46 protein-coding genes and 1 pseudogene (1 of these 47 running past the window's edge) are annotated in these 57671 nt (G+C 41.5%); 36 read left to right on the top strand and 11 right to left on the bottom strand.

The genetic code is table 11. From position 1 onward, the window contains the following. The coding region (locus HR060_RS04625; protein WP_174198709.1) for an integrase core domain-containing protein at positions 1-209 on the top strand (209 nt) is incomplete at its 5' end. Positions 210-261: 52 nt separating this feature from the next. Here HR060_RS04625 and HR060_RS04630 read toward each other — a convergent pair. Further along, positions 262-2829, bottom strand: a complete 2568-nt coding sequence (locus HR060_RS04630) for a TonB-dependent receptor (RefSeq protein WP_174199118.1) — start codon at positions 2827-2829, stop codon at positions 262-264. Positions 2830-3012: 183 nt separating this feature from the next. Between HR060_RS04630 and HR060_RS04635 the strand changes: the two genes are divergently transcribed. Further along, a complete protein-coding gene (locus HR060_RS04635) occupies positions 3013-5097 on the top strand; it encodes a winged helix-turn-helix domain-containing protein (protein ID WP_174199119.1) in 2085 nt (694 codons plus the stop codon). A gap of 4 nt (positions 5098-5101) precedes the next feature. On the opposite strand, the gene HR060_RS04640 is transcribed toward HR060_RS04635, so the two are convergent. From HR060_RS04640 to HR060_RS04660, 5 genes are all read right to left on the bottom strand, one after another. Beyond that, entirely contained in the window at positions 5102-6151 is a 1050-nt protein-coding gene (locus tag HR060_RS04640; RefSeq protein ID WP_174199120.1) for an energy transducer TonB, read from the bottom strand. A 174-nt stretch (positions 6152-6325) separates the two neighbouring features. Beyond that, positions 6326-6817, bottom strand: a complete 492-nt coding sequence (locus HR060_RS04645; protein WP_174199121.1) for an early set domain-containing protein — start codon at positions 6815-6817, stop codon at positions 6326-6328. 60 nt (positions 6818-6877) lie between these two features. Next, the gene (glyS, locus tag HR060_RS04650; RefSeq protein ID WP_174199316.1) at positions 6878-8947 is read right to left on the bottom strand and encodes a glycine--tRNA ligase subunit beta; all 2070 of its coding nucleotides are present in this window, start codon (positions 8945-8947) and stop codon (positions 6878-6880) included. Then, a complete protein-coding gene (gene glyQ / locus HR060_RS04655; RefSeq protein ID WP_174199122.1) occupies positions 8944-9864 on the bottom strand; it encodes a glycine--tRNA ligase subunit alpha in 921 nt (306 codons plus the stop codon). Before glyQ ends, glyS begins: the two co-directional genes overlap by 4 nt. Before the next feature lie 273 nt (positions 9865-10137). After that, positions 10138-11421: an HD domain-containing phosphohydrolase gene (locus tag HR060_RS04660; RefSeq protein ID WP_174199123.1), complete on the bottom strand. Its 1284-nt coding sequence runs from the start codon at positions 11419-11421 to the stop codon at positions 10138-10140. Between the two features lie 155 nt (positions 11422-11576). Here HR060_RS04660 and HR060_RS04665 point away from each other — a divergent pair, with 155 nt between their 5' ends. The 16 genes from HR060_RS04665 (at position 11577) to HR060_RS04740 (ending at position 31787) form a co-directional block, all read left to right on the top strand. After that, positions 11577-12119 carry a heme NO-binding domain-containing protein gene (locus HR060_RS04665; protein WP_174199124.1) on the top strand — a complete coding sequence of 181 codons (543 nt, stop codon included), beginning with the start codon at positions 11577-11579 and terminating at the stop codon, positions 12117-12119. Beyond that, positions 12116-13642 carry a sensor histidine kinase gene (locus HR060_RS04670; RefSeq protein ID WP_174199125.1) on the top strand — a complete coding sequence of 509 codons (1527 nt, stop codon included), beginning with the start codon at positions 12116-12118 and terminating at the stop codon, positions 13640-13642. The genes HR060_RS04665 and HR060_RS04670 overlap by 4 nt, the downstream gene beginning before the upstream one ends. A gap of 180 nt (positions 13643-13822) precedes the next feature. Further along, a complete protein-coding gene (gene glmS, locus HR060_RS04675) occupies positions 13823-15658 on the top strand; it encodes a glutamine--fructose-6-phosphate transaminase (isomerizing) (protein ID WP_174199126.1) in 1836 nt (611 codons plus the stop codon). A 72-nt stretch (positions 15659-15730) separates the two neighbouring features. Then, positions 15731-16441, top strand: coding sequence for an acyltransferase (locus tag HR060_RS04680; RefSeq protein ID WP_217434874.1), 711 nt, complete (start codon positions 15731-15733; stop codon positions 16439-16441). A gap of 20 nt (positions 16442-16461) precedes the next feature. Further along, on the top strand, positions 16462-17652 hold the full coding sequence (locus tag HR060_RS04685) for a glycosyltransferase (protein WP_174199127.1): 1191 nt from the start codon (positions 16462-16464) through the stop codon (positions 17650-17652). Further along, positions 17649-19082: a GumC family protein gene (locus tag HR060_RS04690; RefSeq protein ID WP_174199128.1), complete on the top strand. Its 1434-nt coding sequence runs from the start codon at positions 17649-17651 to the stop codon at positions 19080-19082. Before HR060_RS04685 ends, HR060_RS04690 begins: the two co-directional genes overlap by 4 nt. Before the next feature lie 27 nt (positions 19083-19109). Further along, a complete protein-coding gene (locus HR060_RS04695; RefSeq protein ID WP_174199129.1) occupies positions 19110-20240 on the top strand; it encodes a glycosyltransferase in 1131 nt (376 codons plus the stop codon). A 28-nt stretch (positions 20241-20268) separates the two neighbouring features. Then, complete coding sequence (locus tag HR060_RS04700; RefSeq protein ID WP_174199130.1) at positions 20269-21459, top strand: glycosyltransferase family 2 protein; 1191 nt, start codon at positions 20269-20271, stop codon at positions 21457-21459. Between the two features lie 30 nt (positions 21460-21489). Next, entirely contained in the window at positions 21490-22173 is a 684-nt protein-coding gene (locus HR060_RS04705; protein WP_174199131.1) for a sugar transferase, read from the top strand. A gap of 211 nt (positions 22174-22384) precedes the next feature. Next, on the top strand, positions 22385-22714 hold the full coding sequence (locus HR060_RS04710; protein WP_174199132.1) for an STAS domain-containing protein: 330 nt from the start codon (positions 22385-22387) through the stop codon (positions 22712-22714). 25 nt (positions 22715-22739) lie between these two features. Beyond that, positions 22740-23630, top strand: coding sequence for an OmpA family protein (locus HR060_RS04715; protein ID WP_217434875.1), 891 nt, complete (start codon positions 22740-22742; stop codon positions 23628-23630). Between the two features lie 27 nt (positions 23631-23657). Further along, positions 23658-25826 carry an SLBB domain-containing protein gene (locus HR060_RS04720; protein ID WP_174199133.1) on the top strand — a complete coding sequence of 723 codons (2169 nt, stop codon included), beginning with the start codon at positions 23658-23660 and terminating at the stop codon, positions 25824-25826. After that, positions 25826-26545 carry a CpsD/CapB family tyrosine-protein kinase gene (locus HR060_RS04725; protein WP_174199134.1) on the top strand — a complete coding sequence of 240 codons (720 nt, stop codon included), beginning with the start codon at positions 25826-25828 and terminating at the stop codon, positions 26543-26545. The genes HR060_RS04720 and HR060_RS04725 overlap by 1 nt, the downstream gene beginning before the upstream one ends. A gap of 34 nt (positions 26546-26579) precedes the next feature. Next, the gene (locus tag HR060_RS04730; RefSeq protein WP_174199135.1) at positions 26580-28739 is read left to right on the top strand and encodes a response regulator; all 2160 of its coding nucleotides are present in this window, start codon (positions 26580-26582) and stop codon (positions 28737-28739) included. A 6-nt stretch (positions 28740-28745) separates the two neighbouring features. Next, complete coding sequence (locus tag HR060_RS04735; RefSeq protein WP_174199136.1) at positions 28746-30287, top strand: SpoIIE family protein phosphatase; 1542 nt, start codon at positions 28746-28748, stop codon at positions 30285-30287. A 54-nt stretch (positions 30288-30341) separates the two neighbouring features. Further along, positions 30342-31787: a sigma-54-dependent transcriptional regulator gene (locus HR060_RS04740; RefSeq protein ID WP_174199137.1), complete on the top strand. Its 1446-nt coding sequence runs from the start codon at positions 30342-30344 to the stop codon at positions 31785-31787. A gap of 48 nt (positions 31788-31835) precedes the next feature. Here the strand turns inward: HR060_RS04740 and HR060_RS04745 are convergent, their stop codons facing one another. Continuing rightward, a complete protein-coding gene (locus HR060_RS04745) occupies positions 31836-32792 on the bottom strand; it encodes an NAD-dependent epimerase/dehydratase family protein (protein ID WP_174199138.1) in 957 nt (318 codons plus the stop codon). Positions 32793-33101: 309 nt separating this feature from the next. Between HR060_RS04745 and HR060_RS04750 the strand changes: the two genes are divergently transcribed. The 8 genes from HR060_RS04750 (at position 33102) to HR060_RS04785 (ending at position 41917) form a co-directional block, all read left to right on the top strand. Continuing rightward, positions 33102-34121, top strand: coding sequence for a glycosyltransferase family 4 protein (locus tag HR060_RS04750; protein WP_174199139.1), 1020 nt, complete (start codon positions 33102-33104; stop codon positions 34119-34121). Positions 34122-34337: 216 nt separating this feature from the next. Beyond that, positions 34338-35519, top strand: coding sequence for a glycosyltransferase (locus HR060_RS04755; RefSeq protein ID WP_174199140.1), 1182 nt, complete (start codon positions 34338-34340; stop codon positions 35517-35519). Between the two features lie 43 nt (positions 35520-35562). Next, entirely contained in the window at positions 35563-36768 is a 1206-nt protein-coding gene (locus HR060_RS04760; protein ID WP_174199141.1) for a glycosyltransferase family 4 protein, read from the top strand. Positions 36769-36783: 15 nt separating this feature from the next. Beyond that, positions 36784-38229: a lipopolysaccharide biosynthesis protein gene (locus HR060_RS04765; protein ID WP_174199142.1), complete on the top strand. Its 1446-nt coding sequence runs from the start codon at positions 36784-36786 to the stop codon at positions 38227-38229. Further along, a complete protein-coding gene (locus HR060_RS04770) occupies positions 38216-39622 on the top strand; it encodes an O-antigen ligase family protein (protein WP_174199143.1) in 1407 nt (468 codons plus the stop codon). Before HR060_RS04765 ends, HR060_RS04770 begins: the two co-directional genes overlap by 14 nt. After that, positions 39615-40421 (top strand): hypothetical protein, encoded by an 807-nt coding sequence (locus HR060_RS04775; protein ID WP_174199144.1) that lies wholly within the window; start codon positions 39615-39617, stop codon positions 40419-40421. The genes HR060_RS04770 and HR060_RS04775 overlap by 8 nt, the downstream gene beginning before the upstream one ends. Further along, on the top strand, positions 40402-41010 hold the full coding sequence (locus tag HR060_RS04780; RefSeq protein ID WP_174199145.1) for a hypothetical protein: 609 nt from the start codon (positions 40402-40404) through the stop codon (positions 41008-41010). Before HR060_RS04775 ends, HR060_RS04780 begins: the two co-directional genes overlap by 20 nt. Beyond that, the gene (locus HR060_RS04785; protein WP_174199146.1) at positions 41003-41917 is read left to right on the top strand and encodes a DUF4114 domain-containing protein; all 915 of its coding nucleotides are present in this window, start codon (positions 41003-41005) and stop codon (positions 41915-41917) included. Before HR060_RS04780 ends, HR060_RS04785 begins: the two co-directional genes overlap by 8 nt. Positions 41918-41919: 2 nt before the next feature. On the opposite strand, the gene HR060_RS04790 is transcribed toward HR060_RS04785, so the two are convergent. Beyond that, entirely contained in the window at positions 41920-42885 is a 966-nt protein-coding gene (locus HR060_RS04790; protein WP_174199147.1) for an endonuclease/exonuclease/phosphatase family protein, read from the bottom strand. 90 nt (positions 42886-42975) lie between these two features. Here HR060_RS04790 and HR060_RS04795 point away from each other — a divergent pair, with 90 nt between their 5' ends. The 3 genes from HR060_RS04795 (at position 42976) to HR060_RS04805 (ending at position 46237) form a co-directional block, all read left to right on the top strand. Further along, entirely contained in the window at positions 42976-43533 is a 558-nt protein-coding gene (locus HR060_RS04795) for a DNA-3-methyladenine glycosylase I (protein ID WP_174199148.1), read from the top strand. Between the two features lie 92 nt (positions 43534-43625). Further along, positions 43626-45722 (top strand): LruC domain-containing protein, encoded by a 2097-nt coding sequence (locus HR060_RS04800; protein ID WP_174199149.1) that lies wholly within the window; start codon positions 43626-43628, stop codon positions 45720-45722. An 11-nt stretch (positions 45723-45733) separates the two neighbouring features. Continuing rightward, complete coding sequence (locus HR060_RS04805; RefSeq protein ID WP_174199150.1) at positions 45734-46237, top strand: hypothetical protein; 504 nt, start codon at positions 45734-45736, stop codon at positions 46235-46237. Positions 46238-46395: 158 nt separating this feature from the next. Here HR060_RS04805 and HR060_RS04810 read toward each other — a convergent pair whose 3' ends face one another. Then, a complete protein-coding gene (locus tag HR060_RS04810; RefSeq protein ID WP_174199151.1) occupies positions 46396-46977 on the bottom strand; it encodes a heme-binding protein in 582 nt (193 codons plus the stop codon). A 196-nt stretch (positions 46978-47173) separates the two neighbouring features. Here HR060_RS04810 and HR060_RS04815 point away from each other — a divergent pair, with 196 nt between their 5' ends. From HR060_RS04815 to HR060_RS04825, 3 genes are all read left to right on the top strand, one after another. Next, entirely contained in the window at positions 47174-47971 is a 798-nt protein-coding gene (locus tag HR060_RS04815; RefSeq protein WP_174199152.1) for a formate/nitrite transporter family protein, read from the top strand. A 107-nt stretch (positions 47972-48078) separates the two neighbouring features. Continuing rightward, a complete protein-coding gene (locus tag HR060_RS04820; protein WP_174199153.1) occupies positions 48079-48267 on the top strand; it encodes a hypothetical protein in 189 nt (62 codons plus the stop codon). 431 nt (positions 48268-48698) lie between these two features. Next, complete coding sequence (locus HR060_RS04825; RefSeq protein WP_174199154.1) at positions 48699-49073, top strand: hypothetical protein; 375 nt, start codon at positions 48699-48701, stop codon at positions 49071-49073. A gap of 35 nt (positions 49074-49108) precedes the next feature. Here HR060_RS04825 and HR060_RS04830 read toward each other — a convergent pair whose 3' ends face one another. Then, positions 49109-50011: a LysR family transcriptional regulator gene (locus tag HR060_RS04830; RefSeq protein ID WP_174199155.1), complete on the bottom strand. Its 903-nt coding sequence runs from the start codon at positions 50009-50011 to the stop codon at positions 49109-49111. A gap of 99 nt (positions 50012-50110) precedes the next feature. Here HR060_RS04830 and HR060_RS04835 point away from each other — a divergent pair, with 99 nt between their 5' ends. The 3 genes from HR060_RS04835 (at position 50111) to katG (ending at position 55546) form a co-directional block, all read left to right on the top strand. Next, positions 50111-50395: a DUF1330 domain-containing protein gene (locus HR060_RS04835; protein ID WP_174199156.1), complete on the top strand. Its 285-nt coding sequence runs from the start codon at positions 50111-50113 to the stop codon at positions 50393-50395. Positions 50396-50582: 187 nt separating this feature from the next. Beyond that, positions 50583-53033, top strand: a complete 2451-nt coding sequence (locus HR060_RS04840; protein WP_174199157.1) for a family 20 glycosylhydrolase — start codon at positions 50583-50585, stop codon at positions 53031-53033. A 230-nt stretch (positions 53034-53263) separates the two neighbouring features. Beyond that, a complete protein-coding gene (katG, locus tag HR060_RS04845) occupies positions 53264-55546 on the top strand; it encodes a catalase/peroxidase HPI (RefSeq protein WP_174199158.1) in 2283 nt (760 codons plus the stop codon). 36 nt (positions 55547-55582) lie between these two features. On the opposite strand, the pseudogene HR060_RS04850 reads toward katG, so the two are convergent. Continuing rightward, positions 55583-57520 (bottom strand): annotated as a pseudogene (locus HR060_RS04850) (RecQ family ATP-dependent DNA helicase). Positions 57521-57643: 123 nt separating this feature from the next. Here HR060_RS04850 and HR060_RS04855 point away from each other — a divergent pair. Then, a protein-coding gene (locus HR060_RS04855; protein WP_174199159.1) for a hypothetical protein crosses the window boundary here: on the top strand, positions 57644-57671 show its 5' portion. It continues 458 nt past the right edge of the window; only the first 28 of its 486 coding nucleotides appear in the window; the start codon lies at positions 57644-57646; the stop codon falls past the right edge of the window.

The raw sequence follows: 57671 nt of genomic DNA on the forward strand, positions 1-57671 counted from the left end.
GTTCAATGACAGATGGTTATGACTGCTATCAAAATGCACTGGCTGAGAGAGTAAACGGTATTCTTAAAAACGAATACTTGTTAATGAAACCAAATAACCTAAATGAGGCAAGGGAAATGGTAAAACAATCAGTCGATTTATATAATCAACAAAGGCCACATTCGGCCTTAAAATACAAAACGCCCGATGAAATTCATCAGGCGTTTTGATCAAAAAAGTGTCAACCCATACTAGGATGGGTCATGTATTCAACATTAAACGTTAAAACTCTGCCCGAATACCAGTGAAGAAGCGTCGACCATTGTGATAGATATTAGTCGGTGCGTAAGTTGTTTTGTTGTATAAAAACAAGGTTTCATCGGTAATATTGAGCACATCAAACATTAAGGCAATATTTTCATTAATGTTGGCTTTAAAGCTAAAATCCCATTGACCGTAGTCATCAGTCACATTAAATGCGGCACCTGTCGCGTAATTCGAGCGGAAATTATAGGATAGACGCGCTTGGAAAGTGTCATCATCATAAAAGCCGCTAATGTTGTAAATCTCTTTTGATAAGCCAGGTAGACTTGGGACTTCAGATTCTTTATATCGATCACCTTGCATAAAGGTGTAGTTAGCGATAACCCCCCAACCGTCGATAATTTCTCGTTGGATCGTTAATTCAATACCTTCGTAACTGCCACCTAAGGTATTGTCAGGTTCCTGAACTAAAAGTTGCTCACCATTGTAATCTCTAAGAGTAGTGGACTCTTCAATAAACTCACTCACTCCACGGTAAAATGCAGTAGCAGAAGCATAAGAATAATCATTCCAATACCACTCAGCCCCAAACTCATAATTATGTGCCGTTAAGGGATCGAGTTGAGGGTTACCAGCAACAACCACACCGTTAGTTGGCTGATAATCGATTGCATTCGATAGCTGACTATATTCTGGGCGAGACAAAACATGTGCATAGCTAAATCTGAACTGTAAATCGTCTTTAATCGGTAACTTTAAGTTAAAGCTAGGTAATAGGTTGAAGTAGTTATTTTCTTCGGTCTGCCAGATGTATTCTTCATCACCAAGTCTTTCCAACGCATACCCTGACGAATCAACATGTGTACTAACAGCACGTGTTCCGATATTGCCGCTGACATTGCCAAAGTTAAAATCAAATCTCACATAAGCAGCAAAAATAGCTTCTTCCACTTCAAATGAAGATGCGTGATCAGGTTTATAATCTCCTTCAGGGAAATAAGGAAAAACAGCATCGACATCCACAATAGAGAAATCTTTCACCGTATCTGCAGAACCTAACTCATCGAGAAAGTTATTAGGTAAGCTCTGCTCAAAATCAGCAACGGTAGCGTCTATTCCCACATCATAACTCGCACTATCGCGTTTATAAGTACGGTTGTGATGTCTGAACTTAAAACCGAATTTCACTTGTTCAAATAAAGAGTCTTGCAAGAAAAATTCAAAATCTGCCTGCCCATAAATTTCACTGTCTTCGGCATCATTGATAGCAGAATCTAAGCCTGATAGCGGCCAATTATTGGGGTCAGCTGGATCGTAAGCATAATCAACAATGATGTTTTCTCTATCCATTTGCACATCGGTCGCTGAAGGACGCAGCCAAATAGATAAGTACTCAGAAGGCTTGTCCGTTTCACTGTGTGAATAACCCAATTGATATTCGTAATGCCCGCCATCAACATCTCGTTCGGCAATTAATTGCATACTGTACATCAAAGACTCTGAATGGCGATCAATAGCGATCAAACCCGCGTTGTAAGTGTCATTTTCTGGGTAACTGATACTGCGGATAACATCATCAACTACGGTAAATTGATCATCGGGTAACTCGACTAACTTAACAGTTGGGAACCACATAAAACCCTGATTGACATTGTCAGATTCAAGTTGAGTGACCAAGCTGTTGAATTGCCAATCCCAATCATTAAGTTGCCACTGTAGGGCTAAAGTGCCCGTCGTGCGGATCCGTTCTTGAGTAAAGTAAGCCGAGCCGCCCCAGTTTGGATAAAGCACGTTAAAGTGCTCTGGTTCTGGCCTTGCGTCGGGTGCAACCGCTAATAAATAACCGTTATCGAGTCGCTCAAATTCACCATTAACCCAAGAGCCACTCTCGATACCATCACGACGTAATGTGCGTTCGTGTCGTGTAAATGAAACCAAGGCCCCAAAGTCCTCTTCTTCATTTATCCAATTATGCATGAAAAACAGTTGAGGGTCGGTTTCTTCCGATAAGTCACTGTACTGCGCTTTGGCCATCACTATGGTATGCGCATCAGGCAAATCAAATGGCAAATGGGTTTTAATATCCACACTGCCACCTAAAGAGCCTTCATTTTGATCAGCCGTTGGTGATTTTTGTACTTCCAATGAACTAATAATCTCGGAAGGCAATACAGTGTAATTGAAACTTCGCTGAGGTTGACCAATAAACCACCAATCTTCAGAAGCGATATTTTGACCATTGAGCATAGTAATGTTCTGGCTAGGCTCAGTACCACGAATACTGATACGCTCACCTTCACCAAATGCACGTACCATGGCAACACCCGCAACACGTTGCAAAGATTCAGCAATATTTTGATCGGGGAATAAACCAATATCTTCGGCAGTGATCACTTCCAAAACTTGATCAGCTTCTTTTTTAAGGCTAACAGAACGAGTAAGACTGGAACGAATACCTTTGATTTGAATACGTTCGAGTAAAGCTTCAGCGGAGGCATCATCTGCTTCTTGACTAGCAAAAGCTGTCGATTGACAGATTGCAGAAATACACAGACTGAGATAAGAAATTGGCTTTACTAAATTCATTATTTTGCCCCTACAAACTGAGCTTATTATTGTATCCATTTATAAACCGAATCATTGTATCTAACCTAATAGCAAATACCAATAATTCCGTCGCAAAGTCTTGAATTTAGGCTTGTTCTAGGGTACCTAGCTGATTAGAATGGGGCTAGCGATAACGATAAAAATGACTAATAACTAAAATTGATGAATGGACTGCCAGCAAATAGAATTTTAATCAACAAAGTAGTTGTTGATTTTGCTGCGCTAAAATTAAAAGTTAACGGTCAATGGCGACAAATAGAAGCGAGAACGGCGACGTTACTTAAGCTTTTAGTTGAGCAACACGGTCAATCGGTCTCGCGTCAAACGATCATGGATACGTTATGGCCAGATACCATCGTCAGCGACAACTCAGTTAGCCAAGCCATCACCCAACTGCGCAAAGCTCTTGGGGAAGAATCTGGCCAGTCTCAGTTTATTCGAACTGTTCCACGAGTAGGCTATCAACTGATAGCTGAAATCGAAGTCCCGCAATCACTAAATGAGCAAGCCGAGCAAGTCGTTAAAAACCAATCTGTATTTGTCAGCAGCCTACTCGCAGCTGGACTCATTATCGGGGTGGTTGCTACGTGGTTAAGTTTGTATTGGCTTGAAGAAGAACAAATTGAATACCAATATATCTCTCGTATCACCTCTGCTCCAGGCGCTGAAAACAACCTAAGTTACTCCACAGATGACAGATATATCGCCTACAGCCAATACAGTAGTGATCAATCAAACCGCGACTTAATAATCTACGATAGTACTAACTTCACGCTCAATGCTATTCGCTCTAGTCACTTCAACGAAGATATGCCCACTTGGTCTCCAGATGGCAATTGGCTTATTTACCGAAAATACAATGCTTTTAGCTGCCAATATCAATTGTTATCCATTAGACAGCCTGTCGAGATGTGGCGTTTGAGTGAAGATAAAACGTTATTTAATTGCTCCAATGCCAACCCAAATGCTGAACTAATCTGGCATAAAAACAATCAACTATTATTGCAAGATAATGGTTTATTCGAGCTGACTATCGACTTTGACTCACGTGCGGTCACCGAACAAAAGATTTTGGTTGAAATCGAACCAACACACATGGCGATTAGTCCTGACCTAGAACAATTGTTATTAGTGACAGAACAACCCACAAACCAAATTGTTGTTTTTAACTTAACCAATAAAACATTAAAAACAATCAAGCAAAGTGCCATGCCATTTTGGGGAATTACTTGGCAGGATAACGATCACTTTTGGTATGGTCATGACAAACTTTATCTGACCAATTTTAATAGCCATATTCTATTTAGCCATGCCACAGCTAACTATGTGACTGACTTAACCATTAATAATCAACAACAATTGGCCATAGCCGAGGGAATCGCTAACGTTAACGTTTACCCGATTTCAATAAAGCAAAACCAAGCTAATATAGGGCACCAACTTTCCTCTTCTACACGTTTTGATATTCTGCCTAATATCAGCCCAGACGCTAACCAAATCGTTTATTTTTCATTTTCACATGACAGTCAGGCTGGCATCGAAATTTGGCTTAAACACAAACGAAAAAATACTACTCAGCGTCTGTCGCAATTGCCTATTAATGTTATCCCTCAGTATTCACTTTGGTCGCCTGATAACAATCACTTGCTTATAGTCGATCAACAAGGGTCATTGCATTTATTGAATATTCAAAACCAAAAATTGACATCTGTATTAGCGAGTTTTGTCGACATAAGCGATTTAATCTGGCATTTAGATGGCGACGGTTTTTACTTCACCAGTAAACTAGAAACGCAAACAAGCCAGTTGTTTTATTATGAGTTAGGTTTAAAAGCTGTAACTTCTGCAGACCAGGTAAACATAACAAAGTGGCAGTCACTCAACCCATCCACTTCTGATTATTTAATCAAAGTTAGTCAGCATTTGAGCCCTGTTTTGTTAGGTTTAAAATGGCAAGAAGCCGAAGAAGAAGAACAAGCTTGGTTATTAGATAACTTAACTAAGTATCAACCTGCAATTAGTCAAGAACATATCTTTTTTATCATCAGTGAGCGTCAGCAATTGTCATTATTTAGGTTTAATAAATCGAGTGAAGTACTAGATGAAATTGCGACGATTGGACGAGACTTTGCTGATATTGATATTGTACTGAATATTGCCAGTAGCTCAGATGGTCAATCATTGGTGATTAGTAAGGTGGATAGCTTAGAGTCTGATATATTCTTACTTAAGCCAAAAGCTGAATAAATAATTAACTCGCATTCCCGCGATTTTGCTGAGCAATGATTTGCTGTTTAGCGGGCTCAAAGCCATTAGCAGCACTGATAGCCAACCAAGCTTTGGCTTTATTACTATCTTGTACAACGCCATTCCCTGACATTAACATAGCCGCTAATCTGAATTGTGCTTGAGGATAATTGTTTTGTGCCGATTGAAGTAATAACTGCATATCCGCATTGTCACTTGACCAATGACTTTTTAACAAATAACTCAAATTGTGCTCATCCCCTGCAAGCCAATTGGCCACATGAAACTGCAATTGGGCGTTACCTTCCTCAGCACTGTTGATCAGTTGATTAACGCGCTCTTGGTATTTTCTTTTTTGTTTAAAAAATTGGCTTTGATAGCGCTGGCCTTTGCGAGTTGAAAAGTGAAAAACTAACTGCTGATCGTAACCTTGCTGTGTGACATCAAAACGCCATTTTTCTAGTACTTTCAACAAACCAAGCTCAAACGTTTTTTCTGGATAGCTATCAATGACTTTAATATTACTGGCTTGCTGCCCCAAAACATCAAACTGCAACCAAACCCACCCCTCTATGCCTTTTGCTTTGGCACGTTCAGGATAGGTTGGAGCGATATAATGTTCTAACTTATTTATGTAGCTTTGTTGCTGACGTGTGCCTTGCTCGGTAAGTTCAGGTAAAAGTTCTGAGCGAATCTCAGCAAAAGGTAGCGCTTTAGCAATAAGATTGAGTTCATTACTGAAATTTGGGTTTTTACTGGCGACTTGTTTGACCAAATCAGCGGTAGAGACAGCATCAGCCATGCCCTGCTGTGCAGCGGCGTTAAAACAATGAAAGGCAGCAGCTAGGTTTTTATTTGTACCTTGCCCGTGCAGATACATCACTCCAAGATTGTATATGGCATCTGTATTACCTAACTTAGCGAGCTCGGTAAATTCAGTGAATGCTTTTGGGAAGGCTTTTTGTTGGTAGTTTAATTTTGCAGCAAGCAGATCGGCTCTGGCAATGGAGCTAAAGAGGAGCGCTAAAAAAATAAAAAACCTTGCTAATGGCATAGTTAGCTTAACAACCTAAACGGGAAACGTGCCCTAAACTATCAAAAAGAATCCTCAATAGATTAGCGCTTTTTTAAACTAATCGCTTTGAAATGTTCTGAATTAATCAAAAATCCAAAGCCAAAATATCGCAAGAACCAATATTTAGTATAATTAATACTGACCGACGACCAGTTAAAGGTCGGGTAAAGCTTTATTAATAGGTTCAACAACTTGCTCTAATAAACCTGGCTGGTGTGGCTTGATCCAGATCTTAGGTTTCACTTCATCTAAGGTAAAATCAATATAAAAATCGTATTTACCACTTTCATCTGGAGTGAATAAAAAGCTCTCGTAATTAGCTAAACAATTACCTGTTACCGGAGTGTCTAGCGCAATTGTTTCATCGCTTGCTTTGTCTAGGTAACCACAATTATTACCTGTCGACCAAGCTTCATCTGCAAACCTAAATTCATAAGGTTGACCATCGGCCACTAAATCAACCGTAGTACGATAGACCTGATCTTGAACTTTTTTAACAAGGTAATCTTTTTCAGCATCCCACCAGGTAAAACTACCTCTGAGGTACAACTCGTCTGAACGATCAATTTCGATTGGTGCCTGTGGTGTAGTAGAACAAGCAGAAACCAATACGGCGAATAAACTTAACGGAATGAGCTTTTTCATTATATTTATTAGCTAAGTCACCTGTTATGGTGACTTAGCACAACCTCTAGATTAATTTGCTTACTTTTGTAATACAGAGATATCCGCAATTTTTAAGAATAAACCGCGTAGCTGTGATAATAATACTAAGCGGTTTTGCTTAATCGCTTCATCATCACTCATAACCATAACATTATCAAAGAAGCTATCAACTGTAGTACGAAGAGTAGCTAACTCAGCTAAAGCTTGACCGTATTGGCGCTCAGCAAATACTGGTGCAAGTTTTGTTGATAAATCAGCCACAGCTTGCGCTAATGCTTTTTCATCAGCTTCAACAAGTAAGTCAGTGTTCACTTCACTAGCTAACTCACCATCAAATTTAGCCAAGATATTACCTACACGCTTATTAGCGGCAGCGAGTGCTTCAGCAGCATCTAATTTCTTAAATTCAGCAACGGCTTTTACGCGTTGGTCAAAGTCTAATGGCTCAGTAGGACGCTGTTCTAATACCGATTGGATTAACTCCACTTCGAAACCTTGATCTTGATACCAAGCGCGGAAACGAGCAAAGATGAAATCAGTCACGTCAGCTTGGACGTTATCATTGGTTAACTTATCGCCGAATAACTCAATGGCCTTTGCTGTGATTTCTGCAAAGTCTAAGTTTAATTCACGCTCAACAATGATACGTAAAGCACCGATAGCAGCACGACGAAGCGCAAATGGGTCTGATGCACCTTTTGGCAACATACCAATGCCCATAATACCGGCTAAGGTATCGAATTTATCGGCAAGTGCTACCGCACAAGAAACTAAACCTGCTGGTAATGCATCACCAGCAAAGCGCGGCATGTATTGCTCGTTTTGTGCAACGGCAACATCTTCTTGTTCACCGTCAAGGCGTGCATAGTGCATACCCATAGCGCCTTGCGTACCGGTAAATTCCATCACCATTTCAGTCATTAAGTCAGTTTTACTTAATAAACCTGCGCGCTTTGCATTAGCTTCATCCGCACCAATTTTGCTGGCGATAAAGCCAGCTAACTCGCTGATGCGCTCAGATTTTTCAAATAAAGTACCTAACTGCTTTTGGAATAAAACCGTCTTTAAGCTTTCTAAACGGCTTTCTAATGTTTTCTTCTTATCCGTTTCAAAGAAGAACTCAGCATCTTTTAAACGTGGGCGAACCACTTTTTCGTTACCAGCGATAACTTGTGCAGGGTCTTTAGATTCGATGTTAGAAACGAAGATAAACTTGTTAATTAAAGCACCGTTTTTATCTAAAACAGGGAAGTACTTCTGATCGCCTTTCATCGTATAGATAAGCGCTTCATCTGGTACTGCAAGGAACTCTTCTTCAAAAGAAGCCACTAACACCACAGGCCACTCAACAAGGGCTGTTACTTCATCTAATAATTCTTCATCAAAATCGGCGACGCCGCCAAGCTCGCTTGCTTTCGCTTGTGCTTGGGTTTTAATCGCTTCTTTACGCGCATTAAAATCAGCAATGACTTTTGCTTCTTTTAATACCGCTTCATATTCATCGGCATTGGCGATAGCAACGCTACCTTTATGGTGGAAACGATGACCTTGTAATTCAAGACCCGTCTTAACACCTAATAACTCAGCATCGATTGAAGTGGCACCGTATAAAATAGTGGCCGTATGAACAGGGCGAATAAACTGAGTATCACTTGCACCCCAGCGCATTGGCTTAGGGATAGGTAATTTAGCTAGCGCTTTAGCAGCAATTTCAGGTACTAACTCAGCAACTGTCTTACCTTTAACCTCGGCCTTGTGTAATAACCAAGCACCTTTATCAGTTTCTAAGCGCTCAGCATCAGCAACATCAATACCGCAACCACGCGCCCAACCCATAGCCGCTTTTGTTGGATTACCATCAGCATCAAAGGCAGCTTGCACTGCAGGACCGCGCTTCTCAACAATTTTATCTGCTTGTTGCGCAGCTAAAGCGGTCACTTTAACAGCTAAACGACGAGGTGAAGCTAACCAGTTAACGGCATCAAACGCTAAATCAGCGATTTTTAATTCTGCTTCTACGTTTTCAGCAAAGGCTGTCGCTAGTGAGCGTAATGCTTTTGGTGGTAATTCTTCAGTACCAATTTCAATTAATAGATTCTCAGCCATTATGCTTCTCCCTCACCTTTAGCTTTCTTTAACATTGGGAAACCTAACTCTTCACGGGCAGCGTAATACGCTTCAGCACAGGCTTTAGCCAATGTGCGCACACGTAAGATGTAACGCTGACGCTCAGTCACAGAAATCGCATGGCGCGCATCTAATAAGTTAAAGGCATGAGAAGCTTTCATTACTTGCTCATAAGCTGGCAGTGGTAAACCTTTTTCAATTAGCTTTTGACTGTCTTTTTCACACTGGTCGAACTGAGCAAAAAGCGCATCAACATCAGCGTGTTCAAAGTTATAAGCCGATTGCTCAACTTCATTTTGGTGGAAGATATCACCGTAAGTCACTTTACCTAATGGACCATCTGTCCAAACTAGGTCATAAATACTGTCTACGCCTTGTACGTACATAGCTAAACGCTCGATACCGTAAGTGATCTCACCAGATACCGGCTTACACTCAAGGCCACCAACTTGTTGGAAATAAGTGAACTGAGTCACTTCCATACCGTTTAACCAAACTTCCCAACCAAGACCCCAAGCACCAAGCGTTGGTGATTCCCAGTTATCTTCAACAAAACGTACGTCGTGGGTTTCAGTGTCAAAACCTAATAACTCTAACGAGCCTAAGTACAGCTCCTGAATATTTTTAGGTGATGGTTTTAAGATCACTTGGAACTGGTAGTAGTGTTGTAAGCGGTTAGGGTTTTCACCGTAACGGCCATCGGTAGGACGACGACAAGGTTGCACATAAGCACAGTTATGTGGCTCTGGACCAATCGAGCGTAAAAAAGTCATTGGGTGGAATGTACCCGCGCCCACTTCCATATCAAGTGGTTGAACGATAGTGCAGCCTTTTTCGGCCCAATAATCTTGCAAGGCTAAGATCATACCTTGGAAGGTTTTAATGTCGTACTTTGCCATAAAGCGATATTCTTCTAATAATCTGAAACGGTTCGATCTCTAATTGCCAGTATAAAGGCAACAAAAGACGCTAAATGGCGACGATTCTAGCGTACTCCAGCTCAACTGATAAGGGTAAAACAGGGATTTGTTATAAATTAACCGATTTACTTAGAACAAAACCTTAAATGATGTCATTTTAATCGCTTACATATGTTTTTTCAGTTAGAGAAGCAAAGGTAAAAAACCAGTAAAATTGAGCTAACTTATTTAAATAAAGGATAATCGCAGTCATTAAGCCACGACTACGTTAAATACATATTTCCAGTCTTCTTCGTACTGCTTTAATCGCCCTATGATTTGGTCGGTCATCTCAGTGCCTTTGGTCAACATAATAGCATCTTGCTTATTTGTTAGGTCTCTTGATAACACCATGCCGGGTTGTAGCAAATCAACACTGATACACATTTCAAACTGTTCAGAAAATTGAACCTTTGGCATCGCGAGTAATTCAAAATACGCTTTGAAAACTTCAGGGTCATATCGATGGCCCGTATGTTTTTCTAACATATTTTTTGCCTTATCAAAGCTCAACGTTTCACCTGTTGCTATACCCAATAAATGCTTATCAAAATCATTCACTACAGCCAATATTCTCGATTCGATTGGTATCGCTTCTGCTTTCAGGTGACTTGGGGTTCCAGTGCCATCAAAACTCTCATATTGATGCTTAACGCCCATGGCAATTTCTTTTAATTGCGGCATAGTTGAAAGTATTTCGGCACCTTTAATGGCATGACTTTTCCGCAGTTCAATAGCGTCTTTGTCTAGTTTGTTTTCAGGTGTGTTTAACACTTGCTCACTGACCACTAACTTACCAATTTCATGTAATAAACCAACTAAGTAACTATGGCTAACAGTTTGCTTATCGAGCTGCATATAATTTGCTAAATGGCGACAATGGCTTGCTACGCGCTTGATATGGCTATGATTAGCATGCTCAAATTTATTGGTTAACATGTTGAGCATAGTGAGTACATCCTGCAGCATACCTCGTTGCTGACTCCTGGTACTTTTGACTTGTTTTTTTAGCGTGCTCAGTTGGGCTTCATCATCGTGTAACTTTGCTTTTAAGCAAGCATTATCATCTTTCAGGGTTTCATTTTCATCCATCAGCTCACGATCGATAGAACCGACGACATTGTGCAATTGATGTTGTTCAACTGCGTTTTCGACAATCAACTTGAGTTCTTTGTTATCCCAAGGCTTATTTACATAGTTTGATACTTTGCCTAGATTAATTGCACGAGCGGTACTATCGATATCAGAATAACCCGTTAATAGTATGCGGGTGGTTTGCGGGCTTAAAGTATTCACTCTTTGTAAAAAAACATCGCCTGTCATATTTGGCATTTTCATATCAGAGATCACAGCAGCATACTCGTAGCGTTCAAAGGCTTTCAGCGCGAGATCCGCTTCTAAAAAACAGTGAACTTGGTAGTCTTTTCTGAATAATCTATACAAGGCATCTAAGATGGCTTGCTCATCATCGACTATCATTAACTTTAACTTCTGCATATCAACCCCAAAAAGCAGACAACTCAGTGGAAACTGGTTTTCACATTGCAAATATATCCTATAACTTAATTGCAAAATGCGAATATGTCATTAATAACTATTAATATTAATCAAAATTTTGCACGTAGCATGCCAACTCAAAAAAGGAGCCGATCATGAAAGGAACGGTGTTTAACCATCTTCAAGAATTTGTTGAACAAAGTCATGGCTATACCGTTTGGGACCAAGCCATTTCGACGTTAGATTTACCCTCCAAAGGTATATATGTTGGCACGCAAAGTTACGACGATACTGAAATCACTATGCTTGCCGTGTACTTAGCAGAGCAACTTAATGCCCCATTACCCGATTTAATCAGAAGCTTTGGTTATTCTCTGTTTTCACACTTGATGCCTATGGCACCTGAGCAAGCCAAACAGGCTAAAGATTTACGCACCTTTTTACATATGGTCGAAAAAATCATTCACGTTGAAGTCCTAAAACTTTACCAAGATGTAAACTTACCTAAATTCGATTATATCGATGAAGAATCAAAGTATATGACCATGATTTATCGCTCACCGCGTAAGCTGTGTTTTTTATCAGAAGGGCTAATATTAGGTGCAGCTGATCACTTCAAAGAGCAAGTAAAAATTGATCAGTCTAAATGCATGCACAAAGGTGATGACTGCTGTCATATTGAAATCGAGTTTTTATGAGCCAACAAAGCAACGAGCAAGAACAACTAGAAGCGCTCAAACACATCCTAGACAGAGAGCGTGCTGCAAGGAAAGAAGCCGAGCAAAAAATTGAAGTGTTTGCGAGCGATATTTATGAAAAAAATCAATTATTGCAAGAACAAACGCACCAGGCACAAGAAAGACAAAAGCAATTAGAGTTTTTAACCGGTCTCGCCGCTGAAACTTGGCAGCAAGCGAGTATGACTGCCATATTAGATAATTACCTCGATCGCAGTCGCAACTTTTTGCAATTTGCTTTTGCCACTATGTTCGAGCTCAAGCCTGACTACCAATTGGATAGAGTTCAAATCCTGCCGGCGGCTGAAACGCAATTAATGCAATTTGAAGAAAGTGAGCTCAGGACCTTATTCAATCACTTGGATGGTTTTCGCTTGAGTATGGAGTTAACTGAGCAAGCAGAATGTAAATTACTCAATTTGGAAGAGTATCTAGACCCGCAATTAGGTAAGACCTATCGCCCTGAATTTCAATTTGCCTATATTGTGCCGCTCTACCAAAACAGCCACAATCGCCAAACGACCTTTGGCCTAGCCTGCTTTTTATTCGAAGATGAAGCTAATTTAGATATTGGCCAATTACAAACGATAGAGTCATCGCGAAATACACTGATTTTGGCTTTATCACGCAAACAAAATGAAACGAACCAAGCCAAACAACTCGCTGAATTAGAGCAAGCACACCAAACGCTAAAACAAACTCAACAGCAACTGATCGATTCAGAAAAACTCGCTTCACTGGGTATGTTGTCAGCAGGAGTTGCCCATGAAATCAATAACCCGGTCGGTTATGTCATGAGTAATATCGACACCATGCATGACTATTTGTCTTCTTTACAATCAGTCCTCAAGCCATTAAATGAAAATGAACAGTTAGATGACGCGGCTTGTCGAACATTAATGGCTAAATGGCAAGATGAAGAAGGCGATTACCTATTAGAAGACAGTCAAAAGATTCTCAATTCCAGCATTGATGGTTTGCATCGTATTAGAGATATCGTAGAAGCCTTGCGAAGTTTCTCGCGCATGGATAATCATGAGCTAGAAGCAATTGATGTAAATAGTACGATAGAACACGCATTAAAAATGGTGAAAAACGAGCTTAAATACAACTATCAAGTCATCACCGATTTTCAAGCCGATAAACCTATTATGGGTAGCGATGGTCAATTACAACAAGTCTTCATTAATTTATTTATCAATGCCAAACACGCAATGAAAGGCGGGGGCTCGATAACAATTAAAACTTGGATTGATAAAGCCAGAGTAAAAGTCAGTGTTAAAGACACAGGTACGGGTATAAAAGAAGAAGACCTAAAACAGATTTTTACGCCCTTTTTTACCACCAAGAAGCAAGGTGAAGGAACAGGTTTAGGTTTAGCAATCTCCTACAGTATCTTGCAGCAACACCACGCAAAAATAGAAATTAATACCCAATTGGGTGAAGGTACTGAATTCCTACTATCTTTCTTTACGTTCGAGTAAATCGTTGATTTTAAGCATTTGCAGTTTGCAAAACATTTTGCAAACTGCTTACTTCCTCAACCGTTCAACCATCAACAAAAAGCACTTAACCACATGATATTTATAGATAAATAAAGTTTGGCATAGTCCTCGCTATATTCACCTTGAAGCAAAAAATTAAACTAATTAGAGGTGAGCATCATGTGTGGTATTTATGCAGCAGTTAACAATACACCTGTCGTTAATGAGTTAATTAAAGGTTTAGATAGCTTATCTTACCGTGGTTATGATTCAGCTGGCGTAGCTGTTTTTTCAGGTAACCATATCGAGCGTCGTCGTGCTCAAGGTAAATTGGAATGTCTTGCTAATGTTTTATACAACTCGCCAATTGACGGCAACGTAGGCATTGCACACACACGTTGGGCTACTCACGGTTTACCTAATGAGTTAAACGCTCACCCGCACATGACCAGTAAAGTAGCGGTAGTGCACAATGGTATTATCGAAAACTACAAAGCGCTTCGTGATTTTTTAACCGATGCCGATTACCACTTTGAAAGTGAAACAGACAGCGAAGTCATCCCACTTTTACTAACTTACTTCCTTGATCGCGGCTTAACAGCAGAGCAAGCACTAAAAAGTACCATTCACAAACTAGATGGTAGCTTTGCATTAGTGGCTATTTTTCAGCAAAGTCCATACGAATTATATGCCGCTCGCCAAGGTAGCCCATTAGTCATAGGCCAAAGTAAAACAGGTTTTTCAATATCATCTGATGATAATGCGTTACCAGAAAACACTGAAGCAAGCTGTCATTTACAAGATGGTGATCTAGCACGTATCACGCAGCAACAATTAACCATCACAAATTTTTATGGCGACGATATCAAACGCTCATTAATCGCGCGTCAAACTCAAGCCGATGTGACAGAAAAAGCGGGTTACGAACATTTCATGCACAAAGAAATGCACGAGCAACCTAAAGTATTCAAACGCACATTAAAACACTACTTACAAGCGATTGAAGTTCAAGGTGAGACACACCTTAGCTTAAAACCATTAACAAAATTAACGAATAAAATTTCACGTTTAACCGTTGTCGCGTGTGGTACTTCTTATTATGCCGGCATGGTCGCCAAATACTGGATTGAAGAGTTCGCAGGTGTCCCTGTCGATTTAGATATCGCCTCTGAGTATCGCTATCGAAAAATGCCTATGAATATGCAATCTGCTGCGCTATTTATTTCTCAAAGCGGCGAGACCGCCGACACATTAGCCGCTTTACAACATGCAAAACAAGCCGGGCAAACCTGTATTTCCATCGTCAACGTGACGAACAGTACCATGGCTAACGAATCCGATTTAGTGCTACCCATCTTAGCGGGTCGAGAAATAGGTGTGGCATCAACCAAAGCCTTCACCGCTCAGCTAGCAGCATTAATGGCCGTGACGTTAACCTTGGCCAAGAGCAATGGTTTACTCACCCATCAAGACGAAGATCGAATGTTAACTGAGCTTTTCAGCCTAGATAGTGTGATGACTGCAGTATTGGCGCAAGAAAATGAAATTAAAGCGATATCTAAAAGCCTAGTAAGTAGTGACAACGCGCTCTTTATGGGTCGTGGTATCGCCTTCCCACTCGCACTAGAAGGTGCGTTGAAATTAAAAGAAATCAGCTATATACACGCCGAAGCTTACCCTGCAGGTGAACTAAAACACGGTCCTATCGCATTAGTGGATGAATCAATGCCTGTTGTAGTAGTTGCACCTAATAATGAGCTATTTGCTAAAACCTTATCCAACCTTAGAGAAGTTGCCTCGCGCGGTGCACGCATCATTCTAGTCAGCGACAGCCAAGGTATAGCTCAAGCATCTGACTTTATTGAACACGCCATTACCCTACCTAAAGCAACCGATTTAATGGTGCCTGTTATTTACAACTTACCTATGCAGTTATTGGCTTATTACGCTTCAGTTTTAAAGGGTAATGATGTCGATCAACCGCGCAACTTAGCTAAATCCGTTACGGTCGAGTAAGTAGCAACAAGGGTGTATTGCAGCCTCTGTGATGCACCCTTACTTTGTAATTTTCTAAAAGGAGTTCGCAAAATGTCTATTAGTATGAACCAAACAAAACAATGGCTTAAAACAAGTGACCAGCCGATCGCCAAAACACTTTTTAAAATCATAAAGGCAATTCGTCAATTTGAATTACCTGCGCCGAAACTCATTTACCTACCGCTTTATCACGGCCATAAATTCATTACCAATACTCTTTCAAGCTTAGCTCGAATCACTTATTGGACTCCTTTGTTTAAAAGCCAAATCAAAGGTTCAGCCAAGCGTCTATATCTTTATGGCGGCATGCCTTTTTTATCAGGTGGTATCGATATCACAGTCGGTGATGATTGTCGTATCTCAGGCCAAAGCACCTTTAGCGGACGAGTACACGGCGCCGAGCCAGCTAAGTTAATCTTGGGCAACAATATCGATATCGGCTGGATGACAACCATTGCCAGTGGTACCAAAGTGGTGATCGAAGACAATGTGCGTATTGCTGGTCGCGCATTTTTTGCGGGCTACCCAGGACACCCGCTCGATGCACAAGCTAGAGCAGAAGGTGCAGCGTGTTTAGATAGCCAAGCGAAGGACATTATTCTGAAAAAAGACGTCTGGCTGGCAACAGGTGTAAGTGTCATGGCAGGTGTAACTATTGGAGAAGGCACGATAGTTGCAGCTGGTAGTGTAGTAACACGAGATTTACCAGCCAATGTATTGGCTGCTGGTTCGCCGGCAAAAGTAATTAAGCAACTTAACTAACTTTGTTTGAGGGAAAAGCCATGACGAATTTACAGCAAAAAAAGAAGCATTTAGTAGTTTTTGGTGAAGATTTCAATGGCTTACCTAGTAGTACGCAACATTTAGTTAAGCTATTGGCGAACGAACGCAAAGTGCTATGGGTTAATTCGATTGGTTTACGCCAACCTAAATTCAACTTTACTGACTGCCAACGCGTGGTAAACAAAATCGGCCAATACCTTTTCAAACCGAAAAAATGCAAAAAAGTTTCGCCTTTTGCAAAGCAAAATGCATCTCATGACAATATTCACGTAATGAGTGCTATGACTATCCCTGCACCACAATCAAAAGGTGCTAGAGAAGTTGCCCGCTTTTTACTGACAAAACAAGTTAACAAGGCCATTAAAAAATTCTTACCTCAAGGCGAGGCTTACGATTTATGGATCTCACTACCCACTGCCGCTGATTTAATCGGCCACCTAGGAGAAGACAAAGTTATCTATTACTGTGGTGATGATTTTTCTTCGCTTGCAGGCGTAGATCACGAAACCGTGACTCGTCGCGAACAAAAATTAATCGCTAAAGCAGACCTAATTCTCGCAGCAAGCTATACGTTAAAAACTAAATTTCCAGAAGCTAAAAGTCATTGGGTAGAGCACGGTGTCGACTTATCGCTATTTAACGACCCTAAACCTATGGCTCAAGAGCTCAAAGACATTACCCAAAATAACGCCTTACCGTCAGCGGGTTTCTACGGCAGCATTAGCGAATGGTTAGATCAAGACTTAGTCGTAGAAACAGCAAAATTATTACCGCACTGGCAATTTATTTTCATTGGTCACATTCATACCGATGTCGATAAATTAAAAGCGCAAAAAAACATTCACTTTGTCGAAGCTCAAGCTCACCAAGATTTACCCGGTTTTTCTCAGCATTGGACAGCGTCTTTAATGCCTTTTCGTTTGAACGGCCAAATTAAAGCCTGTAACCCACTAAAGCTCACCGAGTATTTAGCGGCAGGCCAACCCGTCATTGCCACACCTTTTAATGCCGTTAAGCAATATCAAGGTTTTGTTCAAACAATCTCTACGGCAAAAGAGATGGCAGAAACCTTAGAGGCGAGCAAAGCGCAACAAAGCGAAGAAATGAAGCAAGGCTTAAGAAAAGCCGTCAGTAATAAATCTTGGATCAGCAAAAGCCAACAAGTTGAGAAGTTATTGGAGGCGATATGAAGTCACTCGCGTATCAACTGCACTATTTACTTGCAGGAGCTTGGCGTCAGCGCTATGTCATTATCATTCCGATGATTTTGTTACCCTTGATTGGCGGGTTGGTCAGTTTTACCAGTGCGAAACAGTACCAAGCTCACACCAGTATGTTGATTCAGGAAACGGCTAAAATGAATCCATTTTTAGAGGATTTAGCGGTTTCAACCATGCTTAAAGATCGCATAGCTGCGCTCACAACCTTACTGCACAGCCGCCATATTTTGCAATCAGTTGCAATGGAGCGAGGGCTTATCACAGATAAAACGCCCGATGCAGAGCGCGATTCAGTGGTTGCTCAGCTATCAGACCAACTAAGCATGAACATGGCAGGTAAAGACCTAATTAATATCTCGCTTAAGTCAGGTAACCCAGATGGCATGAAAGAGACATTAACCTCTGTTAGCCGCCACTTTGTCGAACAACTACTTGCGCCTGAACGTTCATCTATTCGCGATTCAGCTTACTTTTTAGAAGAGCATATCCAACACAGAAGACAAGATTTAGAAAAAGCAGAAAATGCCTTAGCAGAATTTCGCAACGCCAATGCTTTTGCGCTACCAGAAATGCATGCAACAAATTTAACGCGCCTCACGCAGTTAAAACAACAGCTATCAGAGCGCCAAGCAGAACTTGCAGGTAAAAACAGTAGCCTAGGTGGTATAAGTCAACTTTTATCAACCACTAACCCAATCATAGGCCGCATTGAAGAACAAATTATCCGTATTCGCGGCGAGTTAGCGTTACTCAACACCCGCTACACGGAAAAGCACAGTAAAGTGATTGCTGCTGAACGCAAACTGCGCCGTTTAGAAACCGAGCGCCAAGCCATTTTGAAATCGACTCAGGAGAATATAAATACCCAGCAGCTGTGGGATATCGCCAGTAACGTGCAGGTCGATGGTGATAAAAATCAGCCCTTGTTAATCAGCCAGTTAGAAAGTTTGCAAACCACTCGTAATCGCGTTCAAAGCTTGGAAGAAGAAGTGAAATGGTTAGAAAAAACCATTGCCGACCTTGAACCTAAAGTGGCGGCTTACGGCCAACACGAACACCAACTGAAAAAGTTAGAGCGCGACTTATCGGTAAAAAGTAATATGTATGAAGACTTACTCGAACGCTATGAAATGGCGCAAGTAACAGGTTCACTCAGTAAGTTTGAAGAAAAAAAACGCATCAAGGTGATCGATCGTCCATTTACTCCAACTGCACCTTCAAATCTCCCATGGTTCCTATTTATCATCGCAGGGTTATTCGGTGGTTTATTTTTAGGTGTGGGGTTTGCAGTAATGTTTGAAGTGACTGATACGTCTATTCGTCGTATCGATAAATTACAACAAATTAGCCAGTTACCTGTGTTATCACGCTTACCTAGCCAAAGTGAATTTGCTAGCTAGCCATAGGTTTATTACGAGGAGAAAGCCATGTTTACTACCGTTCAAATCGTACAAAAACTTTGCCCTGGTGGCATCGAAACAATGGCATTGGATTTCGCCCAATATACTCAAGCGAATGAGCGCAATTTTATTATTAGCTTAGATGGAAAAAAGTCAGAACTGCTGCAGCATTGGCCGCGATTAAAGAATTTTTCTGACAAGATTATATGCTTGGAAAAACCGCCTGGTTTTAGCCTTAAAGCCATACTGAAATTAAAACAATTACTTATCGATTTAGAATCTGATTGTATACACACGCACCATATCGGCCCACTTATTTACGGCGGCACGGCTGCGCGCTTAGTGGGTATTAGCAACATACTGCATACTGAGCACGATGCTTGGCACCTAAACAACAAAAAGCATCGCATTTTACAAAAAATAGCACTGCATATCGCCAAACCTACCTTTATCGCTGACTCAAATCTAGTAGCTGATATTGCAGCTGAGAAGCTAGGCAATATCTCACCAGAGGTGATTTACAACGGTGTCGACACAGATAAATTCTGTTTAGGTCAACAAGCAGATGCCAGAGCGCGAATGCAATTACCTCAAGATGTAAAACTTATTGGCTGTGCAGGACGCTTAGAAACGGTTAAAGGCCAAGAGGTATTACTAGAGGCGATGGCAAGATTACCCAGCTTTGTTCATGTGGCATTAGCCGGTATTGGCTCTAATGAGCAAAACTTGAGAAAGTTATGCAAAGAGCTCGATATTGAAAAACGCGTTCACTTTTTAGGTTTAGTTGAAGATATGCCAAGCTTTTACCAGAGCTTAGATATTTTTTGCCTACCTTCATACAACGAGGGCTTTCCATTATCACCTTTAGAGGCTCAATCTTGTGGTATTCCTGTGGTACTGACTAATACAGGAGCTAGCTTTGAAACGCTTTGTCCAGATTTGGGTGAAATTGTGAAGCCAGGGGATAGTTTTGGCATGGCAAATGCTATTCGTAAAGTTAACCTACATTTAAGCACACAACCGAATAAAGAAAGTGATGCTTTAATGCATAACGAATTCAACTTTGCATCGCAAAAAGCAAAAACCCGAAACTTTGTAAAAGAGTTTGCGGCGATAGAGCAAATGTTAAATGCCTATCAAAAGCTGAAGATGCAATAACAACGACTGCCACTAGTGGGAGGCTTGTATGGACACCACAATTGCTATTGTTACCCTAATTGCTTTTTGGTTAATTGTTTACCACCACATCGGGTACCCAATGCTATTAAAGTGGTTAGCTAAACGAGAAAAAGCCCATACACCTGACTATCATTATCAGCGTCATTATCAAGCAGAGCAAACAGATGCAGAGTTACCAAGCATCACGTTAATTTTACCGGCTTACAATGAGCAAGGTTACATTGCAGATAAAATCCGTAATCTTGCTTGTTTGGATTATCCAAGCGACAAACTTACTGTATTTATTGGTTGTGACGGATGTAGTGACGATACAGTAAAAGTCGCACTTGCCGCCTGCCAAGAGTCATTAACGGCTGATTTAAATATCCAAGTATTCGATTTCAAAGAAAACCGCGGCAAGGTTGCCGTGCTCAATGATTTAATAGGTAAAACGTCATCTGATCTCGTTGCCTTATCTGATATTTCAGCCTTGTTATCAATCGATGCTCTATTGCTCGTTGCTTCACACTTTGAACAAGAAGACGTAGGTGTAGTGACGGGCTTGTACAAAATGTTCACACCAAGTAGTCAAGGTGAAGGAGACTACTGGAATTACCAAAGCCAGGTTAAACAAAACGAAGCGAATCTTGGTGCAACAATTGGTGTACACGGAGCTTTTTATGCATTTCGTCGTGACCTATTTACACCATTAGCGGCAGATACCATCAATGACGATTTCATTTTACCTATGAGCATTGTTAAACAAGGCTACCGCGCCGCATATGAAACACAAATTACCGCACTAGAATTAGAGCAAGTAGCGATGGAACAAGATCACCATCGTCGCCGCCGTATTGCAGCCGGCAACATACAACAGCTGTGGCGTTTAAAAGAATTACTGAATCCAAAATACAAAGGCATCGCTTTTAACTTTTTCTCAGGTAAAGCATTGAGGACGATTATGCCGTTCATCCTAGTGATAGCATTTGCCGGTAGCTTATGGTTAAGCGCGTCATCTTGGTTCTTTATATTAGCAGCAGGAGTGCAAGTAGCAGGCTATATGCTAGCTGTAATCGCCCTTTTGCTTCCAAAAAAATACTGCCCTGCCAAATTGGCTACGCTGGCTTATATCGTCAGTGGTTACAGTGCCAGTTTATGGGGTTGTTTACGTTATTTAGTAGGCCTTGAAAAAGGTCGTTGGCATCGTGTAAGCCTTTAATTTAATCGTTTTGCAGTCGAGGGTATTCAAATGAAAGCTTTATATGTAAACAACGCTTCTAACAAGTTGAAAAATGGTGCTCAGTTGGGAATCGACCCAACCACCGCTAAATTAAAACGCAGTTTTGACGTCATTGTCTCATTTACTGCGTTAATTATTACTTTACCTATCCTGCCCTTTATTGCTTTGGCAATTAAACTTGAATCTAAGGGTGATATCTTGTTTCAGCAAATGCGAATAGGCTTAGCGACCCCTGAGATGACGCAAATTTTCTATATGTTTAAATTTCGCACCATGCGCCAAGATGCCGAAGCCAAATCAGGAGCGGTTTGGGCAGGTAAAAACGACCCGCGCATAACACGTGTTGGCAAATTTTTACGCAAAACGCGATTGGATGAAATACCACAGTTAATCAATGTACTAAAAGGGGAGATGTCGCTGATTGGCCCTCGTCCAGAGCGCCCAGGTTTTTATAAGAAGCTAGATAATGCAATTCCTTATTTTGCTGAACGTACTTATTACGTTAAACCCGGCATCACGGGGTTAGCGCAGGTCAATCAGGGCTACGATACTTGTCTCGATGATGTCAGAAGTAAAGTGGGCTTTGATCATAGCTATGCCATGGCATTATTTAACCCAATAAGCTGGTTAAAAATGGATTGCTGGATCGCGTTAAAAACAATTTTAGTCATGGTGCTTGGTCGCGGCCAATAATTTGCTAGTGTTTAGAGTCACGACCAGCTGGCTCTAAACAGACAATCATTTTGCTTTTGCAATTTAAAATGCAAATTGCAAATTGTCTCTCTTTTCAATTTCCTATCCCGAACAAAAAACAAAGCTAATGCACTGTAAAACATAAACTTTTAAATAATGGAACAATAACTGCAGTGCTCTAATTAGTCTGTATAGCTTTATTGAGGTCATTATGAAAGTTAACACTCAAAACTTAAACAACAACGAATTGTTAGTCAGTGTATCAGGTGAATTTGATGCATTAGGTTGTCAAACTACAAAAACAGATTGGGATGCATTAAGTGAGCTCGATCAAATCAGCCACCTTATCTTAGAGTTAAGCCAAGTTAGTTTCCTAGATTCATCAGGCGTTGGTGCAATTGTATTCTTATTCAAGCGTTTGAAAAGCAAGAGTATTGCGATGAGCTTAGCCGGTGCAACGGGTCAACCACAGGAATTATTGAGCTTATTGCGTATTCACCAAGCGATTCCTGAAACAGAGCTTAACCCAGCACACTGTTAATCGCAGTTTTAAGGAGTTAGTCACGATGAAGTTCAACTTACTAACAAACTATAACCCAGTCGCCAAGGCGATAACGGTTATGACGTGTTTGATACAAGTGGCTTGTTCCACAACATGGCCTGATGAAGGTCAAGGTGGCATGGCTGAATATACTCCAAGAAATTACCGCACCGTCACAGCAGATGAGCCGCTAGGCCCAGAGCACGGATTAAGGTTCGATTTAGAGTTAACCGCTCGCCATCTTGATATCTTAATTTTAGAAGGTGCTGAACTTTGCTTTCCTGCCACAGTAAAGCAATCAAAGATCCGAGAAGTGCGTATTCGTCGTCAACTTGATGGCAATTTAGACGGGGCAGCAGCAAACGATATTTTAATTCAACGCGAGTTACTAGCCCGCCTTGAACGCCAACTCGACTATGTGAAACAACACGATATTTGCGAACTTCCCGTCGCCCAAACGAACGAAAAAGTGCCAGGCGAGATGGCTGCGCGCATTGCTGAATTACTCAATGCAGATAATCAATTTGCCCATGATTCAGCTGAGCTAAACCCTAAGTACATTGGTCGCTTAGCAGAGGCAGCGCAACTACTAAAAGAAGCGGACCAATTCAAGTTGAGAATCATCGGTTTTGCTGATGACACTGGCAGCAACTCATACAACCAAGGGTTATCGCAAAAACGCGCCAACAAGGTTGCTCGCTATTTAAGTATTTTAGGTGTTGCCAGCAACCGTATGACTGTCACAGCAGTTGGTGAAAGTGACTTACCTTACCCAGGTACTGCACCTGAGATTAGGTTGGTCAATCGCAGTGTCAGGATTGAAGTATTGGATATGACTGCGCAAATTGGCTTAGCCAAAGATAAAGCTAAACAAGCCAGTCAGCATGATTTAACTGTTATCAAACAGTTGAAATAACAAGACGTTGCAGTGGAGGCTAGAACAATGAATACCGCTCATCAAAATCAACTTGTCCGTGTGTTGTTTGTCATTTGGGTAGCCCTTATCAGCGCTATCAGCTTGATCTCTCAGCCTTGTATGGCCGATACATACAAGGTGCAAGTCGGTGATTTAGTTCGCGTGTCTTTACCTGGTGAAGAAAGCCTTGATAAAACCTTTACTGTCGATCGCCTTGGCCGTATTCACTTACCAGAAGTTGGCACTATAGACGTGGCTGGCTTAGCCGAAGCTGATATGGAATCAAGAGTACAGCGTCATTTAAGCACAGTATTTCAAGATTTATTAAACCTTAAAGTGTACGTATACAAGCGCCAGTTATTGTTAAACGTATTAGGTTATGTTGATAACCCAGGTGAAGTAGTTTTACCTGCTGGAAGTAGCATTCAGCACGCATTAAGTGCTGTTGGTGGCATGCGCAAAGGCGCACAATTAAACAAAATTCAATTGCGCAGAATCGTCACTAATGAGCAGGGCGAACAAAAAACAGAACAAATCGTTTTCAATTATAAACAATATTTAGATACAGGCGATCACAGCTTATTACCTATCTTACAATCTTTAGACATGATTTTTGTGCCTGCATCGCCAATGACAGGCAATGTAGAAGTGGAATTCGACCCGTCAAAAATAGCTGATTCAGGTGATGCAGCATCGAATCAAGACGCCATCAAAGTCTTTGGTGAAGTAAATAGCCCAGGTAGTTTTTCATACAAAGAAAACCTTTCATTACTCGATTTAATTATGCGAGCAGGTGGTGTAACGCGTTACGCGGGCGTTGAGAAAATTCGAGTGATAAGCAACAACAAACCTGAGTTATTCGACTTAAAAGGCTATTTAGACTCAGGTGATGAAAGCTTACTCCCTATCATTCAAGCGGGTACGACAGTATTTGTTCCTAAGCAAGAAGAAGAAATTAAAACTGGTGCCAAAATGGTTTACATCATGGGTGAAGTGGCCAAGCCAGGTGCTTATGAAGGTAATGACAATGTCACCTTCATGGATATTTTAGCTAATGCTGGTGGTCCCACGCGTTTTGCTGAATCGCGTCAAATCAGAGTATTGAAAACAGATGGCTCAGTTGTACCCTTTGATTTAGCCGCCTATACAGAAGGTTTAACAGCGAGCAAACCACCTAAAATTGTTGCCGGTGATGCGATTTTTGTACCTGAAAAAACAGATATGAATGAAAAATCGTGGTTAAAAGTTGCACCTAATCGAGCAGTTCGCGTGATGGGTGAAGTGGTGCGTCCTGGCCGAATAGAATGGTCTGATGAAATGTCTTTACTCGATTTATTAGCCCATGTTGGCGGCCCTACAGCGCGTGCAGATACATCGAATATCGAGATAATGACACCCAATAGCAAAGGCACTAATAGCGTGTATGTTTTTAACTTTGACCAGTACATGCAACAAGGCTTAACCGATAAAGACTTACCGACTATCAGCGCAGGCGCAACAATTCGCATTCACGACCTCCCCCAAGACCCAAGTGATAACAAAGCTCAATGGGTAAGGCAAAGCTCCGAAAAGTCAATTTATATACTCGGTCAAGTTGTCGCTCCAGGTCGTTATATGTTTACCCCTGAGATGCACTTTTTAGATATTTTAGCTGCTGCAGATGGCCCTAACGGCAATGCCGATATTCACAATATTCGCATCAGTCACCGCAATAAAAAATATGCCAAAGTAACTAAGTTAAATCTGGCACTTTATTTCGAAACAGGTGATGAGAACTTACTGCCTAAAGTGACAATGGGCGATACGATTTATATTCCAGAGAAAAACCGTATCTGGTTGGACAAATCAAAAGAAAGCACGATTCGCGTTTTAGGCGCAATCAACAAACCCGGTCGTTACAAATTTGACGACACTATGACCATTCTTGATTTATTAGCAGAAGCGGGGGGCACGACCGCAGGTGCTTATATTGAAAAAATTACCGTAGTCAACCTAACCTGTTGTGCGCAACAAGCAAAAACATTCGATTTATCTGAGTTTAGTAAAACAGCTGATTTTACATCCTTACCCGTATTGAGGGCTGGCGACACGGTTTACATACCCAACCAAGCTGAAAGCAGCATGGCAAAGGCCCGAGTTATCCTAAAAGACTTAGTTGAAATTGCCTCAGTAGCAGTACTAATTGGAGGTTTATAATGTTAAGCGCGTTACACAACGAAGTTGAAAACATCTATAACCAGGTTTTTGCAAGAGATATACAAACACTAGCCATTTGCTCAACTAACCCAAGGGAAGGCTGCACGACACTAGCACAACTATTAGCACAAAGATGCCTATTAACTGGCAACCGTACCCTACTTGTCGATTTAAATTCACACCACTCGAGTTTAGCGCCATTGCTCATACTTAACAAAGAGCGAGAAATTAACCAAGGAACCTCTTTACTAGCACCTCCGCAGCTGATTGAAACCGACAAACAAGCCATGATTGGTATTCCCGCACCCAAGCGCAAAGAAGCCATATTAAAATTGCGCGCCCCAGATAAGCTAAAACAACAAATTGATACTTGGCGTAAAGACTTCGATTGCGTCATTATTGATACTACGCCGCTGAGCCGAGTTAATCACAATAATATTCCAGGTGATGTGGTTGCTGGCAGTTGTGATGCCAGTATTTTAATGGTCAAAGCGGGTGAAACAACCGAAGAGATGGTTGAAGCGAGTTTGGCACAGTTAAATAAACAACAAGCCAACATAATAGGCACAGTGATCAACGACCAAAACAACCCAACATTAAAAGATGAGTTACTGAGAAAAGCCACCAATTTAAAAAAAGCTAAATATATACCAGCGTGTTTAGTCAATCGCTTAATACGTAATATACATAGCAGCAAGCTGTTAAATTTAAATATTTAATCTGATTTAGGAAAATAAAACAAGGTACTTGGGAATGGCAAAGGACTACAAAATAAAGTTGCTACTAGTGGATGACGAAGTTGAAATACTCAACGCCTTAGAACGGGTATTTCGTCGTCAAGGGTATGAACTTTTTACTGCAAATTCCGGCTTACAAGCGCTAGAAGTATTAAAAAACAAAAAGATAGATATCGTTATCTCTGATGTGCGTATGCCAAATATGAGCGGCCCTGAGTTCCTACATCAAGCTTATAAACATTGGCCTGATACCATTCGTATTGTGTTAACCGGACAAGCCGATATGGAAGACACACTCAAATTAGTCAACGAATGTAATATTTTCCGTTACTTTAATAAACCATGGCAAAAAGAAGATTTACTATCCGCCGTTGCGCAAGCTGCAGAATCTAGGCGCCTAAAACTTGAAAACCAACATTTAGTAGCGCTAACCGAAGCGCAAAACCAGCAACTAAAAGAGCTCAATCAAATACTGAGTAAAGAAGTGGCGACGAGCCATCAAGAACTGTCCATTACCAAAGAAAAGCTTGATGATGAACTGCAAATAGAGCAAGAGCTAAGACAAGCACGCGAAACAGCAGAGCGAGCCAACCAAGCAAAAAGCCGGTTTCTCGCGACCATGAGCCATGAGATTCGCTCGCCACTCAACGCCATCATAGTTATGAACGACTTACTGCTCGAGTCAGGCTTAAACCCAGAACAACAAAAACACGCACAAATGGCTAATCAAGCAGGTCAAATGTTGCTGTCTTTAATCAATGACATCCTCGATTTTTCTAAAATAGAGTCTGATGAATTAGTGCTAAATAAACAATGGTTTAATTTATCTGCACTGGCTAAAACAGCGCACAGTATTTTACACACGCAAGCGGAGTTAAAAGGTATTGAACTCGAGCTTGATATCAATCCCAATGTGGCTGGCGAATTTAATGGCGACGAGGTGAGATTAAAACAAATTTTCATCAACATGCTCAGTAATGCAATTAAGTTTACCGAGCAAGGTTATGTGCGACTCAATATCTATCGAGAAAACCCAAATAATACGTTAGTTATTCAAATTGAAGATTCAGGTATTGGAATAGCCAAAGAACAACAAGCGAATATTTTTCGTGAGTTTGTTCAAGCAGAAGAAGACACCACGCGTCGCTTTGGTGGCACGGGCTTAGGTTTATCAATTGTTAAACGACTTATCGACTTAATGGGAGGTGCAATCAATCTGATCAGCACACCAAATGTAGGCTCAACGTTTATTATTACCGTTCCTTTAGAGTATCGAGAAATTAAGATTTCTGACACAAATACACGCTCTGTAACAGAACAGGACAAAGCACTTACTTTTTCTCCTGCTAAACTTTTACTCGTAGAGGATAGCCCGGCTAATGTCGCGGTGGTTGAAGCGCTGTTAAAGCGCCACCCACTGGAACTTGAAATAGCCAACAATGGGCAGATAGCAGTCGATAAGGCCACAAACACGCCTTACGATGTAATCTTAATGGACTTATCCATGCCTGTAATGGACGGTATTACGGCGACAAAACTGATTCGTAAAGACGCACAAGCTAATCGCAATACGCCGATAATTGCGATGACGGCAAATGCTTTTACCGAAGATAAAATTCGTTGTTTTAAAGCGGGTATGAATGATTACTTAGCCAAACCCATTGATACCAAAGCTTTTTTTAATAGCTTACACAAATGGCTAAAGGACAAGGACGATATGCTTAATAGCATCACAACGGCAGTTCCAGAAGCAATTGATCAGCAAGGCGAGTCAATCGAGGTTGAAAGCTTAGTTGACACAGCACTTATTGAAGCAAGTCTCCCCTTGCTAGATGAAAATGTATTAACCACACTCGCACGTGATGTGAGCTTGGCTATCTTGCCAGATATTCTCGCTATCTATAAACAAGAGACCCCAGAGCGCATCGCAACAATTGAAAAACTACTTGTCGAACGAGATTGGCCCGCAATATCGAGCGAAGCCCATGCTCTGAAAAGCAGCTCAGGTAGTTTTGGTTTATCCCAGTTACAACAGCAAGCCAAAGACATTGAGTTAGCCAAAACAGCAGAGGAACAATCCGGCGCAGCCGATTTAATAAAGCAATTAGCACAAGTCTACCAAGACTCTGTTGATGCTTTAGATAGCTTTGTGAGTGAATTAAAACAAGCTCAGTAAGCCTAGATGAAGTTCTCTCATACCCTACTATCGACTAAACAAAGCGCCAGCTATCAGCATATTAGTCAATGCCGCCAGGCATTGACTAAGACCCTACAAGCCCTTTCGCTAGATAAAAGCTTAGTGGGCAATATGTGTCTGTGCTTTACAGAGCTAGCCAATAATATCGTTGAGCACGGTAGTAATACACACGGTATTTATTTTAAATTGGAGCTCATTTCATGTTCCACCCACTGGCAATTAAAGTTAACTGATAATGGTCAGGCATTTGATATTTGCCAGACTGAAACAGCGAGTTCTGGTCTGGATACACTCGATGCCTTCGCTGAAAACGGTCGAGGTATCGCACTAGTTCATACACTCTGCCAAGATATCAGCTATCAGTACCAAGTCGAAGGAAATATCTATTGCTTACAATGGCCTAAATGTACGGCGCTTAAACCTAGGCTGTTGTTAGTGGATGATGACTTAACGATACGCACCCTTTACAAAGCCTACTTGTCACCAGACTTTGAAGTGGTTGAAGCCAGTGATGGCGAGCAAGCTCTGATCTTGCTCAAGCAAAAACAAGTCAACTTAGTCATCGCCGATATCAACATGCCAGTCATGAATGGCGTTGAATTACTACAAGCGATAAACCAAGACCAAGCAATTAGTGCCGTGCCTTTTATTTTTGTTACTGGTTCAGATGATGAAAATACCCTAAATCAAGCCGATTACCTAGGCATCGATTCAATGTTGCACAAACCCATCAATAAAGAAGGGTTGTTAAAAGCAACACAAAGAGTACTCACTCGACATCAACAACTCAAAACCAAGCTCAACTTAGATCTGGACAGGCAATTGCAAAGACTACTTGCCCCGCGCTTACCCGATAGTGTTTGGCAGTACGATTTAGGGTTGAAAATGATAAGTGCAAATTTAGGCGGTGGTGACTTTGTCATTTGCCAAACATTGAGCAATGGCGATTTACTCATTGCACTCGGTGATGTCATGGGACACAACAGCCAAGCTAAATTTTTTGCCCATACTTATGCAAGCTATATTCGTGGCTTGTTGCTCAGCTTAGTCGAAAATAAAGCTAATATTGGCATTACAGAGTTGATGAGTAAACTTAATGATTTTGTCCTCACAGACCAGCTTGCTTGCCAATCAATGTTAACGTGCCAGCTTATAAAAATAAGTGAGTGTTCACTTGAAATAGCCAGTGCTGGTCATCCCGCCCCCATTTTATTTGACCAAGAGCAAAACACTCTTTCACAGCTGCCTTGCCAAGGTATTGCGCTGGGCTTACTCGAAGATATTGAATATAAAAGTGAAGCCATTCGCCTAGATAAAAAACAGCGACTATTGTTTTATACGGATGGCTTATTCGATGCCGAATTGAAAACGGCTAATAGCTTAGACTTAAGTCAGTTTATAGAATCAGTCATCATTCAAACTCGTGGACAATCAACTCAAGCGGCTCTACATTACATTATGGATCAATTTAGCCAAGTATGTAGCTTGCCTCCCTCCGATGACGCGCTATTATTAGTTATAAATTAGCCTTAATTATCAATACCTTTCTTAGCTAAGACAGGCAATGGAGCAGAGCCGAATATGTCGTTAACCGCAGCCAAAAAGCCCTATGTTTTACTGGTCGAAGATACCAGTACCTTAGCGGCCATTTACCAAGGGTATTTAAAAGATCAAGAAATTGAGCTGCTACATGTCAGCACAGGTCAAGCCGCTCAAGATGCCATCAAAGAACGCGCACCTCAGGTCATTTTATTAGATTTGAAACTGCCTGATATGTCAGGACAAGACATCTTAAAATGGCTTAAAGGACAAGGTTACCCTAGTGCAGTCATCGTTATCACCGCACACAGCACTGTAGATATTGCCATTGATGTAATGCGCTCTGGTGCAGATGATTTCTTAGAAAAACCTTTTGATGCCAGTCGCTTAATCACCACGCTTAATAACACGTTAAAACGCCACAAACTAGAAAACATAGTAGAAGAGCTTCAAAACAATTTTAACCGAGATAAATACCACGGTTTTATTGGAGGGAGTTTACCTATGCAAGCGGTTTACCGAATTATTGATGCTGCCGCACCAAGTAAAGCCTCAGTTTTCATCACTGGAGAAAGTGGTACTGGTAAAGAAGTATGCGCAGAGGCCATTCACCAACAAGGTCCAAGAAAAGACAGTGCCTTTGTGCCTTTAAACTGTGCAGCCATTCCAAAAGATTTAATGGAAAGTGAAATTTTTGGCCATATGAAAGGGGCTTTCACAGGTGCGAATACCGAGCGTCAAGGCGCTGCAGAATTAGCCGATGGCGGCACCTTATTCCTCGATGAAATTGGCGAAATGGATATGGACTTACAGTCTAAACTATTGCGCTTTATTCAAACGGGTACCTTTCAAAAAGTCGGCTCGAGCAAAGTGCAAAAAGTTGATGTGCGCTTTGTCTGTGCAACAAATCGCGATCCATTAGTCGAAGTAGTAGAAGGACGCTTTAGAGAAGACCTTTACTACCGTTTACACGTTGTGCCTGTGCACTTACCAGCACTTCGCGATCGCGGAAAAGACATTTTGCAAATTGCGAAAACCTTTTTAAAAGCCTACTCAAAAGAGGAAGGAAAAAGCTTTACAAAATTCTCACCAGAAGTTGAAGTTATTCTCAATAAATACAACTGGCCTGGCAATATTCGTCAACTGCAAAACGTGATTCGAAATGTAGTGGTTTTACACGAGGATACCAGTGTACAACCTGCTCATTTGCCACCACCACTTAATACTAGCCTAGCCATGCCAGAAGTAGCTAAGCCAGAAGCAACCGCCGCGCTAGATGGTGCGATGTTAGATAACCAAGCCATTCAGCAAGCACAGGCTGAGCCGAGCATAGATAATATCAAGCCGTTAGCCATAGTGGAAAAAGAAACCATAGAGCAAGCCATTTCACTTTGCGACGACAATATTCCAAAGGCTGCTGCCTTGTTAGAAGTCAGCCCCTCTACTATTTATCGCAAACAAAAGAGTTGGGAAGAGCAAGGCCTGTAATAGATTTGTGTTGTCGTTGCCAGCTAAGAACGACAACACATTAACGGCTTAACCCATCAAATACGATATATTTCCTACTGTTATCTTCTGCATGGCCAATGGCCGCTCAACATTGGTAAAAACCTGTTTTAAACCGCTGAATAAATCAACCTGACAATCAAAATCTAATAAGCGCTTGGCCAAATGATTCGAGCCGATACTCAATGCATGTGTCGTCGGTAAGTTAATATCGCGAATGATCTCAATGTGCGCGCGCATTATGCTATTGCACATATGAACTAAGTGTTCAGCGGTCGTCTCTTTGCCAGAGCAAATATTAATTAATTGTGCGCTGCCTAATTCTAATTTAGCTGCCTTGATAAATGCATTAATCGCATCATCAATATAAACGAAGTCGTATAAATTATGCCGATTAATAGCTACCGTGAAGTAACGCTCATTTTTGTGGGCTTGCATAAATGTCTCTTGCATACGCCCAATTAGCGTGTGTGGTAAGTTGCAGTGCCCATAGACATCAAACATTCTAAGCCCCGTCATTTGTACCTGATATTTCATCATTGCTACACGTGCATAATGCTCAATAGCAAGTAAGCTTGCCCCGGTAAAATTAGTGGGATTGGCAATTGAATTTTCAACCAATGGAGCATCCACATTATTGCCATACACAGCCGAAGATGAGGCATAAACAACGGGAACTTGATTTTCACCGGCGAGTTTAAAGACCTCTAAAGCCACTGACAGAGTATTTACATGGGGCTCAGTTAAATCAGGTAAAAAATAACAAACACTGGCACGGCTCATCTGGTGCTTGAGTGCCTTGGTGTTGTCAAAATCACAAGATATAAATTGGTAATCTTGATTGATGACCATCGAAAAATGACGGCTAACTTCTAGCTCAGGCATAGCAGTGTCGACACATACTACCTGATGTCCTTGCTTAACTAATTTGTCGATCAACGCTAAACCTAAATAGCTGTGTCCGCCGACGATAAGATACTTTGCCATAACTGCTAACCCTAAAAAGTAGTTTCATTGCAGTGACAAGAGCAACCAATGTGCCAACACGTCAAAAAATCAATTTACTCCTTATTTTTCATATGCTTAAAAAACAACCCTTACCAAGTTTGCAAACTGCAACGAGTCTGAAGAATGCAATTTGCAAGGCAAACTCGCAAATTGCAGTTCAAAACACGAATAAAACAACGCCAGCCATAGCCACTTACAACTAAACAACTGAAAAATATAGCTTTTAAAATTTAGGTATTGATATTGCTACCTTTCGATAAAGCAGTCTCGTAATATGAGAGGAAGATCATGTCACAGAATAATAGACAAGTTTGGCAAATTTTAGATAGCCGCAATTTTGGTGGAATTGAGAGTCATGTATTACAACTTTGCTTGGGCCTAAAAAGCCAAGGTTGGTTAGCAAAAGTGGTATTTGTTCAACATTACGGTGAACACCCTTTATGGCCAAAACTTAAAGCTCATGGTATTCCTTACACTGTTTGCCAAGCAGACAAAAACAGCTTAACCAAAATGCTGGAGCAAGAACGCCCCGCATTGATTCACACGCATGGTTACAAGGCAGGTATCGTCACACGCTTATTAGCTAAATTTAAGCATATCCCTGTTATCAGTACTTACCACGCCGGTGAAGCACCAACAGGTAAAGTAAAAATATACGATTGGATAGACCGTTACTCAGGCTTTTTAGCTGATGATCGCTTAGCGGTTAGCCAAGATGTGAAAAAGAAAGTTCCTACCGCTTGCGACGTGACGAAGAACTTTGTCGACATTAAAAATATGACGCTAAGCGAAGGCCAACAAATTGCTTTTGTCGGTCGATTAAGCGAAGAAAAAGGCACAGACAACCTTCTGGCCATTGCACGTTCGTTACCTCATGTCGATATCCATTGTTATGGCGATGGCCCTGATATGGAAAAGCTACAAGCTAATAAAACAGCTAACTTGCACCTTCATGGCCAACAAAACGATATGAGTCAGGTTTGGCCAAATATAGGCTTATTACTACTACCATCATTACACGAAGGTATGCCTATGGTAGCTCTCGAGAGTATGGCACGTGGTATACCTGTCATCGCCAGTAGTGTGGGTGATTTACCTAAGCTGATTCAACACGGTGATAATGGCTGGTTAAAATCACCGTCAGATATCAAAGGCTTTAACTTATGTATTCGCACTTGGCTTTCGGTTTCTAATGAGCGCAAGGCCAAATTGTCACAAGTAGCTCAAGATGTTATCCGAGAAAATTACTCTTTCGAAGCCGTGATGCCTGAGTTAGTAAAACGCTATCAATCATTAATTGCAGCCTAAATTTCCTTTCCCAAAGTTTGCAGAGGTCAGTTTAAAAAAACAGCCTCTGCTTTTTTTACCTTGTGTTTTGCATTTTTCAAATCGCTTTGCGGTTTGCAATCTAAGCATCACAAAAAGCAACAAAAACAAAAAAAACCATATATTTCAGACAGATAAAAAGTTGGAACAACCTTTGCTGTATCTAGAGAAAGCAGCGAATTGAGCAAAGAGGTTAACGTGAATATTTTGTATGTGCATTATGGTGACGACGGTTTACGCGGTAGCGAACAATGTTTATTGAACCTACTTGAGAACTGTGAACAGATGAAAGTAACACCTGTAGTTTGGACAAATAATTTATCACTGTGCCAAACAGCTGAAAGATTAGCCATCAAAACGATTTTTAGCGAATTTAGTGTTTTACTCGGTTGGCAAAAACCGCGTTGGAATTTTGTTGCAGCTTACAAACAAGTTCAACAAGGTGTCGACTTAATCAAGCAACATAAAATAGACTTAGTGCACTGCAATAGCGCTGCACCAACGCAGTGGATGCAAATAGCCTGCAAGCGTTGTAATACAAAGCTTCTTACCCACTTACACGCACCTTACCCACTAAGAGATAGATTAACCTTAGGTATTGCTAATGCAGATAAAATAGTTTGTGTTAACGATCAGATTGCTCTGCAGTGCTTTGATGATGGCGTGCACCCAGATCGCGTGACTCAAATTAGCAATGGTTTAGATTTGTCGAAGCAAACTCAGCGCTTCCCAATGAATTTAAAACAACAGCTAGGGATTAAAAACCAGAAGAAATTACTGATCACCGTTGCGAGTTTACAGCAAGAAAAAGGTGTCGATTTATGTATTCAGGCACTCGCTAAAGTCAACAGTCAACAAACAGTACATTTAGCCATTGTTGGCGAAGGTCCTGAGCGCGATCAACTGATGGGTTTAGCAAAATCACTTAACATCGCTCAGCGCATTCATTTTTTAGGTGCAAGCGATATTGTGCCCAGCTTACTGCATGCAAACGTCGATGGGTTTATTTGTGGCTCACGCGCCGAATCTTTTGGTTTAGCCATTGCTGAAGCTATGTTGGCAAAATGCCCGGTAGTTGCCCCAAAAGTAGGCGGCATTCCTATGTTGGTGAAACATCAACAAACAGGTCTTTTATATCAAGCACAAGACACAGCGGCATTTGCAGAAGCGATAGAGCTGCTAATAGAGTTCCCTGCCCAAGGCAAGCAAAGAGTAGAGCTTGCTTATCAACACGTTCGCGACAACTTTAGCATGGATCAGCACATTCAACGCTTTTTAACCTGCTACCAAAATTTATTGGCGGACTCTAAAGATAAAGCCAACAAGCTTTGGCCAGCTTACATGCGCTTATTCAAATTAATGTGCAAAGTCACTGCGTAATTCAATCACTTTAAATAACACCTGATTAATGAGGAATAGCATCATGAATGCTCAGGAAAATAAGCCGGTACAACAAATTTTAATTTACGATCCAATTGCCTTTTCTGGTGGCTCTAAAAAAGCGACTCAGAATATTGTGAATTTGCTGACCGATGAGCCCATTGAGCTTATTGTCGTAACATCGAACCCAACAGATTGGCAGGGTCTAAAGCACTACCATCAATGTGTTAAATTAATAGAGCCTAAGTTTCTCGCACAAGCCGAAATGGGGATATTGTATTTTATTCGCCACTTTGTCTTAATGTTACAACTCTTGATTGCGCAAGCTCGCTTTGGCCAATTCGATAAATTACTCGCGACATCAGGCCCAGGGGTCGATTTAGCCATGTATTGGATGAAAAAGGCGAGCTGTAGCACGGCACAAATTATCCAGTTGATCCAAGGTCCTATTGCTAAATCAAAAACAATTGCCAAATGTTTATTCGTAGCCGATCGTATTTTTTACCTTCCCAGTTGTTTAAAGAGTATTGAGCAATGCTTAAATAACTATTTAGAAAGGTTGGACAACCAACCGAAAAAGCAAGAGTTACTATTAATATTCAGTAGTAAGAAAGAAGCAGGTCATCTGGGTGAGCTCAATAACGGCCTGAGCCAAGATGACTGGCCAAAAGATCTCGTAACAGAAAAAACGCTGAGTCAGGTCAATATTATTTGGACTGCATCATTGTTAAAATGGAAAGGCCTAGATGTGCTACTCAATGCCCTAAAGTTATTCCATAAAGATACCTGCCCACCCACAAGTATCTGCTACATTAAACCTAGCCAAACAAACTTGGCTGTGACCAAAACCCCAATCAAATTAACCAATGTACGCTGGTATGAGCAGCATCCTAACCTGCACGAGATTCGCCAACATCACTCTGTTTTCATTTCAACCAGTGAGAATGAGCCTTTTGGTTTAGCCATCTTAGAAGCAATGGCTACTGGTTTACTGGTCATGATCCCAAGCGATGGTGCTTATTGGGATCAGGTATTAACGCACAACGAAAATTGTATTAAATACAAGCCCAACAACCCGGTTGATTTAAAGATTCAGATAGATCGTTTAGTAGAACACCCGGAATTGATTGCCGGTATAGCCAAAGGCGGCCTGCAAGTTGCGCAAGCTTATCAAGCAGAAAAAACTTATCGCCCTATCGCTGATCAGTTAGCACAACCTGTTTTTAGCCCAGCAACTGTGCCGCAGTAATTAAGGGATAACCTTATGCGTCAGTTACTGAAATTACCTAAACTGTCGGTTCAAAACCCGCTAGTGGCGACGGCTATGTACGCCATTAGCATAGTGTTTATGAAAGGCTTATCACTGATTATGCTGCCTTTTTTAACACACAATTTGAGCCAAGCAGAATACGGTCAATTAGAGTTACTGGCGAGCTTGGCGGCCATAGCCAGTGTGATTGCTGGGTTAGGCTTAGCAGAGGCTTTATTTCGCTTTGCTGGAATGGCAGATGATGCTGAGCAAGCACAAAACCATTTTGCTCGTTTGCTCAACCTAGCTATTTGGGTTGCGGTTTCCGTAACCTTAATCAGCCAAATAAGTTTAGGTAGTTTAGCCATTTGGTTACCTGAAACACTGGCGATACTTGATATTCGTATCGTGATGCTCACCATAGCTTTTGAAGCTATGATTGCCCTGCCACTGGGCTGGCTCAGAATGCAAAACAGGGTGATCGCATTTTGTCTAATTGTCTGCAGCCGAGCATTAATTCAAATATCACTGACTTACGCATTAGTTAGTCAAGGTTCAGGGGTGACAGGCATTTTACTCGCGGGTTTAGTTTCTGCTGGGCTCTCAACTATTTGCCTATTGTACTGCGTCAAAGGTGATTTTAACTTCAGTTTTAACAATCAAGCCAATAAGTATCTCAAATACAGTGTACCTATGATGCTAAGCGGGATTATCGCTTTTTGTATTTTAGGTGCTGATAAATGGGTATTGGCGCAATATGCTAGCTTAGAGCAAGTAGCCATTGTTGCTGTTGCCGCTAAATTAGCGTTAGCAACGGTTATTTTACTGCAACCTTTCAGTATGTGGTGGTCACCTAGACGTTTCACCACACTAAAACAAGAAGGTGAGCAACGGTTAACTTACTTCACTCAATTAGGCTTAATTTTGGCCGTAACGGTTGGCATTGGCCTGTGTTTCATCTCGCCGTTATTAATTGATTTGCTGGTACCAGAGAGCTATCACTCAGCCATTTATATCGCTCCCATCTTAATCTTAGCTATGGTGTTAAAAGAGGCGGTCGAATTAATTAACATTGGTTGTTTAGTCGGTAAAACCAGTAAATGCCAAGTCGTGATCAATGCAATTGCGGCTCTTATCACCTTAGCCTTGCTTTTCATTTTGATTCCCAAAATGCAAAGCACAGGTTTAGCCTATGCCTTATTACTGGGTCAAGCAGCGCGTTTATTGATGTTTTTTGTCGCTAGCCAGCACTATCTACCTTTATCTTACTCATTGATTAGATTGATCTTTTTAACTTCAATTGGATTTACAATTAGCTTTACCCTACCGCTTAATTTATCAGCTTGGCATGCTGCCTGCTTTGCTCCTGTTATCGGTATTACATTTTTCGCTTTGGCTTATCTTTGTTTATTTCCAAAAAAAGCGAATGGGTTAAAAGGCATCATACATGCGTGGCATTAGTCAGACAGGCTTCAATTTAAGTATTAAAAGAAACTATGTCATTGTTATTGGCTACATTTTGCTGATTGCCCTTGCATGGCGTTTTATCCCTCACCCCGTTATCGTTTTTGCAGCAGGCCTGGTGCCATTAGCTGTGCTATTTGTTCTGCGCTTTCCATTTCAAATGGTGCTGTTGTTCGTGGTCTTTTCTTTTTTCCGATTACACGAGGTTTTTCCACAACTTTATCCGTTGAAGGTCCCACTTTTATTATCGTTAGCCAGTTTAGCTGCGCTCATATGGCACATAGGTTTAACCAAAAAAATTCAAATGTTTTGGCGACCTGAACTCACTTGGATGACGGTATTTTTTGTCTTGGTCTTGATTGGCGTGATCATGGCCAGTAACCGCCCCATCGCCATTGCCTATTTCAAAGGTATTTATTGGAAAATAGCCATTATGACCTTCGCTATTGCTTGGCTAACACGCTCAGAAAAAGACTTTGCTTTTGCTGCTAAGCTGATCACGTTATCGGGTATTGCGGTCGGTTGTGTTGCACTGTTTAACAAAGCCAATGGCTTGGAAATGGTTGAAGAAACTCGAGTGACGATCGGTCGATCAATTGGCTCAGTACTAGGTGACCCTAACGACCTTGCTTTGGTACTTATGTTCCCGGCGGCTTTTGCCATTGCGTTAATTCTCAATAAAGGTTTAGGCAAATTTGCTTTTGTGATGGGAATTATCGGTGCGCCAGTATTGTTTATGGCAATTATTGCGACCCAAAGTCGTGGTGGTTTACTCGGTATCTTGGCCGTGTTCGGTATTTTTGCTTATCGAAAAATAAAGTCCAAAGCATTATTTTTTATCTTGGGTGCTGTCGCTATGGTCGTGTTATACGCGGTGGCGGGTATTTCTGATCGAGCTTCAGGTGGCGCGGCTGAAGAGGGTATCGATGCCTCGGCTATGGGGCGCTTATATGCTTGGGAGGCCGCATTTGGTATGGCGCTGCACAACCCGTTGACAGGTGTAGGTGTTGATAACTTCTATTCTAACTACTATTACTACAGCCAACATTGGGATGGCTTAAATCACGCAGTGCACAGTACTTGGTTTGGTGTCTTAGCAGAAACAGGCTTTCTCGGTCTCATTGTATTTTTAATCATCATTGGTCACTTACTTAACACCGCTTACAAAACCTTAATCAGCTTAGAGCGATTGCAACGTCAAGGTCACACTATACCGCCGGCACTCTTGGCGGTAACTCAAGCTGTGTATGCAGGGATGTTAGGCACCATAGTCTCAGCGACATTTTTAACTCAAGGGTTTACTTGGCCAATTTATATTTTAGCGGCGCTGATTGTTGCAGTGGCGCAGTGGCACCATATTTTTGTCAAAGATAAACTCAAGTATGACTAAATTTAGTCTCTACACTTGCTCACTGGTGCTAATGGCATTGGTGCTCGCTTATAGTCCGCTCTATCTAACACTGAATCTGCAAGCACCAGAGCACTTATCTTTGCTCCCCCTATTTTGCTGCTGTTTGGCAATTAAGCTGATACTGAATCAATCGATCGAAATGTCTAATGCAGATAAATGGGTTATCTTAGGATTGTTTTTACTCTTGCTTATACCCAGCTACCAAATAGCTTGGCTTTGTTTATTAATCCTCGCCAGCTACTTACTAACCAGAGCGGATCCCATTATTAAAAGTGCAGGTACCATATTATTGTTAAGTGCTAGCCAGCCTTTATTAGCAACTTATATGCTTAAACTTTTCCCCAATATGATTTTAAGTTGGGATGCTTGGCTAGTCAGCCAACTGCTTAGTTTGGTGTATCAAGGGATAAGCCACGAAGCTAACTTAATCATGACTCCGTTCCCCCACGATTTACTGATTTTACGCGGCTGCTCGTCGTTTACTAACTTAACTGCGGTTTGCTTACTCACCCTTAGCTTATACAGATACCATCAATTAAAAATCACACGATACGAAGGTTATTACCTTGTCTTGCTGACAGGTTTACTATTAAGCATAAATTTAACAAGGCTATATATGATGGCCGTTGACATCAACTGGTATCAATGGTGGCATTCAGAGCAAGGGCAAATGGTGTATCAACTTGGCTTTTGGTGCATTTGTTTGAGCAGCTTATATTTGGCACAAATACATAAATCTCGACTGGCAGATATTCAAAATGAGCATGCCAGAGCCTAATAAGCACCTTAAGTGGAGAAACTTCGCTTACCTAGTACTTATCTTACTGATTGTACTGGCGATCCTTTTCACTAAAGTGAACCCATATCAATCTCATAATGCAAAACAGTATTACCCTGAGCAAGCTATCTATCAAAAGCTGGCTCAACTCACCTCCAATAAAGCAGATAAAATTCAATGGTTTAACTTAACAAAAGACCGCGGCGTTCGCATTTTGCAAATAACCCCTAATTATTTAAGCAGTTGCAGTCAGGTTTTTTTCATTATGCAAATAAGTCAGGGTTCTGAGTTAACAGCTTTGTTTGAACACAAGATGAATGCAAAACAATTAACCACCGTTTACCTCTATAAAAATGAGGGATATCAATCATTTCCAGATTTTAATTTCTGGTACCACAGCTTTTTAAGCAAGCTGGAATACAAAATGCAATCCCTGTTAGCTATGGCACACCTGAGTGAGTTAAGTAGCTCAAATAATTCTGCCTTTATTGAACCTGTCATCGCTTTAGGTGTGCCGACGACTTGCCATTATGCAGATTTGGCGCTCTGGCAGCAGCTTGATTTAACAGAGGTGCAACACTATGAATAAGCTTTTCACGTACAGTTTTTCAGCACTGACATTTGGTATTTCAGCTCAAGCACAAGCGATAGATGTTGACCAACCTCCAATAACCAATGAACCTGTACCCGAAGCTATCCTAAATGCTGTTGCCACTCAGCTACCTGAAGGCAGAGCCGTTAATGCGAGCTTCTTAAATACCGATTTTTCTCCGTTTTTATCGATAAATCAGCAAGCAAATGTCAGCGTTACTTTCATTGACGAGGGTGCTGGATACAGAAACTCTTTGGGTTGGTTCAGTTTCACTGACTCTACTTTTAGCGGTTTATCCAATGGAGATATCGACTCTAACAGCGATAGTTTCATTTCTCTTAATGAGTTGGATCAGCTAAACGGGTTTGACTACGGCTGGTTATATCCCAATGCTTCAAAACAAGGTGCTGGCGGTGATTTATTGGCAGGTGATACCGTTGTAGTTGGTGATGGCGCATTTAACGCTGGTGATACGGTCAGCTTCTTTTTGGGGCAGAACAGCGCAACAGGAACCGGGGTTAGTGATGGCGTGTTAACCGGTTCTGACCAAGTATTTTATGGTTTAGATTTCTTAAACCCTGAAGCGGATTTTACCAGCACATTAGATAGTAGTTTAGAAAACTCACGACACGTGGCATTACTGTTCGCAGACGATTCGCAAGAGCAAGTCATTATGGGGTTTGAAGATTTAAACCGAGTAAACAGATTCGCTAATGACTACAATATTCGCTCAGATGAAGACTTTAACGATGCGGTATTTATTGTTTCGGCTGATCCTGCTGATGCATTTTCTGATTCCAATATCGCAACCGCACCAATTGGCAGTATGAGCAAAGGCAGCTTAGCTCTAGGTTTTGGTTTTATCTTCGCAGGCTTTTTACTGAACAACAAACGCAAAGATTAACGTTATTCGATAAGTTGTAACTGATAACTTAAACCTTTGTGATCACTACCCGCTATTTCAATTAATTGATAATCCGTAATTTGAAAGTGCGACGAATAAAAGCAGTAATCAATTTTCGTCGCCAGCAGTGGCGCTAGCCAACCAGAGGTTAAATGCCAAGTTGCGCCGTAGCCTTGCCCGGCAAAACAAGGTAAAAACTGACCGAACGCAAAATCAGGTAAGTAACCAGACCAAGGCGCAGTATTTAAGTCTCCCATCACCAACGTTGGCATCAACTGATTGAGCTGACCTTGCCGCTGTATTTTATCTTCTAATCGAGACAGTGTTTTGTTACGCAACTCGAATAACTTTTCTGTGCGAGGAGAAGGTGGATGCAAAGCGAATAATCGGATAGGCGTTTGCTGCACTTGAGCAAAAAATGTCATTTCAATAATATTGACCGACGAACTGGCCATATTGTGCACTTTGCGACTGCTGATTGGGTATTTACTAAAAACAGCAATCCCACTAGGAATACCGTACTCTGGTGGAATACTCTGAAAATCAGCAGCGAGCTCTCGATAAAAGTCTTTATTAGCGTGGTTGTACTCAAATAAAACTAAAATATCAGGCTGGAAATGACTGATTTGCTGTTTAAGGGCTGCAAGCTGATTGTTGTAATAAGAAATGTTCGCTTGAAAAACGCGGAGCGCTTTATCATTGGATGGCTCAACATCAGAGACAGGCCAATAGAAGCGAGAGAAGTTATAACCAATCGCAGTAGTAGCAATGATTGCCAATACCCAGCCACTTTTGTTAAATCGCTTGATCAACCAAGGGATCATGACTGCAGCCACCAGCGCATACTGTGCTTGAAAGCTGACGGTTAAATCGAGCAACCAAGGTAAGTCGATAGCAAACAGTTCTGCAACTATGGGTAAGTTGAGTAAACAAATTAGCAGTAAAAAAAAGCAGAAGCTAAGGTACAAATTATTCAGTAATTTAGTGCATAGTGGTTTAAGTCTAGCAAATATTAACTGCGGATCTGTAGCCCAAGTTAAACAAATAAAGGATTAATCATGACAGAACAAAAACGCTGTGGCTGGTGTGGTACTGATGAAGATTATGTCGCTTATCACGACAATGTATGGGGTAAACCTAACTATGATAGCCAAGACCTTTATGCCAAACTTTGCTTAGACGGCCAGCAAGCAGGTTTGAGCTGGATCACCATTTTGCGAAAACAAAAAAATTACGAAGCGGCATTTGCTCAATTTGAGCCAGCAAAAATTGCCTTATTTGATGACGCCAAAGTAGAAGAGTTGATGCAAAATGTCGGCATAGTGCGAAATCGATTAAAAATTCAATCTATTATCAAAAATGCAAAAGCCTGCGAAGCAATGAAAGCACAAGGTATTAACTTCAGTGAATTTCTTTGGAGCTTTGTCGGTGGTCAACCCAAAATAAATCATTTTAAAACACTAAAAGAAGTCCCGGCTCAAACCCCTGAATCAGAGGCCATGTCTAAGGCACTGAAAAAATTAGGCTTTAGCTTTGTTGGCCCAACAATTTGTTATGCCTTTATGCAAGCCGTGGGCATGGTAAACGACCATTTAATCGATTGCCCTGCTCGTTAAATCAATAGCATTTCACATTTTTTCGCCAAACTCATGTCAGTTTGGCGCGCATTTTGAAGTACCTATAGTAAATACGTTATGAGGTTTTCATTATGCAAAAATTAGGTATCAGTATTAGCAGTTTGCTAATTTTCCAGGCATTCTCATTGCAATCGGCGCCTTTTGATGATTGCCCCACGGAAGCCTTTCTAATCCAAAAACCTGAAAACACGGCTAAAACATTTGGTATTGATTTATCATTGGGTAAGTCTATTGAATTATCAGAAAATATGAACAATCAAAATGGTAAAGCCTTAAACGGTGTTGGTTTTAGTGATCACGACGATTATATGTATGGCTGGTACCATCATACTAATTCACTGGCACGTGTAGGAAATGATTATCAAATCGAATCCATGACGTTAAACAAAGTGGATAGTAATTCGCAAAATGCCAGTGGTTTCTATGCAGGTGATATTTCAACCGTCGAAAATATATGGTTTGGTTATAAAGTCGGCCTCGGCTTATTTAAAGTCTTTATTGATGGCCCTAACGCAAATAAAATGGAGTATGTAGCAGGCAGTAAAGCCAAAGCAACTCTTAACCTAACCGATATTGCATTTCACCCAGATTTTAACTTTTTGTATGCCGTTACCAATGGTACTACTGGCGATTTAGTGCGTATTTCAACTGATACTGGTGAGATCCAAGTTTTAGATCGGGTTTATGAGGGAGATAAAGCAACATTTGGTGCACAATTCTTTGATGTTGATGGCAATATGTATATCAGCTCAAACCAGAGCGGTGAAATTTATAAAATCGACATCAGTAACCCCGAACTCATCGACGAAGTCTTTGCTTATGGTCCCAAATCAAGCTCAAATGATGGTGCGCGTTGCGCAAATGCACCAGTGTTACCAGCTTCAGGCACAGACTATGGTGATGCACCCGACAGTTATGGTACTGCATTTGAAGATAACGGTGCCCGTCATGGAACATCAGGGATCACCAGTTTACGTTTAGGTGATGATATTTCAGGTACAGACGACGGTGTGCAATTTGCCACTGGCTTAGAAACAGGTGAATCGGCTATTGTCTTGATTGAAGCCAATCAAATCACTTCGACCAGTTACCTTAATGCCTGGATCGATTGGGACCAAGACGGTGAATTTGAAGCAGACGAGCAAGTGCTCGATAACTACCAAGCAAGTGCCAATAATCAAATTATGTATCAAGTGCCGCTCTGGGCCGAACCGGGTTCAACCTGGAGCCGTTTTAGAATCAGTACTACACAGGACTTAAGCCCAAGGGGAGGGGCACCAGATGGTGAAGTTGAAGACTACCCTTTAACGATAACAGAAACAGGGGTCACTTTAAGCTATTACCCAAGTGCTAGTGGTTATACCTCTTTGGTGTACGAAGACAATTACCCATCAACGGGTGATTATGATATGAATGATGTGGCGATGCAGCTCCGCATCATCAATTATATTAAAGATAACCAAATCATTCGTGTAGGGTTTGAGGGACGTTTAAGTGCCTTAGGTGCTAGCTACAAAAATGGCTTTGCTCTTCGCGTACCTGGTCTGGCAGCTTCGAAAGTTAATGGCGATCACATCAAACAAGTGTTAAAAGGTAGTCGCGTCGATGAAGCTTACCTAGAGTCAGGAGTAAGCTCTGCCAGCATTATTATTGCTGAAGATTTAACTGAGTGGATTCAAACATCAAGTGGCTGCAGCTACTACCGGACTCAAACTGGGTGTACATATGAAAACATGCCGACCTGGTCCGTCACTGTACCGTTTAACAGCGCAGTCTCAACAGGCTCTATGCCAGCTTACCCATATGACCCATTTATTTTTGCAACTACGGCAAGCTATCATGGTGATGATGCCAATACATTAATTGGCCATGCTCCGGGTCGTGCACTAGAAATTCACCTGAAAAACAAAGCCCCTACAGAGAAATTTAACAACGGCTTTTTTGGCTACATGCACGACTATAGCAATAGCTCACAAAACAAATATTTCTTAACAGAAAACGGTATGGCTTGGGCGATGGAAGTCCCTTCATCTTGGAAGCACCCAATGTCAGGTGTGAGTTTAGACCAGGCTTATCCAGAATTTATCGACTTTGCGACTGATGATAGCGGCCAGACAAATGCAACCTGGTATATGAGTCCAGAAACGAGCAAAGTATTTAACAATTAGAGGGCAGCACCATGTTTACATTCAACCAAAAGACGTTAATCGTATTATTGGCTTCAGCACTATTAACCGCTTGTGGTGGAGGTGGTGGCGGTGGTGACTCATCAGCCCCTGCTGCTACTCAGAGTACTCAAACAGCGACAGAGACTGAAGCAGCACCCGAAACAGAGACCACATTAGAAACAGCAAGTATAGATGACATTATTATTGCCGAAGATAACGATTTATCTTCAACGTTTGATTTACAGTTACAGGTATCAAAACTCGATGAGCAAAGGGTCTATTTATCTGTATGTGAAAACTATCAGGCATTGGATAATGGAGAATATGATGTCGATTATAATGGCTGCATTGTCAGAACGTCGTTAACAGATTCAGGTTTAGATATGTCATTGACATTAGCCAATCACAGTGACCAATTAGTTGCCGCCATTTGGTATTTTGATGGAAACCCACCTATTTACATAGAATGGCAAAAAACCAATGTGATGGAAGAGCAATGGTCTTTTGAGATCTAACAAAAAAGCCCACTTACATTAACAATGTAAGTGGGCTTTTACATTCATATCAAGGAGGTGTATTGGACATTTATAATGTTAAACAATAAAAAATAGAAATAACCTAAATAACAACTAAAATTTCCAGATAGACACATTTGCTATGAGAATGAGAATGGTTAATTAATTACCGAAATGGGATACATAATCTCATTGCGGCGGACAAAAGGAGGCGTCCAAGGCGGGTTGTAAAAAGCATATTTGACTTCTCCCTTAGCGATTAAGTTGTGCTCTTGCATGTACGTGTCGAGTAGTGTTTGATGCCGTGCTAAATTATCAGCAGAACTTCGGCCAGAAAATTCGATTACTGCATAATATTGTTCTGCGACTGTTATAAGCTCCACTCTGTTATCAACAGGCTTAGGAATGCTTGCCATATTGTAAGCTTTTGGCATAACAAAACTCACTTGCCATTCATTGCCTTGTTTACTCTGCTGCACCGGTGCTGTCATTGCAATTTTTTGCCCTTGCTGTTGCTGTTGCTGAACAGGAGCCGTCATTGCAATATCGGTTGATTGGGTATTATTGCCAAAAATGAAATCAGCCAATAATCGAAAGCCTCGACTAATTGCTTGGTCACGCGGCCCCTGCACCGTCACTTGAGCAATGATCATAGGGTCATAAAACCTTATCTGAATATTGTCATTGGTCCTGATAACTTGATAAGTAGGTTGCTCTATATCACCTGACACTGTCTGCACAATACTGCACCCTGCGATTGCGAAACTAGCAATCAATAAAAATAAAAACACTTTCATAAACATCGTTTTTGTCTCGTAAACTTATAAACTGATTTTACGCGGCAGATCGCAAGCTAGATTACTAACGTTTAAACAACTCATCAGATATAATGGGCGGCTTGTTATCGCTTTTACAAAAACCAATTCACAAATCAATATGGCTTACCTAGAACCCAACGAATTTGCCAGCAAAATGGTCGATGCCGGCGAGCAAAAAATATTCATGTCGACCCGAGATACCTTTATCCGCGCTTTTATGGCCGGTGCAATTTTGGCTTTAGCAGCCTTTTTTGCTATCAGTGTCATAAGTAATACAGGTAACGTCTTACTCGGCTCCATCCTCTTCCCTGTCGGCTTTATTATGTTGTATTTAATGAAGTTTGATCTATTGACGGGTGTGTTCACGTTAGTGCCACTGGCGGTGATTGATAAACGCAAAGGTTGTGATATCAAAGGCCTGCTGCGCAACTGGGGCTTGGTATTTATCGGCAACTTTGCCGGCGCGCTAATGGTCGCATTTTTTGCCTCTTTTATTCTGACTTTTGGCTACAACACAGATGGTGGTGCCATTGCAGAAAAAGTCAGCACAATCGGTGAATCGCGTACTCTGGGTTATCAAGAGCAAGGACTCGCAGGTTGGTTTACCATCTTCATTCGCGGCATGCTGTGTAACTGGATGGTGTCTATGGGTGTGGTAGGTGCGATGATATCAACGTCAGCAGGCAGTAAAATGGCAGCAATGTGGATGCCGATCATGCTGTTCTTCTATATGGCCTTTGAACACTCAATTGTTAATATGTTCTTATTCCCGTTTTCGATGATTATGGGCGGCGATTTTACAATTATGGAATACCTCATTTGGAATGAGATCCCGACCGTACTTGGCAATTTAGTTGGTGGCTTTTTACTGGTTGGCTTGCCGCTTTACCTAACCCACGTAAAGACTAAAAACTAAGCCAAAAAACAAGCTACAGAGAATCCCCTCGACAGCTTAATCACGCGAGGGGATGCAAAAAATAGCAATAATAAGCCTGCAACCAGCGCAAACCAAGGAAGGTCAATATGTGGGAAATCATCGCTAACATCATTACATCAGGTGTTGTTTTCTTTGTGCTAACACTTGTTTTTGCTATCTATGGTTCTGCCCTAGAACACAATCAAAACTACTCAAAAAAAGTCAAAGATACCTCTTTAACTGCGCTCTACTATGGCTTAAATTTAGTCGCTGTTTATTTTATTTGGTCTTACTAAAAAGTGGCGAATATGGATATTTGCTATCAAATCATAAAACTCGTTTTAATCATCCTTTTTTGGTTGCTCAATGAAAGCCAGTGGTTCTCGCTCGATATGATATTTTTCATTTGTGGTTTGCTGCTACCCTTTCTTGATTTTCTAACATCAAAAGAGAGATTTCAGCATGCATTTCCTTGGGAGTTATACCTCTTTTATGCTTACGCCATTGGCAGTCTTTTCTTCTCGGTTGATAAACCATTAATGATGCTAGGGATAGGTTATTCGCTTTCGCGCTTATTTTTATACTTTCAGCTTAAAAACAGCACAAACGAGCGACTAAAATAGCACTGTAAACACGATAAAAGCTCGATTGATTTGGTTATTTACAACTGGCCAGTTAACATGTGCCGATCGCTTAACCAATCAAATCAAAGGAATTCGTTTTACAGATGCAAACGTCCGAAACGACCAATACACAGCAACAAGATGCAACGCGTTTAAACAAAGCCAAGAATGCCCATCTGGTCACCGAGCTTCACTTTGATTTATTGAAACAATATGCCTGGTTTTCTTCTGCAGTCATCGGTGCTGTCATTGTTTTAATTCAGCTTAACGCCATCGAGATAGGGCAAGATGTTTACACGGCACTGGCCTTATTAAGCTTATCAATTTTAGTCTCGCTCACAGGACAAGATTACATTGTAGACTCCTTGTTAAAAGGCAAAGAAATTTATCAAATAGCCAAAATTTTAAAATTACTCAGGGCTATTTCAATGTTTTGTCTGGGCGTGGGCACAGGCTATATAACAGCTGAGATCATCTAAGTATGTTCATCGGCTTAAAAGCCATTCAATCAGCGTTAATCACCATTTTTTAAAAAGTAATGCTTAACGAGCTGATAAAAGCGCTCGACATATTGCGGTTTAGCCTCTTGATACCTGTGCAAAAAATAAAAATGCCAAGGTCGGCTGTGATAGTTGGGCAACAAGTGCACAAGATTGCCTCGGTTAACTTCGCGTTTTGCAATGAACTCAGGTACCAGTGCCACCCCCATATCCGATAGCACCATCTCAACCAAAGTGGGCAAGTTATTCGTGCTTAGTGAATGCGCTATCTCAAGTGTTTGTTCTACTTTGGTCGTCTTATCTATCATCATTAGCTGCTGCTTTTGCCAGCTGCTAGCAATGTAATGATGACTGGCTAACGCATCGATAGACTCAGGTCGACCGTGTTGCTGCACATAATTTGCGGTGGCACAAAATAGGTCACGAACCTCACCAATATACTGAGCTTTATAGTTAGAATCTTTCAGTTTGCCGCCAAAAATTGCGACATCGAGCTGATGCTCAATCAAATCTTGCCATCTGCCCGTTACGGTTAACTCAGGTTCAATTAACGGATACTCTAAGCAAAACTGCCTCAAAGCAGGCACAATAATATTTCGCTCGAAAAAAGGCGGCACCGATATTTTGAATTGGCCACTGGGCTGTGTTTTTGCATTTTTAATATCGTTAACAACATAGGCAAGTTGCTCGCTCAATAATTCACTTCTCGCCAGTAATGCTTCGCCCATAGGAGTTAACACCAAACCTCGAGTGTTACGAGCAATAAGCTGCATATCTAACTCGCTTTCTAAACGCTTTATTTGTTGGCTAATAGCAGACTTGCTCGACGATAGCTTTTTAGCCGCGAGTGTAAATGAGCCAAGCTTGGCCACTTCAGCAAAAATCAGCAGTAAAGGTGCAAGCTTTATAGTGTTCATATTTTTGAACTATGAGTTAATTTAATACCTATTGTTTAACTTTCTTTTAATCCCTAAGCTTTGTCAAGGTTAATAAATAAACATTAAATGAGGTTAAACATGAGTTGTTATCTAGTGGTTGAATCCAATATTTTAGATACAGAAAAGCTAGCGCAATACAGTCAGCAAGCCGCACAAACGTTAAAAGACTACGGTGGAAAGTTTTTAATCAAAGGGGCGGTTCAAGCGCTACACGGCGAGCAAACATTTGCCAATAAAGCAGTGATTGCATTTGCCTCTGAACAACTGGCCAAAGATTGGTATTTCAGCGACGCCTACCAAGCACTGACCGAGCTGAGAAACCAAGCGATGGACAGTCAATTTCAACTCATCACCAGTCAATAACCAATCCTTGCAATCTAACCTCTTAACGCTGTAGCAGCCGTTAAGAGGTCACAAAGAGTGGTTTTCACGTTCAAGCTCAGCTAAAAACGAATGAATAAAAATCAATGCTGACAAAGGCTTAACTTATCTGTTATTAATAAGCAAAACGGACAATAAACAGACACAGATAAGGGTAGGATAAGCAGCCATGATATATAAATTACTGATTATCGTTTGGGTACTGTTATCAACTTCAGTAATAGCCAAAACCAGCGTGAATTCAGATCTCGCATTAATGCCTTGGCCGCAAAAAATAACCCAAACTCAAAAAGTGCTCGTTGTCAGTTCCGGTGTTGCAATTAAACTCATAGGCACTCAATCAAATCGATTAACAGCGGCAGCCCAGCGCTTTAAAACTAAAGTTAATCAACCTTTTTTGAAACAGCGAACTAAAGCAGCACTAACAACCATACATATCAAATTACAGAGCGATAAGGTCGATTTTGTACCTTCGCTCAAAATGGACGAGCGCTACCAAATTGATTTAACAGCTGACTCCAATTTAATAAACATTACCGCAGCTACAGATATAGGTGCGATGCATGCCCTGTATACACTCGCTCAGTTATTTGGCCAGCCAATAGTTAAAAACGGGCAAATACAATACCGAGTAGCTAAAGTCAGTATCGACGATTACCCCCGCTTTGCTTGGCGTGGTTTATTGTTAGATCCCGCACGTCACTTTTTACCAGTCGATGTTATCAAACGACAAATTGATGGTATGGCAAGCGCTAAATTAAATGTCTTTCACTGGCATCTCACAGACGATCAAGGCTGGCGTATTGAGTCTTTGCACTACCCAAAACTACATCAACTCGCCTCAGATGGTGATTACTACACCCAAGCACAAATGCGCGATGTGGTGCAGTATGCCCAAGACAGAGGTATTCGCGTTATCCCTGAAGTTGATGTGCCCGGCCACGCCAGCAGCATTGCTGTCGCTTATCCAGAGCTGATTGCCTTGGTAAAAGATTACCCAATGCAACGTCATTGGGGCGTTCACGAGCCAACACTTAATCCAATTGATGAAAAGGTCTTTCAATTTATTGATGCAATTGTCGGCGAACTTGCGAGCATTTTCCCCGATCCTTACTTTCACATTGGTGGAGATGAGGTCAAACCAACACAGTGGAATAAAAATGCAGTGATTCAAGCCTTCATTGCTGAACATCAGCTGATTGATTACAAAGGCATGCAAGCGCACTTTAATCAAAGGGTAAATGCTCTGCTGCAAAAACACCAAAAAAAGATGATTGGCTGGGATGAAATTTTTCACCATGACCTGCCTAATGATGTGGTAGTACAGTCTTGGCGTGGTCATGACTCGATGAATTTAAAAGCACAAAAAGGTGGGCAGAGTATTTTATCGACAGGCTTTTACGTCGACCAAGCCCAACCGACTTCTTATCATTATCGCAACGATCCTATCCCCAAAACCGAGCACATCAACCAACAACTTAATCAAGGTGATACTTGGCAAACGTGGTCATTTGAAATGCCCAGATTGCGCGGCGCAGCGGTAACGGGCAGCTTTACCATTATTAAGAATAAAGCCGGAGAACAGCGAGGTTTCATCGACTTTAAAGGGCGTTCGCGTAAAAAGCTTAATGTAATCGAACAAATAGGTGCACAAACTTGGTTTTATGTTGATACATGGATGGGGGTACTCAATGCCAGGGTTAACCTCAACCAAGCTAAATTTGACGACGAAGCCTTAGTTGCTAATGGTCGTTATCGCATTTTAGGTACAAAAGCAGCAGGGTCTGATATCGCTGGTAGCCAACTGCCAAAAGGTGAAGTGCTCAAACCACTAACAGCAAAAGAACAAGCCTTGATTTTAGGTGGCGAAGCCACGTTATGGGGCGAAAATGTGATACCGAGCGTAATCGACCTACGCCTGTGGCCAAGAACATACGCGATAGCAGAACGACTGTGGTCAGCGCAATCGTTAACCAACCCAGAATTTATGTATCAACGCCTTGGCGCGGTAGCTCATTGGTCGATAGATTTTGTCGGCTTGCAACACGATAGTCAGGCACAAGCGGGTATAACTAAGCTTTTTAGCGAAGCTTATATCGAGCCAATTAAAACCTTATCTGAAGCAATTGAGCAAGCCCAATATTACCATCGCCACCATGCAAAATCAGTTAGCAACGAATACCATCAAGCCGCACCGCTTAATCGATTTGCCGATACACTAGCAGTAGAAAGCCACAGCAATCGCCAGCTAAAACTCGCGATTCAACAATGGTTAGCCAACCCTAGTGACGATTTATATCAGCAGATCATTCAGCAATTGCATCATTGGCAAACCAATGCTGAAAATTTACAACAAGCAATGCAGCAAAGCCCTGAACTTCAAAGTATTCAAACCATAGTTGATCAAGTGCATTACATCGCCAATACCGGTTTGACACTGATGCGTGCTATCAAACAGGGGCACGCACTCTCCAGTGAACAAGCAGAAGTGATCAAAGCTAACTTGCATCACGCGATGCAAATTGAACAAGAGATTGTTATCGTCTCAGCTTATAGCATTGAGTTGTTACTGCTTGCTGCAACTGGCCATGACACGACAAATCTTCCTGTTTACTTTTAACGCTTTTACCCTTGGCTGAGCAGGTTTGTCAGGCCTGTTCAGCCATATCTTCCCACCGTATTTTTCATGTTCTATTTATTAGATAACCACCATCTATTTATTCAATTTTAGTAATACCCAAACCCTACCTACACTGATATCGGGTCAAAATTTAACCCACTAAAAATTAGCCACGAGTAATACCTAACAACAAACCTCAAGCCAGTGCTTGATAATAAATAGGTGAATATATGGATACCCAAGTAAACCTCAGTAAGACGATCTTGGCCACCGTAGTATCTTTGGCCGTGACCACTAGCTTTGCCGTCAGTGCACAAAGCTCTAAACCCAAAGGCGCAGCAGGCAGTACTCACGTTGCGATAGGACAAGCAAAGAACAATCAATTTTGGTGGCCTGACCAACTAGACCTCTCGCCACTTCGCGATCACGACCAACGCTCTAATCCACATGGCGATGACTTTGATTACGCCAAAGCTTTTAAAGCATTAGATATGAAAGCATTAAAAGCAGATTTAAATAAGGTGATGACAACCTCTCAAGATTGGTGGCCAGCCGATTGGGGCAACTACGGCCCATTATTCATTCGTCTTACTTGGCACAGCGCAGGTACCTACAGAACATTAGATGGTCGCGGTGGTGGCGACGGAGGTCAAATGCGCTTTGACCCACTCAACAGTTGGCCAGACAACGGTAACTTAGACAAAGCTAAGCGCCTGTTGTGGCCATTGAAACAAAAATACGGCGCCAGTATTTCATGGGGCGATTTAATGATCTTAGCCGGTACAGTCGCCATGGAAAACATGGGCTTTAAGACCTATGGTTTTGCTGGCGGACGCAGCGATGATTGGGAACCCGATCTTGTTTACTGGGGGCCAGAAGTTGAAATGCTCGCCAGCGATAGAGAAGAAAAAGACGGCAAACTGCAACGCCCACTAGGCGCAACGCATATGGGATTAATTTACGTTAATCCGGAAGGTCCAAAAGGTGTACCAGACCCAGCTGGCTCAGCCAAAAATATTCGCGTAGCCTTTGGTCGCATGGCGATGAATGATGAAGAAACCGTAGCACTTATCGCAGGTGGTCACACCTTTGGGAAAATGCACGGCGCGCATAACCCTGGTAAATGTGTAGGCAAAGAACCAGGCGGTGCACCGATTGAAGAACAAGGCCTAGGTTGGAAAAACAAATGCGGCAAAGGCCACTCTGAAGATACGGTAACCAGTGGTTTAGAAGGCGCATGGACACAAGCGCCTACCAAATGGACCAATCTGTATTTACAGAACTTGCTCAATTTTGAGTGGCAACAAACCAAGAGCCCAGCAGGTGCCACGCAGTGGATCCCAACAGATGAATCACTTCACAAATCGGTACCCGATGCGCATGTAGCAGGTAAGTTTAATCCACCTGTAATGACAACCGCTGATTTAGCGCTGAAATTTGATCCTGAGTATAAAAAAATCGCTGAGCGCTTTTTGGCTAACCCAGAAGATTTTCGCCTAGCGTTTGCTAAAGCTTGGTACAAATTAACTCACCGAGATATGGGGCCAAGAGCGCGCTATTTAGGTGATAACGTGCCTGATGAAAAGCTGATTTGGCAAGATCCAATCGCCAAAGTTGATCACAAACTGATCAGCGATAAAGATGCCAAAAAGCTGAAAAAATCGATTCTAAAAACAGGTTTAACTGTACCTGAATTAATCAGAACCGCGTGGGCTTCAGCGGCAAGTTTTAGAGCATCAGACATGCGTGGTGGTGCCAATGGTGCTCGCATCGCGTTAGCACCACAAAAAGATTGGCCGGTGAACAACCCTGATGAGTTAGCTAAAGTACTAAATAAACTTAAAAAAGTACAAGGCGACTTTAATAAAAAAGCCTCTCGTGGCAAAAAAGTATCCTTGGCTGATGTTATCGTTTTAGCCGGTGCAGCCGCCGTTGAAAAAGCAGCAAAAGCGGCCGGCAGTAAAGTCAAAGTGGCTTTCACACCGGGTCGAGGCGACGCCACACAGCAGGATACTGATGTCACGTCATTTGGTTTACTCGAACCGAAAGCCGATGCCTTTAGAAACTACTTTGATATGACGACAAGCTATCGCTCACCAACAGAAATGCTGATTGATCGTGCCGATCAGCTTAATTTAACGGTGCCAGAGATGACCGTGCTTATTGGTGGCTTACGCGTACTAGGCGCTAACAGCATGAACAGTCAACACGGTGTATTAACCGATAAAGTAGGCACTTTGAGCAACGACTTTTTTGTCAACTTACTCGATATGTCAACGGCTTGGAAAAAAGCACCTGAAGCGGGCTTATACCAAGGTGTTGATCGCCAATCAGGTAAACCTATGTACAGTGCAACGTCTGTTGATTTAATCTTTGGTTCAAATTCAGAACTCAGAGCCATCGCAGAAGTGTACGCTTACGATAATGCTCAGCAAAAATTTGCCGAAGACTTTGCTAAAGCATGGACGAAAGTGATGCAACTCGATCGCTTCGATTTACGTCACCAGCTCTAAAAATAAATGGCAGTAGGTCAAGCCCTACTGCCATTACTATCCTAGTTGTATTGCCACTTTAGCTTTAATATCCGCGTAATTTTGTTGTTCACAACTGGCATAACCTGATAATTGCCTTGCTCTGACCTTGGTCAACATAGGTTCACTGATGCCGGCTAAAAAGCGACTCGCCGTCTCGATGTTGAGTTGATATTGCTGTTTTTCTACTAGTACACGGCTTAACCCAGCAAGATCTGATTGTATTGTCTGATCACTGGGCCAAGCAACGGCTGCGGGCTTAGGTAATTGTGCTATTTGACCACGACAAACCGAGCAATGACCGCAAGGCTGATCGCTATCTTGATGATCATCAAAGTACTTAGCTAGGCTGCGACTTAAGCATTTGTCCAATTCAAAATAGCGCACTAAGGTTTTAATTCGCCTAATTTCTTTGTGTTCTTTTTCAGAGAAATACTGATGTAATTGCTCGGCTAATTCATCGTTTAACACCTCAGCTTGGTGTAGCTGATAAACATCTGTTGCACCTTTGGTTTGCAGCTCAATCAAGCCTTGTTCATCAAGATAATCTAACGCGGCAATCACTCGGTTTCGATCGGTTTTATACTTATCTTGCACGGCTTGTATATTGAGTTCACCCCACACTTTTTTCATCGCTACCTGTTAAAAAATAGCTTGTAAAAAAGCCAAGCGTTCTGCATTAAAGTGCGCCAGTATCTCAGGTAATGGCTTTAAATATTTGAGCTTAAATTCGGCGAAATAACTATATTTGGCAGAGATAACCTGCATAAGCTCCAGTTGTACCAACAAGGTTTTTAATGGCAATTGACGTATATTACTGCTGTTAGACAAGCTGTTAATTTGGCATTCCCATTGCTGGTGTTGCTGGGTTTGACGGATATCATCAATCACAGCTTTAATCCCCTGCAAACTAGGGGTATCGCCATAAACAAAATTTTCTAACGTCGATAAACTTTGTAAGTTAGCAAGCGTAATACAGTTAGCCGCTTGCCCATCACGCCCTGCGCGGCCTATTTCTTGACTGAAATTTTCAATCGATTTGGGCATATCATAGTGAATGACAAAGCGAATATTGCTCTTATCAACCCCCATACCAAACGCTATGGTTGCCACAACAATACCTATAGTGCCTTGCATAAAATCATGCTGGATTTGTTGGCGAACCTCATCTTTTAAGCCCGCGTGATAAGCGGCGGCATTAAAGCCTTGTTGTTGTAATTGTTGAGCAACTTGTTCAGCGGTATTTTGCAGCGTGACATAGACAATGCCATCGCCTTGTTGCTGTTGAATTTGCTGCGCTAACACCTGTGGTTTATCCGCTTCTTCACAAGGTAAAATAGTTAAATCTAAGTTAGGGCGATAAAACCCCGTTTGCACAATATGCTCGGAGTTAATGGCAAATCGGTTCGCCATATCTTGCTTTACTTGTTTAGTCGCCGTGGCTGTTAGCAGCAATACCAAAGGTATATTCAGGGCTTTTGCATAACTGGGCAATTTTAAATAATCTGGCCTGAAATTATGTCCCCATTCAGAAATACAGTGCGCCTCATCGACGACCAACATAGAAATTGGCACATTATCGATAAATTGACGAAAACGCTCATTTTTAAAACGCTCTACCGACACCATTAAAATTTTAGTTTCGCCTGATTTAATCGCATTAATTGTTTGTTGGTATGCCTCGGTTGATAGCGTTGAATCTATACTTGCTGCCGCAATACCTTTACTGCGAAGAAACTCAACCTGGTCTTTGATCAAAGCTAATAAAGGCGACACCACAAGCGTTAAATGAGGAAGATGCAGCGCTGTCAGTTGATAACACAATGATTTACCCGAGCCAGTAGGGAAAATAGCCAACGATGAATGACCATTTAATAATTGCGCTATTGTTTGTTGCTGACCTTGGCGAAATTGCTCAAAACCAAAGTGCTGTTTTAGGGATGCGGTTAATTCCATCGAGTGGCTCAATTAAACAGGTGCAGATAACACTAAGCATACCCGCAGTTCACCGCTTATAGCTAGGCAAGGATGAAAACGCTTGTTAGTTTGAATAAAAAAACACAATAAACAGGCGCTGATATGTTCAATTTAACGGAAAAAGCTAATC

The organism is Marinifaba aquimaris (assembly GCF_013328345.1).
Lineage (GTDB): Bacteria > Pseudomonadota > Gammaproteobacteria > Enterobacterales > Alteromonadaceae > Marinifaba > Marinifaba aquimaris.

Excerpts from the sequence above, each read along its gene's own strand:
- HR060_RS04630 (WP_174199118.1), bottom strand. The coding sequence starts at position 2,829 with ATGAATTTAGTAAAGCCAATTTCTTATCTCAGTCTGTGTATTTCTGCA.
- HR060_RS04635 (WP_174199119.1), top strand. The coding sequence starts at position 3,013 with ATGAATGGACTGCCAGCAAATAGAATTTTAATCAACAAAGTAGTTGTT.
- HR060_RS04640 (WP_174199120.1), bottom strand. The coding sequence starts at position 6,151 with ATGCCATTAGCAAGGTTTTTTATTTTTTTAGCGCTCCTCTTTAGCTCC.
- HR060_RS04645 (WP_174199121.1), bottom strand. The coding sequence starts at position 6,817 with ATGAAAAAGCTCATTCCGTTAAGTTTATTCGCCGTATTGGTTTCTGCT.
- glyQ (WP_174199122.1), bottom strand. The coding sequence starts at position 9,864 with ATGGCAAAGTACGACATTAAAACCTTCCAAGGTATGATCTTAGCCTTG.
- HR060_RS04660 (WP_174199123.1), bottom strand. The coding sequence starts at position 11,421 with ATGCAGAAGTTAAAGTTAATGATAGTCGATGATGAGCAAGCCATCTTA.
- HR060_RS04665 (WP_174199124.1), top strand. The coding sequence starts at position 11,577 with ATGAAAGGAACGGTGTTTAACCATCTTCAAGAATTTGTTGAACAAAGT.
- HR060_RS04670 (WP_174199125.1), top strand. The coding sequence starts at position 12,116 with ATGAGCCAACAAAGCAACGAGCAAGAACAACTAGAAGCGCTCAAACAC.
- glmS (WP_174199126.1), top strand. The coding sequence starts at position 13,823 with ATGTGTGGTATTTATGCAGCAGTTAACAATACACCTGTCGTTAATGAG.
- HR060_RS04680 (WP_217434874.1), top strand. The coding sequence starts at position 15,731 with ATGTCTATTAGTATGAACCAAACAAAACAATGGCTTAAAACAAGTGAC.
- HR060_RS04685 (WP_174199127.1), top strand. The coding sequence starts at position 16,462 with ATGACGAATTTACAGCAAAAAAAGAAGCATTTAGTAGTTTTTGGTGAA.
- HR060_RS04690 (WP_174199128.1), top strand. The coding sequence starts at position 17,649 with ATGAAGTCACTCGCGTATCAACTGCACTATTTACTTGCAGGAGCTTGG.
- HR060_RS04695 (WP_174199129.1), top strand. The coding sequence starts at position 19,110 with ATGTTTACTACCGTTCAAATCGTACAAAAACTTTGCCCTGGTGGCATC.
- HR060_RS04700 (WP_174199130.1), top strand. The coding sequence starts at position 20,269 with ATGGACACCACAATTGCTATTGTTACCCTAATTGCTTTTTGGTTAATT.
- HR060_RS04705 (WP_174199131.1), top strand. The coding sequence starts at position 21,490 with ATGAAAGCTTTATATGTAAACAACGCTTCTAACAAGTTGAAAAATGGT.
- HR060_RS04710 (WP_174199132.1), top strand. The coding sequence starts at position 22,385 with ATGAAAGTTAACACTCAAAACTTAAACAACAACGAATTGTTAGTCAGT.
- HR060_RS04715 (WP_217434875.1), top strand. The coding sequence starts at position 22,740 with ATGAAGTTCAACTTACTAACAAACTATAACCCAGTCGCCAAGGCGATA.
- HR060_RS04720 (WP_174199133.1), top strand. The coding sequence starts at position 23,658 with ATGAATACCGCTCATCAAAATCAACTTGTCCGTGTGTTGTTTGTCATT.
- HR060_RS04725 (WP_174199134.1), top strand. The coding sequence starts at position 25,826 with ATGTTAAGCGCGTTACACAACGAAGTTGAAAACATCTATAACCAGGTT.
- HR060_RS04730 (WP_174199135.1), top strand. The coding sequence starts at position 26,580 with ATGGCAAAGGACTACAAAATAAAGTTGCTACTAGTGGATGACGAAGTT.
- HR060_RS04735 (WP_174199136.1), top strand. The coding sequence starts at position 28,746 with ATGAAGTTCTCTCATACCCTACTATCGACTAAACAAAGCGCCAGCTAT.
- HR060_RS04740 (WP_174199137.1), top strand. The coding sequence starts at position 30,342 with ATGTCGTTAACCGCAGCCAAAAAGCCCTATGTTTTACTGGTCGAAGAT.
- HR060_RS04745 (WP_174199138.1), bottom strand. The coding sequence starts at position 32,792 with ATGGCAAAGTATCTTATCGTCGGCGGACACAGCTATTTAGGTTTAGCG.
- HR060_RS04750 (WP_174199139.1), top strand. The coding sequence starts at position 33,102 with ATGTCACAGAATAATAGACAAGTTTGGCAAATTTTAGATAGCCGCAAT.
- HR060_RS04760 (WP_174199141.1), top strand. The coding sequence starts at position 35,563 with ATGAATGCTCAGGAAAATAAGCCGGTACAACAAATTTTAATTTACGAT.
- HR060_RS04765 (WP_174199142.1), top strand. The coding sequence starts at position 36,784 with ATGCGTCAGTTACTGAAATTACCTAAACTGTCGGTTCAAAACCCGCTA.
- HR060_RS04770 (WP_174199143.1), top strand. The coding sequence starts at position 38,216 with ATGCGTGGCATTAGTCAGACAGGCTTCAATTTAAGTATTAAAAGAAAC.
- HR060_RS04775 (WP_174199144.1), top strand. The coding sequence starts at position 39,615 with ATGACTAAATTTAGTCTCTACACTTGCTCACTGGTGCTAATGGCATTG.
- HR060_RS04780 (WP_174199145.1), top strand. The coding sequence starts at position 40,402 with ATGAGCATGCCAGAGCCTAATAAGCACCTTAAGTGGAGAAACTTCGCT.
- HR060_RS04785 (WP_174199146.1), top strand. The coding sequence starts at position 41,003 with ATGAATAAGCTTTTCACGTACAGTTTTTCAGCACTGACATTTGGTATT.
- HR060_RS04795 (WP_174199148.1), top strand. The coding sequence starts at position 42,976 with ATGACAGAACAAAAACGCTGTGGCTGGTGTGGTACTGATGAAGATTAT.
- HR060_RS04800 (WP_174199149.1), top strand. The coding sequence starts at position 43,626 with ATGCAAAAATTAGGTATCAGTATTAGCAGTTTGCTAATTTTCCAGGCA.
- HR060_RS04805 (WP_174199150.1), top strand. The coding sequence starts at position 45,734 with ATGTTTACATTCAACCAAAAGACGTTAATCGTATTATTGGCTTCAGCA.
- HR060_RS04815 (WP_174199152.1), top strand. The coding sequence starts at position 47,174 with ATGGCTTACCTAGAACCCAACGAATTTGCCAGCAAAATGGTCGATGCC.
- HR060_RS04820 (WP_174199153.1), top strand. The coding sequence starts at position 48,079 with ATGTGGGAAATCATCGCTAACATCATTACATCAGGTGTTGTTTTCTTT.
- HR060_RS04825 (WP_174199154.1), top strand. The coding sequence starts at position 48,699 with ATGCAAACGTCCGAAACGACCAATACACAGCAACAAGATGCAACGCGT.
- HR060_RS04830 (WP_174199155.1), bottom strand. The coding sequence starts at position 50,011 with ATGAACACTATAAAGCTTGCACCTTTACTGCTGATTTTTGCTGAAGTG.
- HR060_RS04835 (WP_174199156.1), top strand. The coding sequence starts at position 50,111 with ATGAGTTGTTATCTAGTGGTTGAATCCAATATTTTAGATACAGAAAAG.
- HR060_RS04840 (WP_174199157.1), top strand. The coding sequence starts at position 50,583 with ATGATATATAAATTACTGATTATCGTTTGGGTACTGTTATCAACTTCA.
- katG (WP_174199158.1), top strand. The coding sequence starts at position 53,264 with ATGGATACCCAAGTAAACCTCAGTAAGACGATCTTGGCCACCGTAGTA.